Here is a 55,602-nt window from a genome sequence, read left to right as displayed (position 1 = left end):
GTCGTCGTGCGCTCGATCCGCTCGCGGTTCACGGTGATGAGCCGCTTCGCGAGCGCGATGGTGCGCACGAGGTCGCCGCTCCCGCCGACCGGGCGCGTGGGCAGCACGCCGCGCAGGAAGCACAGCTCGGCGCGGTAGACGTTGCCGAGTCCGGCCATGATCCGCTGGTCGAGCAGCGCGAGCCCGATCGGCCGCTCCGGATCGGCGGACAGGCGTCGCAGCGCCTCGTCCGCGTCCCAGTCGGCGCCGAGCAGATCGGGGCCGAGATAGCCGACCACGTCCTCCTCGGCCGAGCGCGGGACGATCTCGAGGAGCCCGAGCTCGAAGCCGACCGCCTGCCAGTCCTCGGTCTCGAGGACGATCCGGGCCTGGAACGCCGGCCGGTGCCACTTCGGCCGCTCGCCCTCGCCGCGGGCGTAGAGGTGCCAGCTCCCCTCCATCTTGAGGTGGGAGTGGATCAGCGCGTCGCCGACCCGCATCAGCAGGTGCTTGCCGCGGGGGACGACCTCGTCGATCGTCTCGCCGGTGAGGTCGACCGTCGCGTACTTCGGCACGCGGACGTCGCACCGGGTCAGGACCTCGCCGTCCAGCGCCTCGGCGAGGTTGTGGGCGGATCGGTAGACGGTGTCACCCTCGGGCACGCGGGCTCCCTCCGGCGCTCACGAGCGCATCCTCAGGCCGCGCGGATTCGCGACGAAGCCGGCGGCGACGAGGGCGTCGCCGAAGGGCGTGCCGAGCGCGAAGACGCCGTCGATCTTCTCGACGGTCAGCTTCTCGACCCCGCGGGAGCGGACGAGCTGCGAGAGGGCGCCGGCCGCGTCGGCGAGGGCCGCCTCGTCGGCGGTGAAGGTGAGGGCGGTCTTGCCGCCGCGCTCGAGGTAGACCGCGAGCGCTCCGTCGACGACGGCGACCAGCGCGCCGGCCTTCCGACCGGGGCGGTGCCCCTCGCCCTGCGGCCACGGCAGAGCGGCGCCGAACGGATTGGCGGGGTCGGTCGCCGCCAGCGCGAGCACCGGTCGTGAGCGCTCCTGCGCCTCGTCCTGCGGGGCGAACGTGCGGAGCCGGTCGACGCTGCCGGCTGTGCCGAACTGCGCTGCTCCCAGCTTCTCGATGAAGTAGCCCCTCCGGGCGCGGCCCTGCTGCTCGAAGCCGCTCAGCACCTTGTAGGCGAGGGCGAAGCCGCCCAGGACGCCCTCGGCCTGCACGGAGCCGCGGGTGACGATCCCGTACCGCTCGAGCAGCGTCTCGCCGAGCGCGTGCCCGCGGATCGTCGCGTCCGACTCCGCGAGCGGCACGATCGACCAGCGGCCGCCGGCGGTCGGCGGCCCCACGCGGGTGGCCATCGTGGGACGGGCGGTCATCCGGCCCCGGGGCGCGCGAGCGCGGGCGGGGGCGCGCGGCTGGCGGTGGGCGCCGCCGGTCGAGCCGACGAGGGTGCGCAGCGGCGCCAGGGTGTCGTTCGTGACGAGCCCGGCCCAGACCAGCTCCCACAGGGCCTCGACGAGGCCCGCGTCGTCGGTGGAGCCGACCGCGTCGGAGAGCTGGCGGAAGAAGTAGCCGCCGCCCGAGCCGAGCACGCCGACGATCTCCTGCTGGAGCTCGGTCAGGGTCACGGACTCGGCGGCGGGGACGGGGAGGGTCAGCCCTGCCGTGTCGGCGAGATGGAGGCTCACCCAGCCGTCGTTGCCGGGCAGGGTGCCCGCGCCGGCCCAGAGGACCTCGCCGGTCGCGGTGAGCTCGTCGAGCATCGCGGGGGAGTAGTCGCGCACCCGGGCGGGCAGGATCAGCGACTCCCACGCGGACGCGGGGATGGGCGCGCCGGCCAGCTGGTCGATCACGGAGGCCACGCCGTCGATGCCGCGGAGCGAGCCGCCGACGTGCTGCCAGGCGGGGAGGAAGCGGGCGTACGCGGCCGCGTCGACCGGCTCCACCTCCTTGCGGAGCGCGGCGAGAGAGCGGCTGCGCAGGCGGCGCAGCACCTCGGCGTCGCACCACTCGGTCCCGGTGCCGGTGGGGCGGAACTCGCCCTCCGAGACGCGACGCTCGCCCGCGAGGCGGCGCAGGGTGTCGGTGACGACCGCGACGCCGAGGCCCAGGCGGGTGGCGACGGCGGCGGCGGTGAAGGGGCCGTGGGTGCGCGCGTAGCGGGCGACGAGGTCGCCGAGCGGATCGCGGACGGGGTCGATGAAGGCGACGGGGACGCCGATCGGCAGGGGCACGCCGAGAGCGTCGCGGAGCCGGGAGGCGTCCTCCATCGCGGCGTACCGCTGCTCGCCGCCGAGCCCGACGGGCAGGACACGCTTCGCCTTCACGAGCGCGGCGACGTCGGCCTCGAGCACCGCGCGCTCGATCGCGGGCGCCTTCGCGACGTCCGCCGAGGCGACCGACTCGTCGACCAGGCGCTCCCCGAGCTCGTCGAGCGTCAGCGGGCCGAGCAGCCGGAGCAGGTCGGCGGCGCCCTCGAGCCCGCGGAGGCGGCGCTCGGGCTCGACGCGCTGCAGCTCGCGCTCGATCTGCGCGAGGACGGCCGGGTCGAGCAGCTCGCGCAGCTCCGCCCGGCCGAGCAGCTCGCCGAGGAGCGTCGCGTCGACCGAGAGCGCCGCCGCGCGGCGCTCGGCGAGCGGGCTGTCGCCCTCGTACATGAAGGCAGCGACGTAGCCGAAGAGCATGGACCGCGCGAACGGACTGGCGGTCGGCGTCTCGACCTCGAGGATCCGCAGCTCGCGCCCGTCCAGCCGTGCGGCGAGCCGGAGCAGCGCGGGCAGGTCGTAGACGTCCTGGAGGCACTCGCGGACGGTCTCGAGGATGATCGGGAAGGTCGGGTAGGTGCGGGCGACGTCGAGGAGCTGCGCCGCCCGCTGCCGCTGCTGCCAGAGCGGGGAGCGCTTGCCCGGGTTGTACCTCGGGAGCAGGAGCGCCCGCGCCGCGCACTCGCGGAACCGGGCGGCGAAGAGGGCGGAGCCGCCGACCTCGCTCGTGACCAGCTGCTCCAGCTCCTCGCGCTCGAACAGGAACAGCTCGGAGCCCGGCGGCTCCGACTCGGTGTCGGGGATCCGCACGACGATGCCGTCGTCCCCGGCCATCGCCGCTCCGTCGACGCCGTGCCGCTCGCGGACGCGGGCGCCGATGGCGAGCGCCCACGGCGAGTGCACCTGCATCCCGTACGGGGAGTGCAGCACCAGCCGCCAGTCGCCCAGCTCGTCGCGGAAGCGCTCGAGCACGAGGGTGCGGTCGTCCGGGATCTGCCCGGTGGCCAGGCGCTGCTCGTCGAGGAAGGAGAGGAGGTTGTTGGTCGCGTACTCGTCGAGCCCGGCCGCCGTGCAGCGCTCGCGCGCCGTCTCGGGGGCGGCGGCGCCCACCTCGCGGGTGAACGCCCCGATCGCCTCGCCGAGCTCGGCGGGGCGCCCCTGCGAGTCGCCCTTCCAGAACGGGAGGCGCCCGGGCTCGCCGAACGCCGGCGTCACGATCACGCGGTCGTAGGTGATCTCCTGGATGCGCCAGCTGGTGGCTCCGAGCGCGAAGACGTCGCCGACGCGGGACTCGTAGACCATCTCCTCGTCGAGCTCGCCGACGCGGTTGCCGGTCGAGCCCGGCTCGCCGACCATGAACACGCCGAAGAGCCCGCGGTCGGGGATGGTGCCGCCGCTGGTGACGGCGAGGCGCTGGGCGCCGGGCCGGCCGGTGAGCGTGTTCGCGTCGCGGTCCCAGACGAGGCGCGGCCGCAGCTCCGCGAACTGGTCGGAGGGGTAGCGGCCCGAGAGCAGGTCGAGGGTCGCCTCGTAGGCGGAGCGGGGCAGGGACACGAAGGGGGCGCTGCGGCGGACGGTGTCGAACCAGTCGTCCACGTCGAGGCTCTCGAGGGCCGTCGCGGCGACGGTCTGCTGCGCGAGGATGTCGAGCGGGTTCGCGGGGACGGCGATCGCCTCGATCAGGCCCGAGCGCATCCGCTCCGTCGTCACGGCGGAGTGGAGAAGGTCGGCCCGGTGCTTGGGGTAGAAGGACCCGCGCGAGACCTCGCCGACCTGGTGGCCGGCTCGACCCACGCGCTGCAGGGCGCTCGCGACCGAGGGCGGCGTCTCGACCTGGACGACGAGGTCGACCGCGCCCATGTCGATCCCCAGCTCGAGGCTCGAGGTCGCGACCACGCAGCGCAGGCGGCCGGACTTCAGGTCGTCCTCGATGATCGCGCGCTGCTCCTTGCTCACCGAGCCGTGGTGGGCGCGGGCGAGCAGCGGCTCCTCGTCGGGCGCGGACTGCCCGCTGCCGCTCGTGCCCCCGGCCGCTCCCATCGCCTCGGCCGGGGAGCGGCGGACGGAGGAGGAGGCCGTCTCGGCGAGCAGGGCCCCGACGGCGACGGGCTCGCCCGCCTCGCGCGCCCGCTCCGCGGCGAGCTCGCGGCGCTCGGCGTAGATCTCGTTGAGCCGGGCGGTCAGCCGCTCGGCGAGACGGCGGGAGTTCGCGAAGACGATGGAGGAGGTGTGCGCGAGGACCCGGTCGACGATCGACTCCTCGACGTGCGGCCAGATCGACCCGCTCTGCGGACCGGTGGCCCCCATCGTCGATCCGTCCTGCGGAGCCGCCGTCCCCAGCTCGGACATGTCCTCGACCGGGACGACGACGCTGAGGTCCCACTGCTTCTCGGACGCCGGAGCCACGATCGCGACCGGGGAGCGGCCGGCGAGGAACCGGGCCACCTCCTCGCGCGGGCGCACCGTCGCCGAGAGGCCGATGCGCTGCACCGGCTTCGGGAGCAGGGCGTCGAGCCGCTCGAGGGAGACGGCGAGGTGCGCCCCGCGCTTGGTCGACGCGACCGCGTGGACCTCGTCGACGATGACCGTCTCGACGCCGCGGAGCGACTCGCGCGCCGCCGAGGTGAGCATGAGGTAGAGCGACTCGGGGGTCGTGATCAGGATGTCCGGCGGCGTCTTCTGCAGCACGCGCCGCTCGGCGGCGGGCGTGTCTCCCGACCGCACCCCGACGGTGACCGTGGCCGGCGCGGTGCCGATGCCCTCGGCGCTCAGCCGCAGCGCCGTCTGGGTGACGCCGACGAGCGGCGAGCGGAGGTTGCGCTCGACGTCGACGCCGAGAGCCTTCAGCGGCGAGACGTAGAGCACGCGCGTGCGGTGCTGCGGATCCTCCGGCGGCGGGCCCTGCACGAGCCGGTCGATCGCCCAGAGGAAGGCCGAGAGCGTCTTGCCGGAGCCGGTGGGAGCGACCACGAGGGCGTGCGCTCCGCTCGAGATGGCCGACCAGGCGCCCTCCTGGGCGGCGGTCGGCGCCGGGAACGCGCCCTCGAACCACGCGCGCGTGGCGGGGGAGAAGCGCTCGAGGACGTCCGGCATGCACCCATCCTCCCTGCCACCTCCGACATTGCCGGGGTCGCGGCCCGGGGGCGAGCCCTTGACGCGGGGGAGCCCGCCCGTCAGGCGAAGCAGAGACGCACGAACGTGCCGATGTCGGCGAGCTCGGCCTGCCCGACTCCGTGGGCGACGCCCTCGTAGACCCGGGCGTCGAGCGCCGTGTGCTCCGGGAACCAGGCCGCCGCGTCCCGCACGAGCTCCTCCGGGATCACCGTGTCGAGCGTCCCGCGGCCCCAGAACACCGGAGGACGCTCGCGGGCGAGCCGCTCGTCCGCGTCGTCGCCCTCGGCGAGCGGGACCACGAACCCGGACAGAGCGACCGCGAAGGCGAAGCGGCCCGGCGCGCGCCGCAGCAGCTGCACCGCCAGCGCGGCGCCCTGGGAGAAGCCCAGCAGCCCCACCGGGCCCGGGTGCTCCAGACCGTCGAGCCACTCGATCACACCGGCCGCCGCCGCCTCGACGGCCTCGGGATCGGCCCGCGGCTCGTCCGGCACCAGCGGGACACGGAGGGGCCACCACGCGTTCGCCCCGCCGCCCAGGGCGAGAGGCGCCCGGAGGGACGCGAGGACCGGCTCCAGCGGCAGGTAGGCGCCGAGCGAGAACAGGTCCCCCTCGTGCGAGCCGTAGCCGTGCAGCAGCACCAGGAGGGGCCTGCCGACGCGGTCGCGCTCGGAGGAGGACCACAGCACCGCGTTCGCGTCGATTCCCATCGCACCATCATCCCCCTGAGTGCGGGATCGCCGCCGCCGGTCGGAACACCAGCCGCGAAGGGTGAGAATGGCTGCATGAGCGTGCGCACCCCTGACCCGAACTCCGGGTGGCTGTCCGACGACGAACTCGCCGAGATCCGCCGGCGGCTCCCGCTGCTGTACGTGGAGGCCGTGCCCGTCCGGGTCGACGGGCTCGGGCAGGTCACCGAGGTCGGCGTGCTCCTGCGCGCGACCCCCTCCGGCCAGATCACCCGCACGATCGTCTCGGGCCGCGTGATGTACGGCGAGACGCTGCGCGACGCGCTGTTCCGCCACCTCGAGAAGGATCTCGGCCCGATGGCCTTCCCCCTCCTCCCGGCGAGCCCGCTCCCCTTCCACGTCGCCGAGTACTTCCCGATGCCCGGCATGGGACCGTTCACCGACGACCGCCAGCACGCGGTCTCCCTCGCCTACGTCGTCCCCGTCACCGGCACCTGCGACCCCCGCCAGGACGCCCTCGAGCTCACCTGGATGACCCCCGACGAGGCCTGCTCCGACGCGATCTCCGCCGAGATGGAGGGCGGGCGGGGCGCGCTGATCCGCGCCGCGCTCGCTTCCGTCGGCCGCCTGTCCTAGCGGCGCGGATCGGCCGCGGCGCTCCCTTCTGCGCGCCGCTATCGGTGCGCAAGGATGGCGGGCCGGCTGGAGTGTCGGGCGTCCGCCTGGACCCATCCGCCGGCACGCGACCCGGCCGTTCGGCTCGTGGATCCGGCGTCCACCGGACCTCTGTGACCGGGCGAGGAGAGGCGGCGCCCCTGCCCGACGACGGCGCAGCAGGGGATCGCCTGATCAGGACGCGGTGAGGACTTCCGGAGCTCCCTGTGCGGGACTCCGCTCGAAGAGGTGAAGCGTGAACGACGAAGGGCCGGGGCCCGCGACCAGAAGTCGCGGGCCCCGGCCCTTCGTGATGTCGGCGCCCTGATCAGGACGAGCGTTGACGTGCGATCACCGAACGCTCAGCCCCCGGACCAGCCGCTCCCCGCGAGGCGAACGGTCGATCCGCGTGCGAGCGGATCGGCCTAGCCGGTCGCGACACGCTCTGCGCGTCGCGACCATGCTTGAAGCCGACCGCGGTGCGCCGCTACGCGGCGCACAAAACGGTTCAGCCCTGCGCGCGGCGGCCGCCGCGGCGGGCGCCGCCGCCGGCGGACTCGCGGGCGGGAGCGGCCGAGGCCGCTCCGCCGGTCGCGGTGCTGTAGAACGAGCGCGATCCGCCCGAGGTCGAGGGGGCACCGGCGGCCGAGCGGCTGCGGCCTCCGCGGGCGCCGCCGCGGGCGGGTCCCTCGGCGGCGGTGCGGTCGCGGCGGGGGCGGTCGCCTCCGCCGGTCGCGGCACCCGTCGAGCGTCCGCCGCGGGGTGCGGCGGTGCCCTCGGTGCGGGCCGCGCGCTTGCGCTGCGCGTTGGCGCCCTGCGAGCGTCCGCCCTGCGACTGGCCGCGGACGGGCTCGACGACGGCGCTGGGGGTGACGTACGGAGCGACGTCGCCGACGAGCTTCGCGACGGCGGCCGAGTCGGCCGTCACCTGCTGGGGCGCGACCTGGATCGCGGCCTTGCGGAGGAGGGTCTTCACGTCGCTGCGCTGCGTGGGCAGGACGACGGTGACGACGTCTCCCTCGCTGCCGGCGCGGGCGGTGCGGCCCGAGCGGTGCAGGTACGCCTTGTGCTCCATCGGCGGGTCGACGTGGATGACGAGCTCGACGTCGTCGACGTGCACACCGCGGGCGGCGACGTCGGTGGCGACGAGGACCTTGACGGTGCCGGCGCCGAACGCGGCGAGGTTCCGGTCGCGGGCGACCTGCGAGAGGTTGCCGTGCAGGTCGACCGCGGGGATGCCCTGGCCGGTGAGCTGCTTGGCGAGCTTCTTCGCGTGGTGCTTGGTGCGCATGAAGAGGATGCGGCGGCCGGTGCCGGACGCGAGCGTCTTCACGAGAGCGTTCTTGGCGTCGAGGCCGTCGACCTCGAACACGTGGTGGGTCATCAGCGCGACCGGCGAGTTGGCCTCGTCGACCGAGTGGAGCACCTCGTTCTGGAGGTACTTCTTGACCAGCTTGTCCACGCCGTTGTCGAGCGTCGCGGAGAACAGCAGGCGCTGCCCGCCGCGGGGGGTCTTGTCGAGGATGCGCGTGACGACCGGCAGGAAGCCGAGGTCGGCCATGTGGTCGGCCTCGTCGAGGACGGTGATCTCGACGGCGTCGAGGTTCACGAAGCCCTGCTTCATCAGGTCCTCGAGGCGGCCCGGGCAGGCCACGACGATGTCGACGCCCTGCTTGAGCGCGGCGACCTGGCGCTGCTGCGAGACGCCTCCGAAGATCGTGGTGGTGACGATGCCGTACGCGTCGGCGAGGGGCTGCATCGCGGCGGTGATCTGCGTGGCGAGCTCGCGGGTCGGCGCGAGGACGAGTCCGAGCGGGCGGCCGGGGCGGCGGCGTCCGCCGGCGAGCGAGCCGCCGAGTCGGGCGATCATCGGGATGGAGAAGGCGAGGGTCTTGCCGGAGCCGGTCTTGCCGCGGCCGAGGACGTCGCGTCCGCCGAGGGTGTCGGGCAGCGTGTCGACCTGGATCGGGAAGGGCTCGGTGATGCCGCTCGCGGTGAGCGCGGCCACGAGGGGGGCCGGCACGCCGAGGGCGCTGAAGGAGAGGGGGGTGTTCGACATGGAGTGGTGCCTTTCGGGGGCATCATGCCGATCGAGGACGCGCGGGCGGTGGCCGGGGCGCGGGTGATCGGCGTTCGGGCGAAGGTGACGGTGGTCACATCCGTTCGCCGTACGATTCGGTGCGCGCGGCCGGGGGCCTCATGCACGTGCGCCAGATGGTCGGGACGGATCCTCGACGGTCAGAGTCCTAGGGGACAAGGGGCGTTCTACGACGCGGGGGAGCGCAGTCGCTGCGCTCGCACCATCCCACTCTAGTGGATGCCGATCCATCCGCGCATCGCGGCCTGCACGCGGGAGCCGTCGCGGTCGCTCAGCTTGGTCCCGACGAAGTCGCCCGCCCAGTCCGAGGTCTGCACGCGGAAGGCCGGTTCCGGGTCGCGCAGGGTCTTCAGGATGACGGCGGCGACGTCGGACGGGTCCTGTGCGTGGGTCGAGGAGAAGGACGACGCGGCGCGGTCGAGGTAGGCGCCGAGCGCCGGCGCGTAGGGGCCGGCCTGCGCGAGCATCGCCGCCGCGTCGACGCCGACGTTCTCGACGAAGCTGCTGCGGACCGCTCCCGGCTCGATCAGCGACACGTGGACGCCGACGGAGGCGGCGACGGGGGCGAGTGCCTCGAAGAACCCCTCGACCGCGAACTTCGCCGCGCAGTAGTCCTCGTTGAACGGCTGCCCGATCGCGCCGCCGACGCTCGAGACGGTGACGATGCGGCCGCGGGACGAGCGCAGCATCGGCAGCGCGGCGCGGGTGACCGCGACGGTGCCGAAGAAGTTGACCTCCATCACGCGGCGCAGCTCCTCCGGATCCTCCAGCTCGAGGGTGCCGAGGTGGCCGGCTCCGGCGTTGTTCACGAGGGCGTCGAGACCGCCGAGCTCCTCCTCCACGGCGCGGAGGCAGCCCGCGACGGAGTCCGCGTCGGTCACGTCGAGCGCCCGCAGGTCGAGCTCGACGCGGGCCTCGGCGGCGGCGGCGCGCAGGCCCTCCGCCCGCTCCGGATCCCGCACGGTGGCGACCACCCGCCAGCCCGCGCGCGCGGCCTCGATCGCGGTGGCGCGGCCGATGCCGGTGGAGGTTCCGGTGACGAGGAGGACGGGACGGGGCATGCGGCTTTCCTGCTTTCCGGCGCACGACGGCGCCGCCCGGAGGCTATCGGCCGCCCCTCCGAGAACGTCCAGGGTCGGTGTCAGCCCCGGTAGCGCTCGCCGACCGGCACCTCGACCGGCAGCCGGTTGCCCGCCTGGGCGAGCGGGCAGGCCCAGGCCGGGTCGTAGGCGCAGGAGGGGTTGTAGGCGAAGTTGAAGTCGAGGACCAGCGTCCCCGGGGCGGAGCCCGGACCGAGGTCGGCGCCCTTCACGGTGTCCAGGAGGTAGCGGCCACCGCCGTAGGTGCCGCCGGGTGTCCCCGCGAGGGCGTCCTTGACCGGCAGGAACAGGCCTCCGCCGTAGGACGCGAGGCGCCAGACGTCGAGGCTGCCGGCGTCCGGCACCTCGACCGTGCCGATCAGCTCGAAGGGGACGGTGCCGTCGGTGCCGGTCTCCACGTCCATCCGCCGCGCCTCCTCGGCGGGGGCCACCTCGAGCTCGAAGCGCCAGGCCGCGTCGTAGGGCGCGATCGGCAGCGAGCGGAAGTGCGCACGGTCGGCCGGGAGGAGGGGGGTGGAGGGGTGCTGCGCGAAGAGCGCGTTGCGCCCGCGGATCCAGGACGCGTGCGCGGCGAGCAGGTCCACGTTCGAGAGCCGGCGCACCTCCGCGTAGAGGGCCTGGACGTGGCGGCGCCAGTCCGACACCTCGACCGCGTTCGTGAGGCGGCGGCGGGGCGAGACGCCGTCGTCGTCCTGCTCCTCCTCGTCGGCGGAGGGCCACTGGAGGCGCAGGAGCTCCGAGCGCGACAGCTCGGTCTCCTCCTCGGCGACACCGTCGGGGCTCATGCGGCGGACTCCCCGCGCGGGCGGGTGTCGGCACCGACATCGTGGCGCCAGGACGGGGCGAGGGAGCGGATGCGGATGCCGCGCCACTGCCAGAACGCCCACATCGACGGCCAGAGCGCGGCCGAGGCGAGGCCCGCCGAGAACTCGAGGCGGTCGCGGAAGAGCGTGCGCCCGTCAGGGAGCGGGGCCACGGCCATGCGGTGGTCCCACGCGGTGATGAGGCGGAGGGAGCCCGTGAGGGGCCCGCCGCTGTCGCGCAGGATCCGCACGTCGGGCATCGAGGGGACGCGGCGGTAGGAGAGGTCGATCTCCTGCGCGCCCATCGGCACGATCCCGAGGGCATCCATCGCGACCTCGTGGGAGCCGAGCCCCCAGGTCGGGCGGAAGCCGCCCTCGTCCAGCGACGCGGCGGTCAGGAGCGGGGACATCACCTCCCGGAACACGGCCGGACTCTGCAGGGCGCGCCAGGCGGAGTCGGCGTCGGTGTCGAGCACGTGCTTGAGCATCACCTTCACGAGGGACATCCTCCTCCGCCCGCCCCTGCGCGGGAACCGGGTGCGCGCGGAGCCCCGGACGTGTATGCGCCTCCGGGGCTCGCTACCGTGTCAGGGTGACCGCTCCCGCCGCCTCCGTCGACCAGTCGACCTACCAGATCCGCTTCGAGTGGGGGGCCCGCGCCCTCCGCGTGCTCGCCCCCGCCCACGTCACGGTGCTCGTCGACGCTCTGCCCGGAGGCGAGAGCCCCGACCTCGGGGGAGTGGAGGGCCGCGTCGTCCGCGCGGGCCTGGCCGACCGCTCGGCCGTCGCCCGCTGGATCCTGGAGCGCCAGCACGAGAACGGCGGGCGCACCAGCGTCAACGTGATCGCACTCGGCGACGTCGACGACAGCGGAGCGGCGCGGTTCGCGATGGAGGACCAGCTGGCGGCCGGCGCCGTCGTCGACGCGCTCATCGGGCTGGGCATCGACCACGTCTCGCCCGAGGCCGCGGTGGCCTGCGCGTCCTACGAGGGCCTGCGCCGGGCGTGCGCGCATCTGCTCACCGCGTCCGAGTCCGGCCGCCTGCTCGCCGCCGAGGGGCGGGCGGACGAGGTCCGCGCCGCCGCCCGGGTCGACGCCGTCGACGAGGTGGCGGTCCTCCGCTGACCCGCCGCTCCGGCGGGCGCGGCCTCCGAGCGGTGCAGGGCGTCCGCGGAGCGCACAAGCCCCTGCGGATCCGAGCCGCCGCCTCGACCACTCGCCCGCCCCCGGCGTAGCGTTCGGCGGAGGCGGTCCCTCCGCCCCCCGCCCCGACCGAAAGCTGGCCCGCATGAAAGCCGTCCTCAACGACGTCGTCCTCGCCGACGCCCCCGACTCCGACCTGATCTCGATCGAGGGCAACTGGTACTTCTCGCCGTCGAGCATCGCCGAGGGCGTGCTCGTCGAGAGCCCCACGCCCTACACCTGCCCGTGGAAGGGCGAGTGCCAGTACTTCTCGGTGCAGACCGGCGACGGCCTGCAGAAGGACAAGGCCTGGTCGTACCCGCACCCCTACCCGACGGCGTTCGACCGCGTCGGCAAGGACTTCTCGGGCTACGTCGCCTTCGACCGCTCGGTCCGCGTCTCCGACTGACCCGTCCCGCCGCGGCGCCGCTCCCGGTGCCGCGGCGGTGCGTCAGCCGCGCGGGGCGGCGGCGCGCGCGCGGTAGGCCCGGACCTTCGACCGGTTCCCGCAGCGCTGCATCGAGCACCAGCGGCGCGACCCGGCTCGGGACGTGTCGAGGTAGAGCATCCGGCACTCCGGATCCGCGCAGCGCCGCAGCCGTCCGGTCGCGGCCGGACCCAGCAGCCCCACGGCCTCCCGGGCGATGGACGCGAGCGCCTGCCTGCCCGCCGCGTGGAGCCGTCCTGCCTGCCGCGATCCGCCGCTCAGCACCGGCGGGATATCGGGCATCGCCGCGACCAGGTTGACCACGTCGACGTCGCGCGGGTCGGGCGCGGTGCCGGCCTCGGCCGCGACGGCCAGCCGGGCGATCGCGCCCCGGAGCATCAGCGCGTCGTCGAGGCGCGCGTCCCGGCTCTCGGGGCCGACCGCCTCGAAGCGCTCGGCGAGCCAGGCGGCCAGGGCGGCGTCGGAGTCGAGGTGCTCGGCCGCTCCCGGAGGCAGTGCTCCGGTCGTGGCGAAGTCGAGTGCGAGGCTTCCGGAGTCGAACCACCAGCGCCGGCCGTCGGCCTCGGGGAGCCACTGCCCGGTGACCGGCGTGCGCCCGCCGTGCGGGGCCTCGTCCGGGGTCACGGCGCCGGGACCGGTCGGCGCCGCCACTGGATCGCGTTCGCGGCCTCGAACCGGCGCGCGCAGCGGCCGCAGGCCAGGGGCCGGGTGGGCCGGCGATGGCGGTAGAAGAGGTGTCCGCCCGGGCAGGTGCCGACCCACGGCGCGAGCTCGTCCGCGGTCGGGTTGCTGTGGGTGCGCGATCCCGTGTAGCCGAGCCGCGCCGCGATCCGCCGCCACTGCGGTCCGTGCCCGGCGTCGGGCCCCGCGAGCGCGTGAGCGACCTCGTGCAGGAGTGTCTGCCGGACCTCCTCGTCGCTCCAGCGGGCGGCGAGGTGGCGCGAGACCGTGATCCGGCGGCGCGTCCAGTGGCAGGCGCCGCCGCGGGTGCGCGCGTGGTCGAGCGCGAAGGACCAGGAGGGGTCGAGGTGCTCCTCGATCAGCGCGTCGGCCCAGCGGGCCACGTCCTCGAGGTCGGCCACAGGTGGCGCTGCCTAGGACTCGTCGCCGTCGGCGCGGCGGCGGCCGCGGGCGGTGCCGTCGGTGCGGGCCTCGCGGTCGGTCCCGTCCTGGAACTCGGAGGCGGCGGCGTAGCCCAGGCGCGCGACCTCGAGCTCCTCCTCGGGGACCCCGACGCGCTCGCCGAGGGCGGTCGCGGCGTCGAAGTCGCGCATCGCCCGGCCGTACTCGCCCAGCTCGAAGAAGGTGAGGCCGCGGTGCTTGAGCGCGAAGGAGTGCTCGAGGTGCCACTCGTGCGTGCGGGCCTCCTCGACGCAGAGCGCGAGCTCCGAGAGGGCCTCGTCGGTGCGGCCCCGCAGCTGCATGAGGCGGGCGCGGCGGACGCGGGCGGTGAGCAGCTCGGCGCGGTCGCCGGAGAAGCGGGTGCGGCGGACGGCCTCGTTCGCGAGGTCCCACGCCTCGTCGACGCGCCCGAGCAGGCGCAGCAGCTCCGCCTTCTCGGTGAGCGCGGCGAGGCTGCGCAGCGCGCCGATCTCCTCCAGGCGCTCCTGGGCGGCGTCGACGTCGATCTCCTCGTGGAGGGTCGCGGGGTCGTGGCGGATGATGATGCTCAGGGCGATGCTTCCTCGTGGAGTGCGGATCCGGATCGTCGCGCGCGGCGGACGAGAGGACGGTCGGGGTCGCTGACCCCGGCGTCGAGTGTACCGGCGGGTCCCCGGACGGCGCCCCGACGCGCGGCCCGGGTCAGCCCCGTCGCACCTGGAAGATGCTCCGCGCCGGCAGCGGCGACGGGGTGGCGGTCTCGTCCGTGACGACGAGGGCGCCGGCGATGAAGTTCTCGAGCTCCCGCCCCTGCACCAGCTTGGAGGGCGCGGGGTCGGAGGCGAGGCGCCGCGGCAGGCCGTCGAGCGGCAGCGGATCGGCCGAGGCGAGCATCACCACGTTCCCGAAGCGCTTGGCCTTGAGCATCTGGGTGTCGGTCATGATCGCGGTGTGCGCGAAGACGGAGGCGAGCGTCGCGGCCTGGGCGCGGGCGAAGGCGAGCGCGCCGCCGTCGGCCACGTTCACCGCGACCAGGCCGCCGGGGGCGAGCAGCGGCGCGATCGCCCCGTAGAACTCGGCGCTGGTCACGTGCGCGGGAGTGCGCGCGCCCGAGAAGATGTCGACGACGACCACGTCGACCGTGCCGCGCAGCCCGGGCGGCAGCTTGCCGAGCACCTCGCGGGCGTCGCCCTGGCGGATGCGGATCTGCGCCCCGCGGGGGAGCGGGAGCGCCTCGCGCACCAGCTCGACCAGAGCGCCCTCGATCTCGACGACCTGCTGGCGCGAGCCCGGCCGGGTCGCGGCGACATAACGGGGGAGGGTGAGCGCTCCGGCGCCCAGGTGGAGCGCCGTGACGCTGTCGCCCTCGGGGGCGACGAGGTCGATCGCATGGCCGATCCGGCGGACGTACTCGAAGGAGAGGTGCGTCGGATCCGCGAGGTCGACGTGCGACTGCGGAGTGCCGTCGACGACCAGGGTCGCCGCCTCGGGCGAGTGGCGGTCGGGCTCGATCCGCGCGGTGTACCCGCTGGCGAGCACGGCTCGGGGGTGCTCGGAGTCGTCTCCGCGTCGGCGGCCGGTGCGTTCCTGCATCCGACCAGTCTGCCGCGGCGGCGGGACGGCGGGGCTCCGCGCCCGGCCCGGTCGGATCGATCCGGGAGGCCGTGGCCTCGTATACCGGACCCCGCGGGGCGGCGCAAGCATCCGCACTTGCGCGGCGTGGCGCGATGCGGCTATATTCGTACTTTGCGCTCCCGAGTACCCATGCCCTCATATCGCGGTCGGCAGGTCACCGGAACCCGGCATCAGATGGTGGATGCCGTTGCCACACTCTAGCCCCGCCCCCAAGACCGAGTCGCCTCGGTCCGCACGGCGTGCGGGCAGGGGTGGCGGCCCGTCCGGCGGGAGCCCACTCCACACATCCCACAGATTGAGACCCGCGAGGGTCTACGGAGGTTCCTTCCTTGGCTGCTGCGTCCACCGCGACCACCACCTCACCCAAGAACGGACGCGGAGCTTCGCGTCTCTCGTTCGCCAAGATCAGCGACACCCTGACCGTTCCGGATCTGCTCGCGCTGCAGACCGAGAGCTTCGACTGGCTCGTCGGCTCGGAGGCGTGGAAGACCCGCGTCGCCGAGGCGAAGGCCGCCGGCCGGGAGGACCTCCCCGCCAACTCCGGCCTCGACGAGATCTTCGAGGAGATCTCCCCGATCGAGGACCTCAGCGAGACGATGCAGCTGAGCTTCACGAACCCGTACCTCGAGCCCGAGAAGTACACGATCGAGGAGTGCAAGGAGCGCGGCAAGACCTACGCCGCTCCGCTGTACGTCGAGGCCGAGTTCATGAACCACCTCACGGGTGAGATCAAGACCCAGACGGTCTTCATGGGCGACTTCCCGCTGATGACCGAGAAGGGCACGTTCATCATCAACGGCACCGAGCGTGTCGTCGTGTCCCAGCTCGTGCGCAGCCCCGGCGTCTACTTCGAGCGCCAGCAGGAGAAGACGTCCGACAAGGACATCTACTCCGCCCGCGTCATCCCGAGCCGCGGCGCCTGGCTCGAGTTCGAGATCGACAAGCGCGACCAGGTCGGCGTGCGCATCGACCGCAAGCGCAAGCAGTCGGTCACCGTGTTCCTCAAGGCCCTCGGCCTGACGAGCGAGGAGATCCTCGAGCAGTTCGCCGGCTACGAGTCGATCGAGCTGACCCTCGAGAAGGACAACATCCTCACCAAGGAGGACGCACTCCGCGACATCTACCGCAAGCTCCGTCCGGGCGAGCAGGTCGCCGCCGAGGCCGCCCGCGCGCTGCTGGACAACTTCTACTTCAACTCCAAGCGCTACGACCTCGCGAAGGTCGGCCGCTACAAGATCAACCGCAAGCTCGGCATCGACAAGGCGCTGTCCGACTCGGTGCTCACGGTCGAGGACATCATCGCGACCATCAAGTACCTGGTCGCCCTGCACGACGGCCGCACCGCCCTCCCCGGCGTGCGCGACGGCGAGCCGGTCGAGCTGCGTCTCGACGTCGACGACATCGACCACTTCGGCAACCGCCGAATCCGCGCGGTCGGCGAGCTGATCCAGAACCAGGTCCGCACCGGACTGTCCCGCATGGAGCGCGTCGTCCGCGAGCGCATGACCACGCAGGACATCGAGGCGATCACCCCGCAGACCCTGATCAACGTGCGCCCCGTCGTCGCCGCGATCAAGGAGTTCTTCGGGACCAGCCAGCTGTCGCAGTTCATGGACCAGAACAACCCGCTCGCGGGTCTGACCCACAAGCGCCGCCTGTCGGCGCTCGGCCCCGGTGGACTCTCCCGTGAGCGCGCCGGCGTCGAGGTCCGCGACGTCCACCCCTCGCACTACGGCCGCATGTGCCCGATCGAGACCCCGGAAGGCCCGAACATCGGCCTGATCGGATCGCTCGCGTCCTTCGCGCGCATCAACTCGTTCGGCTTCATCGAGACCCCGTACCGCAAGGTCGTCGACGGCACCGTCACCTCGCAGATCGACTACCTCACCGCGTCCGAGGAGGACGAGTACCTGGTCGCCCAGGCGAACGCCCCCCTCACGAAGGACTTCCGCTTCGCGGAGGGCAAGGTCCTGGTCCGTCCCAAGGGCGGAGAGGTCGAGCTCGTCGACGCCGAGCGCGTCCACTACATGGACGTCTCGCCGCGCCAGATGGTCTCGGTCGCGACCTCGCTGATCCCGTTCCTCGAGCACGACGACGCGAACCGCGCGCTCATGGGAGCGAACATGCAGCGTCAGGCCGTCCCGCTGCTGCGCAGCGAGTCGCCCGTCGTCGGAACCGGCATGGAGGGATTCGCGGCCATCGACGCCGGCGACGTCATCACCGCCGACAAGGCCGGTGTCGTCCAGGAGGTCTCCGCCGACTCCGTCACCGTCCAGCTGGACGAGGGCGGCACGCAGACCTACTTCCTCCGCAAGTTCGACCGCTCCAACCAGGGCACCTCGTACAACAACCGCGTGGTCGTCTCGGCCGGCGAGCGCATCGAGGTCGGCGAGGTCGTCGCCGACGGCCCCGCCACCGAGAACGGCGAGCTCGCGCTGGGCAAGAACCTGCTCGTCGCGTTCATGCCGTGGGAGGGCCACAACTTCGAGGACGCGATCATCCTCAGCCAGAACCTGGTGAAGGACGACGTCCTCTCCTCGATCCACATCGAGGAGTACGAGGTCGACGCCCGCGACACCAAGCTCGGCAAGGAGGAGATCACCCGCGACCTCCCCAACGTCAGCCCGGAGCTCCTGGCCGACCTGGACGAGCGCGGCATCATCCGCATCGGCGCCGAGGTCCGCCCCGGCGACATCCTCGTCGGCAAGGTCACGCCCAAGGGCGAGACCGAGCTCTCGGCCGAGGAGCGCCTGCTCCGCGCGATCTTCAACGAGAAGAGCCGCGAGGTCCGCGACACGTCGCTGAAGGTGCCCCACGGCGAGCAGGGCACGATCATCGGTGTCAAGGTGTTCGACGCGCAGGACGGCGACGACGAGCTCGGCTCGGGCGTCAACCAGCGCGTGGTCGTCTACATCGCCCAGAAGCGCAAGATCACCGAGGGCGACAAGCTCGCCGGCCGCCACGGCAACAAGGGCGTCATCTCGAAGATCCTGCCGGTCGAGGACATGCCGTTCCTCGCCGACGGCACCCCGGTCGACATCGTCCTCAACCCGCTCGGCGTCCCCGGCCGCATGAACTTCGGCCAGGTCCTCGAGATCCACCTCGGGTGGATCGCGAAGCAGGGCTGGAAGGTCGAGGGTCAGCCGGAGTGGGCCGCGCGCCTGCCCGAGCACGCCCGCGAGGCGGCGCCCGGCACCAAGGTCGCGACCCCCGTCTTCGACGGTGCGGCGGAGGAGGAGCTCGCAGGGCTCCTCGACTCCACCACCCCGACGCGCGACGGAGAGCGCCTGATCGGCTCGTCCGGCAAGACGCAGCTGTTCGACGGCCGCTCCGGGGAGCCCTTCCCGGACCCGGTCTCGGTCGGCTACATGTACATCCTGAAGCTGCACCACCTCGTCGACGACAAGATCCACGCGCGCTCGACGGGCCCGTACTCGATGATCACCCAGCAGCCGCTCGGTGGTAAGGCGCAGTTCGGCGGACAGCGCTTCGGCGAGATGGAGGTGTGGGCCCTCGAGGCCTACGGCGCCGCCTACGCCCTCCAGGAGCTCCTCACCATCAAGTCGGACGACATCCTCGGCCGCGTGAAGGTGTACGAGGCCATCGTCAAGGGCGAGAACATCCAGGAGCCCGGCATCCCGGAGTCCTTCAAGGTCCTCATCAAGGAGATGCAGTCCCTGTGCCTGAACGTCGAGGTCCTCTCGGCCGACGGCACCGCGGTCAGCCTGCGCGACACCGATGACGAGGTCTACCGCGCCGCGGAAGAGCTCGGCATCAACATCTCCTCCCGGTTCGAGTCGTCCTCCGTCGACGACATCTGATCCGCGCCAGCATCTGACGACCTCCCGTCTCTGACGAGACACCCTGTTTTCCGACAAGGAGAAAACATTGCTCGACGTAACCACTTTCGATGAGCTGCGCATCGGCCTCGCAACGGCCGATGACATCCGTCGCTGGTCGCACGGTGAAGTGAAGAAGCCCGAGACCATCAACTACCGCACCCTGAAGCCCGAGAAGGACGGCCTGTTCGGCGAGCAGATCTTCGGACCCTCTCGCGACTGGGAGTGCTCCTGCGGCAAGTACAAGCGAGTCCGCTTCAAGGGCATCGTCTGCGAGCGCTGCGGCGTCGAGGTCACCAAGTCCTCGGTCCGCCGCGAGCGGATGGGCCACATCGAGCTCGCCGCCCCCGTCACCCACATCTGGTACTTCAAGGGCGTCCCCTCGCGCCTCGGATACCTGCTGGACATGGCGCCGAAGGACCTCGAGAAGGTCATCTACTTCGCGGCGTACATGATCATCGACGTGGACGACGACGGCCGTCACGCCGACATGCCCGGGCTCGAGAACGAGCTCCGGCTCGAGATCAAGACCCTCTCGGACCAGCGCGACTCCCGCATCGCGGACCGCCTGGCGCGTCTGGAGACCGACCTCGCCGCACTGGAGGCGGAGGGCGCCAAGAGCGACCAGAAGCGCCGCACCAAGGACGGCGCCGAGAAGGAGATGGGCCAGATCCGCAAGTCCTTCGACGAGGACATCGCGCGGCTCGAGAGCGTGTGGGAGCAGTTCCGCACCCTCAAGGTCGGCGACCTCAAGCCCGAGGACGCGGTCTTCAACGAGCTCGTCGACCGGTACGGCGTCTACTTCGAGGCCTACATGGGCGCCGAGGCGATCAAGAAGCGCCTCGAGCAGTTCGACCTCCAGGCGGAGGCCGAGACGCTGCACCTGCAGATCGCCGAGGGCAAGGGTCAGAAGAAGATCCGCGCCATCAAGCGCCTGCGCGTCGTCAACTCGTTCCTCGCCACCGGCAACTCGCCGGCCGCGATGGTCCTCGACGTCGTCCCGGTCATCCCGCCGGAGCTGCGCCCGATGGTGCAGCTCGACGGAGGCCGGTTCGCGACCAGCGACCTGAACGACCTCTACCGTCGCGTGATCAACCGCAACAACCGACTCCGCCGCCTGCTCGACCTCGGTGCCCCCGAGATCATCGTGAACAACGAGAAGCGCATGCTCCAGGAGGCGGTCGACGCCCTCTTCGACAACGGCCGCCGCGGCCGCCCCGTCACCGGAACCGGCAACCGCGCCCTGAAGTCCCTGAGCGACATGCTCAAGGGAAAGCAGGGTCGCTTCCGCCAGAACCTGCTGGGCAAGCGCGTCGACTACTCGGGCCGCTCGGTCATCATCGTCGGCCCGCAGCTCAAGCTGCACCAGTGCGGTCTGCCCAAGCAGATGGCGCTGGAGCTGTTCAAGCCGTTCGTGATCAAGCGCCTGATCGACCTGTCGCACGCGCAGAACATCAAGGCCGCCAAGCGCATGGTGGAGCGCTCGCGCCCGCAGGTGTGGGACGTGCTCGAGGAGATCATCCGCGAGCGCCCCGTCCTGCTGAACCGCGCGCCCACGCTGCACCGTCTCGGCATCCAGGCCTTCGAGCCCCAGCTGGTCGAGGGCAAGGCGATCCAGCTGCACCCGCTCGTCTGCGCCGCGTTCAACGCGGACTTCGACGGCGACCAGATGGCCGTCCACCTGCCGCTGTCCGTCGAGGCCCAGGCCGAGGCGCGCATCCTGATGCTCGCGTCGAACAACATCCTCAAGCCCTCGGACGGCCGTCCGGTCACCCTGCCCACGCAGGACATGATCATCGGCCTCCACCACCTGACGACGATCCGCGAGGGCGCCGCCGGCGAGGGCCGCGCGTTCTCCTCCGTCTCGGAGGCGATCCTCGCGAAGGACCAGGGGTCGCTGCACCTGAACTCGAAGGTCAGGATCCGCATGTCGGACGTGTACTTCGCGCAGGGTCAGGCACCCGAGGGCGTCGAGATCGACGAGAACGGCAAGGTCACCGCGCCGGTCCTCCTCGAGACCACGCTCGGCCGCGCCCTCTTCAACGAGGCGCTGCCGGTCGACTACCCCTACTTCGAGCAGGTCGCCGACAAGACGACCATCTCCGGGATCGTCAACGACCTCGCGGAGCGCTACCCGAAGGTGGAGGTCGCCGCCTCCCTCGACCGGATCAAGGACGCCGGCTTCTACTGGGCCACCCGCTCGGGTGTCACCGTGGCGCTGTCCGACATCCTCACGCCTCCGTCGAAGCCCGAGATCATCGCGGGCTACGAGAAGAAGGCCGCGAAGGTCGAGTCCGAGTACGACAAGGGTCTGACCACTCAGGCCGAGCGCCGCCAGGAGCTCGTGAAGATCTGGACCGAGGCGACCGACGAGGTTGCCAAGGCCATGCGCGCGAACTTCCCGACGGACAACACCATCAACCGCATGGTCACCTCCGGTGCCCGCGGCAACTGGCTGCAGGTGCGCAACATCGCCGGCATGCGAGGCCTGGTGAACAACCCGAAGGGCGAGATCATCGCCCGACCGATCATCTCCTCGTACCGCGAGGGCCTGTCGGTCGCCGAGTACTTCATCGCCACGCACGGTGCCCGCAAGGGCCTGGCCGACACCGCGCTCCGCACCGCGGACTCGGGCTACCTGACGCGTCGACTCGTCGACGTCTCGCAGGACGTCATCATCCGCGAGGAGGACTGCGGCACCTCGAAGGGCCTCGACCTGCCGATCATGCTCCAGGACGCCACCGGCGCCTGGATCAAGGACTCCAACGTCGAGAACTCCGTCTACGCCCGTTCGCTCGCCACCCCGGCGTCGAACGAGGCCGGCGAGCTCGTCGCCGAGGCCGGCGAGGACGTGGGCGACGTGCTCATCGAGAAGCTGGTCGGAGCGGGCGTGCGCCACATCAAGGTGCGCTCCGTCCTGACCTGCGAGTCCGCCGTCGGCGTCTGCGCGGCCTGCTACGGCCGCTCGCTCGCCACCGGCAAGCTCGTCGACATCGGAGAGGCCGTCGGCATCATCGCGGCCCAGTCGATCGGCGAGCCCGGCACGCAGCTCACGATGCGCACCTTCCACACCGGTGGATCGGCCTCGGCCGACGACATCACGCAGGGTCTTCCCCGCGTGCAGGAGCTCTTCGAGGCCCGCACCCCCAAGGGCGCGTCGCCGATCGCGGAGGCCGCCGGCCGGATCACCATCGAGGACACCGACCGTGCCCGCCGCGTCATCCTCCAGCCGGACAACGGCGACGAGGCGGTCATCTACCCGGTGCTCAAGCGCTCGCAGCTCCTCATCGAGGACGGCCAGCACGTCGAACTCGGGCAGCAGCTGCACGTCGGAACGGTCGACCCCAAGGAGGTCCTGCGCGTGCTGGGCGTCCGCGAGGTCCAGAAGCACCTGGTGGGCGGCGTCCAGGGCGTCTACCGCTCGCAGGGTGTGCCGATCCACGACAAGCACATCGAGGTCATCGTGCGTCAGATGCTCCGCAAGGTCACCGTGGTCGACCACGGCGACACGGAGCTGCTGCCGGGCGAGCTCGTCGACCGCTCGCGCTACAGCGAGGTCAACCGTGCGGCTCTGACCGAGGGCAAGCGGACCGCGTCCGCCCGCCAGGAGGTCATGGGCATCACCAAGGCCTCGCTCGCGACCGAGTCGTGGCTGTCGGCCGCGTCCTTCCAGGAGACCACCCGCGTCCTGACGCAGGCGGCCATGGAGGGCAAGCGCGACCCGCTGATGGGCCTGAAGGAGAACGTGATCATCGGAAAGCTGATCCCGGCGGGAACCGGTCTGCCCAAGTACCGGAACGTGTCGGTCGAGGCGACCGAGGAGGCGAAGGCCGAGCGGTACCCCAACCGCATCTTCGCCGACGACGCCGCGTTCAGCGACGCCGACCTCTCGTTCGTCGACTTCGACTCGTTCTCGAGCGACGGCTACGAGCCGGGCAACTACAGCTGATCCAGGTGAGCTGAACGATCGAAGGCCCCGTCGGGACACCGGCGGGGCCTTCGTCGTCCCCGACCCGCGGTCACCCGCACGGGGGGCCGCCCGTTCGCGACGAGCGGCCTTCCCCGCAGGAGCGGGGTGATTGACTCGATGGGTGCTCGTCGGGTCGAGCCTGTACCCGTTCCCCGTCCTGGTCGCGGCATGTGAGGAAACGCGCGGATGAGACTCGTGATCGTCGTGCTGGCCGCACTGCTCGTGGTGGTCGGCGTCGTCGTGGTGCCCGCGGGGCGGGCGGAGGCGGCAGAGGCGGTCGCACCCTCGTCCTGCGGCGTCGCGGAGCTGGCTCCCGTGCTCGCGGGCGACGACGTCCGGCCGCGCTCCGCCGCCGCGCTGGTCCCCATCGTGATGCTGCACGGCTGGCTGGGCACGGCGACGCACGACGCCGACCGCACAGGGGCCTTCTCCCATCTCGTCGACATGGTGTCGTCGGAGTCGGCGACCGCTCCGCTCGACGCTTCCGAGCCGTCCCTCCTCGGCCGGGTGCAGCAGATCGACGGCGCCGCGGTCTACACCTTCGACTACCGCCGGCTCGCCGCGCGCTGGGTCACCGACCCGGGGATCAGCGACGCGCTCGCCTCCTCGATCGCCTGCCTCGTCTCCGCGACCGGGCACCGCGCCGTCGTCGTCGCGCACTCGATGGGAGGGCTCGCCGCCCGCCAGGCGCTGAGCGGCTCGGTCGACGGGACCGCCGTCGCCTCGATGGTCTCGTCCGTCCTCACCTTCGGCACCCCGAACACGGGATCCGACGTCGCGGAGCGCCTCGGACGAATGGTCGACGACTCCGGCCAGGTCAGCCCCGCGGTGATCGCAGGACTGGACCCGCAGAGCCGGCTGAGCGTCTCGGCGATGCTCGCCTCCTGCGGGGACGCCGTCTCGGAGGACGCCGAGCACGCGGGGGAGTGCACGGGAGTGCCGATGATCGACGCCCTCGCCTCGGCGGCGGGCAAGGGCCTGCGGACGGGATCGACCGAGCTCGGCTCCCTGCCGCCCTGGCCCGCCGGCGTGCACGTGACGGCGCTGGTGGGTGACATCCAGGTGACCGCCGCGGTGGCGCTCGGCCTCGCCACCGCGCCGGTCGACCTCGGCGACATCATGGTCGCGACCGGATCGGCGACGGCCGGAGTCGACGACTACGTGGTCTCGACCTGCCGCTACACCTACCTCGCCGCGGCGGACGCGCCGTCCCTCGTCGCCGAGCTCTCGCCGTTCGCGCGGCTCGGCGATGCTCTGCGCTTCGCGAAGCTCGTGGTCGACGTCGACGCGAGCCCGTGCCACCACGCGCGGCTGACCCGGAACGTCGACCTCGTCGAGCACGCCACCGTCGTCGTGTCGGACGTCGTCGCGGGCGAGCTGTCCGCTCCGCACGCCTCTCGAGCGCAGACCGCGGCGAGGGCGCTCCCGGCGGCGGAGGAGTCCCGGAGGCGGTCCTCGTGACCGGTCGGCGGACACCGCCGAGGAGACACCATGTCGCGTCAGTTGACGGACGTCTGTCGGGAAGCATACGGTCGGACCGGCCCATGGGGAGGCCGCCTGGGGGACAGGCAGCGCGGCCCGCGCGGCACCCGAGCCGCATGCGCGGGCCGCGCCCGTCTCCGATCTCCTCTCACGTTCCGCGCTCCCTCCGGGTACGCTCGGCTGGACAGTAGATGTCGGAGGCTCCTCCGTGCATCCCGGCGCCGGAGGCCTGATGAGCGACGACCCCCTCGATGCGGAGGAGCCGGCGCGTCCTCCCCGCCTGACCCGCGAGCAGGTCCGCACCCGCCTGCTGGACGCCGCTCTCGCGGTCGTCCGCGCCGAGGGCCTGCGCGTCGGAGTCGCCCACCTGCCCCTCGAGGACGTCATCCGCTCGGCGGGTGTTCCGCGCAGCACCGTGTACCGGATCTGGCCCACTCGCCAGGCGTTCTACGACGAGCTGATCGCCGCGATCCCGGAGCGGGTCCTCGCCACCCGCCTCGACCAGCCGTCCCTGCGGGCCGGGAACTCCCACCTCCACCACAGCCCCGACCCCGAGCCGACCCCGGCGCAGCGCCGCGAGGCCCTGATCGCCTCCGTCCGGGTCGCCGTCGATGCGAACGTCGACAACGTCTTCTCGTCGCAGCACTGGCGCAACTTCATCGCTCTCGCCGGCGCGGTGGGCTCGCACGAGGAGCCGGCGCGGACCGCCATCGGATCCGCTCTGCGGTCCCGCCAGCTGCACTTCATCGACAACATGGCGAAGTACTACGAGCACACCCTCGCCGAGGCGGGGCTCCGGCTGCGCCCGGACCGCGGCGCCGCCGCTCTCGCCTCCGCCGTCTCGGCCCTGATCGAGGGTCTGTGCATCGCGCGGATCGCGGCACCGGAGCTGGTGACCGGCCCGCTCGACCCGGCCGATCCCGAGGGACCGTCGCTGGCGGTGGTGTCGGTGCTGCTGCTGATCGACGGGTTCACCGAACCGGACGAGTGATCCGGGTCGCGGGGTCCGCTCAGTCCTCCGCGACCGGCTCCAGCATCCCGTCGACGATCGAGCGGATCGTCCAGGCCGCCAGACTCCACTCGACCGGCTCGCCGTCGAGGCCGGGGGCGGTCACCGGGGCGTCGAGGTCATCGTCGAGGAGCCGGCCGCGGTGCGCGAGCCCGTCGATCACGATCGCGGTGAGGTGGGCGAGCTGGAGCGTCGTGAATCCCGGGCGCATCGTCCCGCCGAAGACCTGCAGCGTCTCCTCGTAGAAGTCGCGCATCCGGCGCGTGAGCATGCCCTCGATCCGCTTCGCCGTGGCGCGCACGGCGTCGCGTGCAGGCCCCTCCTCCATCGAGAAGGTGCAGGCGAGCAGTGCGTTGTACGACGACCAGTCGGCGGAGCGGCGGAGCGACTCGGCATTGGCCCGCGCGCCGATGCGGATGGTCTCCCAGGCGACCCGGCGGCGGCCGGCGGCCGTGGAGAGCAGATCGGTGGAGCGCTCGTAGACCTCGCGCATCTCCTGCTGGGCCTCGGGATCGGCGCCCTCCGCGTACCGGTCCCGCACGAAGACCTCGCCGACCAGGTCGGCCACGAACTCCTCGCGCGTGCTCCAGATCCGGTAGACGGAGCTGCGCGGCACGCCGGCCAGGCGGATGTACTCCTCCATGGGCAGGTGCGCGAAGCTCACCGTGAGGCCGTGGTTCGAGACGACGTCGCGCGCCGTGGCGATCATGCGGCTGCGGACCTGCTCCGCGGGGATCCTCCGGGCCCGCCGGGAGCCCTCTGCGCTGTCGTCCATGGAGAGGGACACTAGCCGGAGACGGTGCCGCGGGTGGTCCTCCACGCGCTCCGTGAGCCGATCCGGAGTGCTCTGGGGCGTCCTCCCACTGAGACGGAATGTCCCATCACGTGCACGACGACGTCGCGGACCGCTACGGTGCAGCCGGGGCGGACCCGAACCTGCCCCTGCTAGGGGACCCCCGTGACCGGATTCGATCGGTTCACGCTGGCCGTCGTCGACGGACCAGCGATCGAGCGTGCCGCGCTGCAGGCGCTGCTCGCGCAGCTGCTGCCGCAGTTCTCGCACGACGAGGAGGGCGTCGACCGCATCGCGGTCCTCGACCTGGACGGCGTGCCCGGCGAGGAGGTGGCCGACACCCTCGAGCGTGCGGCGGCTTGGACCGTCGGCCTCGTCGTGCTCTCCTCCTCCGACTCCCTGGAGCCGGTGCGGGCCGTGCTGCGACGGGAGAGGGCGGCGTACGTCTGGAAGGGCGACGACCCCAGCGAGCTCGCGGCGGCGGTCGTCTCGGTCGCCTCCGGCCGCACCTGGATCTCGGACACCGCCCGCCACCGGCTCGTGCACGGGCGCGAGGAGCGCCGCCCGGTGCTGAGCCCGCAGGAGAGCCGGGTGATGCGCGCCTACGGAGCGGGTGCCGCGGTCCGCACCGTCGCGGTCGACCTCAGCGTCGCCGAGCACACCGTCCGCACCTACATCAAGCGGATCCGCGCCAAGTACCTCGAGACCGGCGTCACTCTCGACTCACGGGTCGACTTCTACCGCCACCTCGGCGACCACGACGTCGCCATCCGCCGCGGCGGAGACCGGGTGCGGGCCGGCGCGCAGCAGGCGGCCGGCGACGTGGTCGGCGAGCGCCGAGCCTGAGGCGAGCAGGATCGCGTTCCCGCCGGTGCGCCCCTCGACGAAGGCCGTCGATCCGACCGCTGCGGTGACCGGGAGCAGCTCCCGGACGACCCCGCGCAGGCGGTCCAGCCTCCGGTGGTCGGCGTCGTCGGCGACGTTGACCGCGAGGAGCCCGTCGGCGCCGACGCGGGCGGCGAGCGGAGCGAGGACGGACGCGCGGTAGAACGGCTCCGGGATCTCGTCCCCGTCGTAGACGTCGAGCACGACGAGGTCGGCGCTCCAGGGCGGCAGGGGCCCTGCGGCGTCGGCCGTGAGGAGTCGGACGCGCGCGCCGCGGGGGAGCGGCGCGTGCTCGAGCACGAACTCCACGAGTCCTGCCGCGCTCTCCACCGCGAGCTGCTCGGAGCCCGGCCGGGTCGCGGCGACGTACCGGGCCAGGGCCAGGGCTCCGGCTCCGAGGTGCAGCACGCGCAGCGGCTCGCCGGGAGGGGCGGCGGCGTCGACCACCGCGCCGAGGCGCGCGAGGTACTCGAGGTGCAGAGCCCGGGGATCGCCCGGATCGATCAGCGACTGCTCCGCGCCGTCGACCGTGAGCAGCAGCGCCTCCGGCCGCAGCGGATCGGGTTCCAGCGCCGCCGTGCGGCCGTCCGGCAGCACGAGGGACGGAGGCATCCCGTCACGCTAGCGCTCCTCGCGCGACCCTCTCCTCCGCCGCTACGGTGACAGGCATGGCCGCCCTGATCCTGCTCGACGTCGACGGCGTCCTGAACCCCTCCGTCCGCAGCGATCGCGCCTCGGGCTCGCACCGCCTGGAGCTCGAGCCGGAGCGGGCGGCGCTCGTCGCCCGCCTGGCCGCGGTCGGCACGATCGTGTGGGCCACGACCTGGCCGCCGCGCTTGACGCGGGTCCTCGCCCAGGACCTCGGGCTGCCGGCGGGTACGGAGGCGATCGTCTTCGACGGCGGCCTCCCGCGCGACCCGCGGTTCCCGGGCCGGACGGGCAAGCTCCAGCCCGTCGCGGTGTGGCTGGAGGCGGCCGCCGAGCGCGGCGCGATCGACGCCGTGGTGTGGATCGACGACAACCTCCACGAGGACGCCTACGACTGGGCCCGCGAGCAGAGCACCCCCTTCCACCTGGTGCGTCCGGAGTCGGCGGCGGGCCTCACGAGCGACGAGGTCGCCGGTGCCGAGCACTTCCTGGCCGGACTCCCGGCGTCACACGGCGACATCCGGGAATAGGGCCGCCCCCTCCACTGGTTATCGTCACTCCGGGCGGTTCCGCCGAGCAGCGGTCCGCCCCGGGACGACCCGTCCCCTCGTCGATCCCCGCGCCGCATCCGGCGCAGCGGGACCGCCACGACTCCGTGATGCACCGAAGGACAACACCGTGACCCTCTCCGCCCGCACCTCCCTGCGCGTCCTGCTCGGCACGACCGCCGCCGCCGCCGCCCTGGTCCTCGCCGGCTGCGCGCCCGCCTCGACCGACGACGTGGTCTCCGGCTCGAGCGGCGAGGGCACCGCCTCCGCGAGCTCCGGCCTGACACTGGGCGAGGTCGAGGACTCGGGGAAGCTCACCATCGGCACCGAGGGCACCTACCCGCCCTTCTCCTTCCACGCCGACGGCGGGACGGGAGCCCTCACCGGCTACGACGTCGACGTGATCACCGCCGTGGCCGAGAAGCTGGGCGTCGAGCCCGACTTCCAGGAGACGCAGTGGGACGCGATGTTCGCGGGCCTGGACGGAGCGCGCTTCGACGTGATCGCGAACCAGGTCTCGATCAACGACGAGCGCGAGGCGAAGTACGACTTCTCGGAGCCGTACTCGGTCAGCCCTGGCGTCGTGATCGTCCCCTCGAGCGACACCTCGATCACCGACCTCGCCGGCCTCTCCGGCAAGACCACCGCGCAGTCGCTCTCGAGCAACTGGTACACCGTCGCGCAGGAGAACGGCGCCGAGGTCGAGGGCGTCGAGGGCTGGGCGCAGGCCATCGCCCTCGTCGAGCAGGGCCGCGTCGACGCGACCGTGAACGACCGCCTCACCTGGCTCGACTGGTCCACGACCTACCCCGACCAGGCCGCGGGCCTCAAGGTCGCCGTCACCACCGACGACACCTCCGAGAGCGCCTTCACCTTCCCGAAGGGCTCGGACGACCTCGTCGAGGCCGTCGACTCCGCCCTCGACGAGCTGCGCGAGGACGGCACCCTCGCCTCCATCTCCGAGCGCTACTTCGGAGCCGACGTCTCCCAGTAGCCCCACCCCGAGACGGCTCCTCCCCTTCCGGGAGGGGCCGTCTCGTGCGTGAGCGGTCCCGTCGCGGGGGAGCGGCGGAGCGGCTCAGGCCGCGGGTCCGCCTGCAAGGGCGCCCGCCCCGGCGCGAAGCGTGCCAGCATTCCCCAGGAGGCGGACACGATCCGCCCCCGACGCCACCACCCGATCGAGCCGACCGCGGATCCTCCCGCGAAGGCGGGAGAACACAATGGACCTCGTCCTCCGGTCGTTCTGGCCGATCCTCTCCGGGGGCATCGTCGGGACGATCCCGCTCGCGCTGGCGAGCTTCGCCATCGGGCTCGTGCTCGCGCTGGCGGTCGCCCTGATGCGGCTCTCGCGGGTGCGGATCCTCTCCTGGATCGCGCGCGCCTACATCTCCGTCATCCGGGGCACGCCGCTCCTGGTGCAGCTGTTCGTGATCTTCTACGGGCTGCCGAGCCTCGGACTGAAGATCGACCCCTGGCCCAGCGCCACCATCGCGTTCGCCCTCAACGTGGGCGGCTACGCGGCGGAGGTGATCCGCGCGGCGATCCTCAGCGTCCCGAAGGGGCAGTGGGAGGCGGCGCACACGATCGGCATGAGCCGCTCGCTCTCGCTGCGGCGCATCATCCTCCCGCAGGCCGCGCGCGTCTCCGTCCCGCCGCTGTCGAACACCTTCATCTCGCTGGTGAAGGACACCTCGCTGGCCTCCCTCATCCTGGTGACCGAGCTCTTCCGGCAGGCGCAGAAGATCGCCACCGCGTCGAGCGAGTTCATGCTCCTCTACCTCGAGGCCGCTCTGATCTACTGGCTCATCTGCCTGGTGCTCTCCAGCGGCCAGGGCCTGCTCGAGAAGCGATTGGACCGCTATGTCGCCCGCTGACACTCCGACCGACGCCCGGCCCGTGCTCACGGCCCGCGGCCTCCGCAAGTCGTTCGGCGGGGTGGAGGTGCTGCGCGGCATCGACCTGGAGGTCCACCGCGGCGAGGTCGTCGCCCTGATCGGGCCGTCCGGCTCGGGCAAGACCACCGTCCTGCGCTCGCTGAACAGCCTCGAGGTGCCGGACGGCGGGGTGGTCGAGCTCGCCGACGGCAGTGTCCTCGACTTCGACCGCGGCGTCGGACGGAAGGCGCTGACCGGGCTGCGCGACCACTCCGCGATGGTCTTCCAGCACTTCAACCTCTTCCCGCACCTGACCGTCCTCCAGAACGTGACGGAGGGGCCGCTGCGAGTGCAGCGCCGTCCCGCGTCCGAGGTGGTCCCGGAGGCGGAGCGCCTGCTCGAGCGCGTCGGCCTCGGCGGCCGGGGGAGCGCCTACCCCTTCGAGCTCTCCGGCGGTCAGCAGCAGCGCGTGGGCATCGTCCGGGCGCTCGCGCTGCGGCCCGATCTGCTCCTCTTCGACGAGCCCACCTCGGCGCTGGACCCGGAGCTGGTCGGCGACGTGCTCTCGCTGATGCGGGAGCTGGCGGGGGAGGGCTGGACCATGCTCGTCGTGACGCACGAGCTCGAGTTCGCCCGGCAGGTGGCCTCGGAGGTCGTCTTCATGGCCGACGGCGTGGTCGTCGAGCGGGGCGCCCCTGCGGAGATCCTCCGGGAGCCGCGCGAGCCGCGCACACGGCAGTTCCTGCACCGCCTCCTCCACCCGCTCGAGTAGACGGTCGGCGCTGTCCCCCGTCGACGGGGAGCCGCGCGGCGCACCGGGCGCGGCGGAAGGCGTGCCTATGCTGTCCGGGTGACCTGGAGCAGCGACGCCGAGACCACGCGGATCCCCTCCGCGACCGAGACGTCCGGCGGAACCGGACCCCAGCCGACCCGGGAGTACGTCTGGCCCGAGCCCGTGACGGGTCGGCAGCCGACCGTCGAGCCCGCCGCCCCGGCCGCCGCGGCGTCCGCCCCCAGCGCCCTCGGGCCGGTCGAGGCCGAGCCCGAGCCGGTCCGGCGCTCCGGCAACCGCCTCGCGGGCCTCGCGCTCGCCCTCCTGACGACCGCGGTCTTCGCCGTCCTGTACCTCGTCGCCCTGACGGCGATCCGCCTCCTCGTCGACCGCGTCGGCGGCGACCCGGTCGCCCTCGCGCTCGACGCTGCGCCGACCGCGCTCTTCCTCGCCCCGGTGGCCGCGTTCCTGGTCGGCCTGGCGCTGATCGTGCTGGTCGTGAACCGCGCGGGCTGGTGGGCCTACGTCCTCGGCGGCTTCCTCGTCGCCCTCCTCACGGCCGCGGCCGCGCTGGTCGGCGGCTGGAGCGCCGTCGGACCGCTCGCCCTGCCGATCGACCGCTCCCTCGCGCTCGACTACGTCAGCGATCCCGCCGTCCTCGCGGCGGTCCTCGCCGCCGGCGTCCTCGGCCGGGAGGCGAGCGTCTGGGGCGGCGCCGCGATCGCCGGCCGCGCCCGGGGCGTCAAGCGCCGCAACGCCGAGCGCGAAGCGGCCGCGCAGTCGTGACTCCGGAGGGGCAGGGGCAGGGCCGCGGAGCCGGCCTGGGCTACGGCCTCGCGCTGGCCGGCTTCGCCGCGTTCCTCTACCTCGCCCTGGTCGTCTGCGCGTTCGGGGTCCTCAGCCTCCTGCTGGACCAGGACGTCGTGCCCGAGCGCGACGCCGGCCCGCTGCTGGGGCCGGTGTCGGTGGCGGTCTGCGTCGTCGCCGTGCTGGTCGCGATGGTGACCCTCGCCGCCCGTCCCGCCGTCCACCGCGTCCTCGGCCCGTCGCTGCTGACCGGGGTCGTCGTCTACCTGCTCTTCCTCGTCACGGGCGGAGCGCTCTACGGGCTCGGCCGCCAGGAGCCGGGGGAGATCCTCGGCTGGATCCTCGACCACGCCCCCACTGTCTTCGCGATCGCGACCGGCGTGCTCGCGGCCGCCGTCCAGCTCGTGTTCCTCCTGCTCCTGGCCCGTCGCGACGCCGGCGGCCGCAGCCCCCACTGGGGCTGGGAGGGCGACGAGCGGGAGTGACGACGGAGTCCCGGCGCGGCTCAGCGCGGCGCTGCGGCATCTCCCAGGGCGAACGCCGCTCGGTTGACCGGCCCCGTCACTCCCCGTAATATTCTTCGGGTGTGCGCTTTGCCGTGCGCTCGTGTCGTGCCTCCGGGTCGATGCGGTCGCCGCACTTCGCTCCACCGGGTCCGCGAGGATCCGCGGGTTCGTCCGATCGGGCGGCCCCCACGGCATACCCCTCACCCTCCCGGTCCCGCTCGCGGGGCCGCGGGGTGCGTCGGGTCCAGATGAACTCGGCCGTTCCCGGAGACGGGAGGGCCGAATGTCGACCATCGATCCGCTGTCACCGTGCAGCATTCAAGGAGCAAAACCAGTGCCAACGATTCAGCAGTTGGTCCGCAAGGGACGCACGCCGAAGGTCACCAAGACCAAGGCGCCCGCCCTGAAGGCCAACCCCCAGCAGCGCGGCGTCTGCACGCGCGTCTACACGACCACGCCCAAGAAGCCGAACTCGGCCCTCCGCAAGGTGGCCCGCGTGAAGCTCTCCAACGGCACCGAGGTCACCGCCTACATCCCCGGCGAGGGCCACAACCTGCAGGAGCACTCGATGGTGCTCGTGCGCGGCGGTCGCGTCAAGGACCTCCCCGGTGTCCGCTACAAGATCGTTCGCGGCGCCCTGGACACCCAGGCCGTCAAGAACCGCAAGCAGGCTCGCAGCCGGTACGGCGCGAAGATGGAGAAGAAGTAATGCCTCGTAAGGGCCCCGCTCCCAAGCGCCCCGTCGTCGCAGACCCCGTCTACGGCGCCCCCATCGTCAGCCAGCTCGTCAACAAGATCCTCCTGGACGGCAAGAAGGGCCTCGCCGAGCGCATCGTCTACGGTGCCCTCGAGGGCGTCGCCGGCAAGAACGGCCAGGACGCGGTCGTCACCCTCAAGAAGGCGCTCGACAACGTCCGCCCGACCCTCGAGGTCCGCAGCCGCCGCGTCGGCGGCTCGACCTACCAGGTCCCGGTCGAGGTCAAGCCCCACCGCGCCAACACCCTCGCGCTCCGCTGGCTCACCAGCTACGCGAAGGCCCGTCGCGAGAAGACGATGACCGAGCGTCTCATGAACGAGATCCTCGACGCGTCGAACGGTCTGGGCGCCGCTGTCAAGCGTCGCGAGGACACCCACAAGATGGCCGAGTCGAACAAGGCCTTCGCGCACTACCGCTGGTAGCGCACCCCGCGGCCGCCTCCGGGCGACCGCGACCACCGGGCCCGCGGCGTCACCGCTGCGGGCCCGGTCCCGGCGGCGGATCGCCCGATCCCCGCGACCGGGCGACCGCCACCACCAGAATCCCAGCCATTCGGCCATGAACCCGGTGCGCTGGCTCCATCACCTATCGGAGGAACTCCGTGGCACAAGATGTGCTCACCGACCTGAACAAGGTCCGCAACATCGGCATCATGGCCCACATCGATGCCGGCAAGACCACCACCACCGAGCGCATCCTGTTCTACACGGGTATCACGCACAAGATCGGCGAGGTCCACGACGGCGCCGCGACGATGGACTGGATGGCGCAGGAGCAGGAGCGCGGCATCACGATCACGTCCGCCGCGACGACCTGCTTCTGGAACAAGAACCAGATCAACATCATCGACACCCCCGGTCACGTCGACTTCACGGTCGAGGTCGAGCGCTCGCTCCGCGTCCTCGACGGCGCCGTCGCCGTCTTCGACGGCAAGGAGGGCGTCGAGCCCCAGTCCGAGACCGTCTGGCGTCAGGCCGACAAGTACGACGTCCCGCGCATCTGCTTCGTCAACAAGATGGACAAGCTCGGCGCCGACTTCTACTACACGGTCGACACGATCATCAAGCGCCTCGGCGCGAAGCCGCTGGTCATCCAGCTGCCCATCGGCGCGGAGTCCTCCTTCGAGGGCGTCGTCGACCTGGTCGAGATGCGCGCGCTCACGTGGCGCGGCGACTCGAAGGGTGACGTCGCGCTCGGCGCGAAGTACGAGATCGAGGAGATCCCGGCCGACCTCGCCGACAAGGCGGCGGAGTACCGCGAGAAGCTCCTCGAGACCGTCGCGGAGACCTCCGACGAGCTGCTCGAGAAGTACTTCGGCGGCGAGGAGCTCACCGTCGCGGAGATCAAGGGCGCCATCCGCAAGATGACCGTCAACTCCGAGATCTACCCGGTGCTCTGCGGCTCGGCGTTCAAGAACCGCGGCGTCCAGCCGATGCTCGACGCTGTCGTGGACTACCTCCCCTCCCCGCTCGACGTCCCCGCCATCGAGGCGCACGACGTCCGCGACGAGGAGAAGGTCATCATGCGCCACGCGGACTCGACCGAGCCCTTCTCGGCGCTCGCGTTCAAGGTCGCCGTGCACCCGTTCTTCGGCCGCCTGACCTACGTCCGCGTCTACTCGGGCAAGCTCGACTCCGGCGCCCAGGTCATCAACTCGACCAAGGGCAAGAAGGAGCGCATCGGCAAGATCTTCCAGATGCACTCCAACAAGGAGAACCCGGTCGACTCGGTCACCGCCGGCCACATCTACGCCGTCATCGGCCTCAAGGACACCACCACCGGTGACACCCTGAGCGACCCGGCCGCGCAGGTCGTGCTCGAGTCGATGACCTTCCCGGAGCCCGTCATCGAGGTCGCCATCGAGCCCAAGACGAAGGCGGACCAGGAGAAGCTCGGCACCGCGATCCAGAAGCTCGCGGAGGAGGACCCCACCTTCCGCACCGAGCAGAACCAGGAGACCGGTCAGACGGTCATCAAGGGAATGGGCGAGCTGCACCTCGACATCCTGGTCGACCGCATGAAGCGCGAGTTCAACGTCGAGGCCAACGTGGGCAAGCCCCAGGTCGCGTACCGCGAGACGATCCGCCGCACGGTCGAGAAGTACGACTACACCCACAAGAAGCAGACGGGTGGCTCCGGCCAGTTCGCGAAGGTCCAGATCACCATCGAGCCGATGGAGGTCGAGGCCGACAAGACCTACGAGTTCGTCAACGGCGTCACCGGTGGCCGCGTCCCGCGCGAGTACATCCCCTCCGTCGACGCGGGCATCCGCGACGCCATGCAGGTCGGCGTGCTCGCCGGCTACCCCATGGTCGGCGTGAAGGCGACCCTGGTCGACGGAGCGGCGCACGACGTCGACTCCTCCGAGATGGCGTTCAAGATCGCCGGCTCGATCGCGTTCAAGGAGGCCTCGCGCAAGGCGCAGCCGGTCCTCCTCGAGCCGCTCATGGCCGTCGAGGTCCGTACTCCCGAGGAGTACATGGGCGACGTCATCGGCGACATCAACTCGCGTCGCGGGATGATCCAGTCGATGGAGGACGCCACCGGCATCAAGGTCATCCGGGCCAACGTCCCGCTGTCCGAGATGTTCGGCTACATCGGAGACCTGCGCTCGAAGACCTCGGGCCGCGCCGTCTACTCGATGACGTTCGAGACCTACGCCGAGGTCCCCAAGGCCGTGGCCGAGGAGATCGTCCAGAAGAACAAGGGCGAGTAGCTCCGCCCCTGGGCCGTCGCCGTTCCCCGGAACGGCGGCGGCCTGGTAGTGTCGTGCGGGTTTGCTGCCGAGTGCAGCGCGCCCCCTGTCGCAGCGGGACGGCCGCACGACCACTGCCGGTAACATACGTACACAAAACCCCCGCAAGTCCTCCTGTCCTCGTGCCGCCCCGTGCGGCCGCCCGGATGCGGATGCTTGCACCTAAGTCCTGAGGAGGACCCACAGTGGCTAAGGCCAAGTTCGAGCGGACCAAGCCGCACGTCAACATCGGAACCATCGGTCACGTCGACCACGGAAAGACCACGCTCACCGCGGCGATCTCGAAGGTTCTGGCGGACAAGTTCCCGTCCGCGACCAACGTCCAGCGTGACTTCGCGTCGATCGACTCCGCTCCCGAGGAGCGCCAGCGCGGCATCACGATCAACATCTCGCACGTCGAGTACGAGACGCCGAAGCGCCACTACGCGCACGTCGACGCCCCGGGTCACGCCGACTACATCAAGAACATGATCACCGGCGCGGCCCAGATGGACGGCGCGATCCTCGTGGTCGCCGCCACCGACGGCCCGATGGCTCAGACCCGTGAGCACGTCCTCCTCGCCAAGCAGGTCGGCGTCCCCTACCTCCTCGTCGCGCTGAACAAGGCCGACATGGTGGACGACGAGGAGATCCTGGAGCTCGTCGAGCTCGAGGTCCGCGAGCTCCTCTCGTCGCAGGGCTTCCCCGGCGACGACGCCCCCGTCGTGCGCGTCTCCGGCCTCAAGGCCCTCGAGGGCGACGACACCTGGACCCAGTCGATCCTCGACCTGATGGACGCGGTCGACGAGTCCATCCCGGACCCGGTGCGCGACAAGGACAAGCCGTTCCTCATGCCGATCGAGGACGTCTTCACGATCACCGGTCGTGGAACCGTCGTCACCGGCCGTGCGGAGCGTGGAACCCTCGCTCTGAACTCCGAGGTCGAGATCGTCGGCATTCGCCCGACGCAGAAGACCACGGTCACCGGAATCGAGATGTTCCACAAGCAGCTCGACGAGGCCTGGGCCGGCGAGAACTGCGGTCTGCTCCTCCGCGGCACCAAGCGCGAGGACGTCGAGCGCGGCCAGGTCGTCGTCAAGCCGGGTTCGGTCACGCCGCACACGGACTTCGAGGGCACCGCGTACATCCTGTCCAAGGATGAGGGTGGGCGTCACAACCCGTTCTACGCGAACTACCGTCCGCAGTTCTACTTCCGCACCACCGACGTCACCGGCGTCATCACGCTGCCCGAGGGCACCGAGATGGTCATGCCCGGCGACACCACCGACATGACGGTCGCGCTGATCCAGCCGATCGCCATGGAGGAGGGCCTCGGCTTCGCCATCCGTGAGGGTGGACGCACCGTGGGTGCCGGTACGGTCACCAAGATCATCAAGTAGGTCCGTCCTACTGATCTCTCGAGAGGGGTCGTCCGCTTCGGCGGGCGGCCCCTCTCGACGTTCCCGGGGACGCCCGGATAGCGTGGCGGCATGCCCTTCGTGAAGAGCGACCCCCGTGCCCTCCCGCAGTTCTTCGAGTGGGAGGCGGCCGGCCTGGACTGGCTGCGCGAGGCGGACGGCGGTGCGCGCTGTGTCGGGGTGGAGAGGGTGTCGCCCGGGCGCATCGAGCTGGAGGAGATCCGCTCCGCGCGACCCTCCGCCGAGTCGGCTCGGGCCTTCGGCGCCGCGCTCGCCCGGACGCACGACGCCGGAGCCGCGGCCTTCGGAGCGCCGCCCCCGGGATGGACCGGCCCCGCCTACATCGGCCGCCGCGAGATGCCGTGCCGCCCGGACGACTCGTGGGGGCGCTTCTACGCGGAGCAGCGGGTGCGGCCGTTCCTCGGCCCCGCCGTGGAGGCGGGCAACCTCACGGCAGCCGAGTCGCGGCTCGTCGACCAGGCTCTGGACCGGGTGGCGGCCGGAGCCTTCGACGACGGTGCGGGGCCCGCCAGGATCCACGGGGATCTCTGGACCGGCAACGTGCTCTGGTCGGCGGACGGCGCCGTCCTGATCGACCCCGCCGCTCACGGGGGCCACCGCGAGACCGATCTCGCGATGCTGGCCCTCTTCGGCGCTCCGCACCTCGACGCCGTCCTCGAGGGCTACCGCGAGCAGCATCCGCTGGAAGCCGGCTACGAGGAGCGGGTGCCGCTCCACCAGCTGCACCCGCTCGCCGTCCACGCCGCCGGTCACGGTCCCTCCTACGGCCGCGCCCTGGCCGACGCGGCGGAGCAGGTGATCGCACTGGCCGGCTGACCGGCGCGCCCGCACCGTTCCCCCAGCCGGGACCGCCACACTGAGGCACGCGCCGCCCTGTGCGCGTCGACAAGGAGGCATCATCGTGGATCTCGGGAAGCTCGGACGCCAGGCCGGCGAACTGCTCAACAGCCGGAAGGCCCAGGACGCGCTGCGGAGCGAGAAGGCCGAGCAGGTCTCCGACCAGACCCTCGAGAAGGCGGGCGAGATCGCCAGCCGCCTCACCAACGGCAAGTACGACGACCGCATCGAGGACCTGAAGCGCCAGGCCGACAAGCGGATCGGCAACGAGTAGCGGCTGCCGTCCGACTGCTCCTCCCTGCCGTCAAGCGGGTGCGGGCCTCGGATCCGCCGTCCTATCGTCGGATCGATGGCTGACACTCGCGCGCAACGACTCCGCAGGACCGATTCGAGCGGGCGCGGCTACACCCGGGTGCGCGCGGGCTCCGGCTTCAGCTACCGCGACCCGAAGGGCGCGACCGTCGCCGACAAGGAGCTGCGCGCGCGGTTCGACCATCTCGGCATCCCGCCGGCCTGGACGGACGTCTGGATCGCCCCGTATCCCAACGGGCACATCCAGGCCACCGGCGTCGACTCCGCCGGCCGCCGCCAGTACATCTACCATCCGACCTGGCGCGAGCAGAAGGACCGGATCAAGTTCGACCGGGCGCTGCGGCTCGCGGAGGCCCTGCCCGGGGCGCGCCGGGCCGTGACCATCGCCCTCCGCTCGGACGGACCCAGCCGCGAGCGCGCGCTGGCCACCGCCTTCCGGATGCTCGACACCGGATCGCTCCGCGTCGGCAGCGAGAGGTACGCGAAGGAGCACGGCAGCATCGGCCTCTCGACGCTCCTGTGCGCGCACGCCACGACCCACGGGGACCGGGTCGCCCTCGCCTTCCCCGGGAAGAGCCATCAGGCGTGGACGAGCGAGATCCTCGACCACGACCTCTCGCGCGTCGTCCGTGCTCTCAAGCGTCGCGGGCCGAACGCCCGCCTGCTCGCCTGGAAGGACGGGCGGGAGTGGCGGCCGATCTCGGCGCCCGAGATCAACGACTACGTGCGCGAGCGCGCCGGCGACGACTTCACGGCGAAGGACTTCCGCACTCTGCACGGCACGGTCGCGGCCGCGCTGAGCCTGGCGAAGTCGGGCCCGCAGGCCACGCAGCGCGCTCGGAACTCCGCGATCGCCCAGGCGATGCGCGACGCCTCGGACGTGCTCGGGAACACGCCGACGGTCGCCCGCGCCAGCTACGTCGACCCGCGGCTGCTCGACCACTTCCGCGCCGGCGAGACCATCGACGCGTCGCGCCCCGCGTCGGCCGAGACCGCCGTCCGGGCGCTGCTCTTCGAGTAGCGGGGGAGGCGCTCCGACCCGCGCTGCTGCTCGGAGCGACCGGCTCCCCAGGGCCGTCACGACGTGCTCGCGTAGGAGCCCTCCGGCGCGACACGCCCGGGTTGCAGGGGTGGGGCATCTGTGGGAGACTCTTCTAGTTCAAAATTTCCTCTCGGGCGGCGTGCTGCTCGGAGGGGGACACTGCCAGGCAGTGCCGAGACGGCATCGCGGAGGCTCGACCCGAGAGGGCGGCCGCGCGGGTGCGACGTCGAGGCGGCGGGTAGCAGAACGACAACAACCGACATCTCAACGGGTTCTCCGTGCGTCGTGCGTTCTGCACGCCGATCGGAGCGCTCCGAGGGTGCGGTGCTTTTGACAGAAGAACACTGGTTGCACTTTTCCGGGTCACCGGAGTTCCTTCGCGAGCGCGTCCAATGCGAGACGAGTCCGGCTCCGGCCGGGGGAGTCGCGTACGACGCAATAACAAGAGAGTGAGAGATCACACATGGCGGGACAGAAGATCCGCATCCGACTGAAGTCGTACGACCACGAGGTCATCGACACGTCGGCGCGCAAGATCGTCGACACGGTCACCCGTGCCGGTGCAACGGTGGTCGGCCCCGTGCCGCTGCCGACCGAGAAGAACGTGGTCTGCGTGATCCGTTCTCCCCACAAGTACAAGGACAGCCGCGAGCACTTCGAGATGCGCACCCACAAGCGCCTCATCGACATCATCGACCCGACGCCCAAGGCCGTCGACTCGCTCATGCGCCTCGACCTGCCGGCCGACGTCAACATCGAGATCAAGCTCTAAGGAGGAGTGCCACCATGTCTGTCACTGTTTCCCCCACGCTGAAGACCAGCAAGGGCCTCCTCGGCACCAAGCTCGGAATGACCCAGGTCTGGGACGAGAACAACAAGCTCGTGCCGGTCACCGTCATCGAGATCAGCCCCAACGTCGTGACCCAGGTCCGCACGGAGGAGAAGGACGGCTACACCGCCGTCCAGCTCGCCGCCGGTGCGATCGACCCGCGCAAGGTGAACAAGCCCGCCGCCGGTCACTTCGACGCCGCGGGCGTCACCCCCCGCCGCCACCTCACCGAGGTCCGCACCTCCGACGCCGCCGACTACTCGGCAGGCCAGGAGCTGACCGTGGACGCCGTCTTCGAGGCCGGCACCAAGGTCGACGTCGTCGGCACCAGCAAGGGCAAGGGCTTCGCCGGCGTCATGAAGCGTCACAACTTCAAGGGCGTCTCGGCTTCGCACGGTTCGCACCGCAACCACCGCAAGCCCGGCTCCATCGGCGCCTCCTCGACCCCCAGCCGTGTCTTCAAGGGCATGCGCATGGCCGGTCGCATGGGTGGCGAGCGCGTCACCGTGCTCAACCTCAAGGTGCACTCCGTCGACGCCGAGAAGGGCCTGCTGCTCGTCAAGGGCGCCGTTCCCGGTGCCCGCGGTCGCCTCGTGTTCGTTCGCAACGCCGTGAAGGGAGCGTAGTTCCATGGCTACCTCTGTCGACATCATCGACGTCAAGGGCCAGAAGGCGGGCTCGGTCGAGCTCCCCGCCGCGCTCTTCGACGTCCAGACCAACATCCCCCTCATCCACCAGGTCGTCGTGGCCCAGCTCGCCGCGGCGCGCCAGGGAACCCACAAGACGAAGAACCGCGGTGAGGTCTCCGGAGCCGGTCGCAAGCCGTTCAAGCAGAAGGGAACCGGTCGCGCTCGTCAGGGCTCGATCCGCGCCCCGCACATGACCGGCGGTGGCGTGGTCCACGGACCGACCCCCCGCAGCTACGCGCAGCGCACCCCCAAGAAGATGATCGCCGCGGCTCTGCTCGGTGCTCTCTCGGACCGCGCCCGCGGTGCCCGCATCCACGTGGTCGAGTCCCTCGCCCTCGGCGACACCCCCCGGACCAAGGACGTCCTCGTCCTGCTCGACGCCCTCTCGGTGTCGCGCAACGTCCTCGTGGTGCTCGAGCGCGACGACTACATCGCCGAGCTCTCGCTCCGCAACGTGCCGTTCGTGCACATCCTGCCGGCCGACCAGCTCAATGCGTACGACGTGCTCGTCTCCGACGACATCGTGTTCTCGAAGGGCGCGCTCGACGCGTTCATCGCGGCCAAGTCGGGCGTCGAGTCCAACAAGGAAGAGGTGAACGCATGAGCCAGTCCGCCGCGTTCAACAAGGACCCCCGCGACGTCATCATCTCCCCGGTGGTCTCGGAGAAGTCCTACGGCCTGATCGACGAGGGCAAGTACACCTTCGTGGTCGACCCGCGTTCGAACAAGACCGAGATCAAGCTCGCCATCGAGAAGATCTTCGGCGTCGAGGTCGCGTCGATCAACACGCTGAACCGCCAGGGCAAGACCCGCCGCACGAAGTTCGGCACCGGCAAGCGCAAGGACACCAAGCGCGCGATCGTCACGCTGAAGTCCGGCTCCATCGACATCTTCACGAGCGTCGGCTGAGCCGAAGAAGCGTAGAGGAAACAGACAATGGCTATTCGTAAGTACAAGCCCACGACCCCCGGTCGCCGCGGCTCCAGCGTTGCCGACTTCGCCGAGATCACCCGCTCGACGCCCGAGAAGTCGCTCCTGCGCCCGCTGTCCAAGACCGGTGGCCGCAACAACTCCGGCCGCATCACGACGCGTCACATCGGTGGTGGCCACAAGCGCCAGTACCGTCTGATCGACTTCCGTCGCAACGACAAGGACGGCGTCAACGCCAAGGTCGCTCACATCGAGTACGACCCCAACCGCACGGCGCGCATCGCGCTGCTCCACTTCGTGGACGGCACCAAGCGCTACATCCTGGCCCCGAACAAGCTCTCGCAGGGCGACGTCGTGGAGTCGGGCGCCGGAGCCGACATCAAGCCCGGCAACAACCTGCCGCTGCGCAACATCCCGACCGGTACGGTCATCCACGCCATCGAGATCAAGCCGGGAGGCGGCGCCAAGCTCGCCCGCTCGGCCGGCACCTCGGTCCGCCTCGTCGCCAAGGACGGCCCCTACGCGCAGCTCCGCCTGCCGTCGGGCGAGATCCGCAACGTCGATGCGCGCTGCCGCGCCACGATCGGCGAGGTCGGCAACGCCGAGCAGTCGAACATCAACTGGGGCAAGGCCGGCCGCATGCGCTGGAAGGGCGTCCGCCCGACCGTCCGCGGTGTCGCGATGAACCCGGTCGACCACCCGCACGGTGGTGGAGAGGGCAAGACCTCCGGTGGACGCCACCCGGTCAGCCCGTGGGGTCAGTCCGAGGGACGCACCCGTCGCCCCAACAAGGAGAGCGACAAGCTCATCGTTCGCCGCCGCACCGCCGGTAAGAAGCGCAAGTAGGAGTTGTAGAAGATGCCTCGCAGTCTCAAGAAGGGCCCCTTCGTTGACGACCACCTGCTCCGCAAGGTGTTCACGGCCAACGAAGCCGGCAACAAGAACGTCATCAAGACCTGGTCGCGCCGTTCGATGATCATCCCGGCGATGCTGGGCCACACCATCGCGGTCCACGACGGTCGCAAGCACATCCCCGTGTTCGTGACCGAGACCATGGTCGGCCACAAGCTCGGCGAGTTCGCCCCCACTCGGACCTTCCGCGGTCACGAGAAGGACGACAAGAAGGGCCGTCGCCGCTGACGCGGCGACGAGAAGGAGGAGAGAAATGGTGGAGTCGATCGCACGCGTGCGACACATCCGCGTCACCCCCCAGAAGGCTCGCCGTGTCGTGAACCTGATCCGCGGGAAGCAGGCTCAGGAGGCACTGGCCATCCTGAAGTTCGCGCCGCAGGGTGCGTCCGAGCCCGTCTACAAGCTCGTCGCCTCGGCGATGGCCAACGCTCGCGTCAAGGCCGATGCCTCGAACGAGTACCTCGACGACCAGGACCTGATCGTGTCCCGCGCCTTCGTCGATGAGGGAACCACCCTCAAGCGATTCCAGCCCCGTGCTCAGGGTCGTGCCTTCCGCATCAACAAGCGCACCAGCCACATCACCGTCGTGCTGGCCACTCCTGAGGAGGGGACCAAGTAATGGGTCAGAAAGTAAACCCCTACGGTTTCCGTCTGGGAATCACCACCGACCACGTGTCGCGCTGGTTCTCCGACAGCACCAAGAAGGGCCAGCGGTACAGCGACTACCTCGCCGAGGACGTCAAGATCCGCCGACTCCTCGCCACGCAGCTCGACCGTGCGGGCGTCGCCCGCATCGAGATCGAGCGCACCCGTGACCGCGTCCGCGTCGACATCCACACCGCCCGCCCGGGCATCGTGATCGGCCGCCGCGGCGCCGAGGCCGAGCGCATCCGCGCCGACCTCGAGAAGCTCACGGGCAAGCAGATCCAGCTGAACATCCTCGAGGTCAAGAACCCCGAGGCCGAGGCGCAGCTGGTCGCCCAGGGCATCGCCGAGCAGCTCTCCGCCCGCGTGGCCTTCCGCCGCGCGATGCGCAAGGGCCTGCAGGGTGCTCAGCGCGCCGGCGCCAAGGGCGTCCGCATCCAGGTCTCCGGCCGCCTCGGCGGCGCCGAGATGAGCCGCTCGGAGTTCTACCGCGAGGGACGCGTGCCGCTGCACACCCTCCGCGCGAACATCGACTACGGCTTCTACGAGGCGAAGACCACCTTCGGCCGCATCGGCGTGAAGGTCTGGATCTACAAGGGCGACATCACCAACAAGGAGCTCGCCCGCGAGCAGGCGAACAGCAAGTCGTCGCGCCCCGAGCGCAGCGACCGTCCGCGCCGTGCACCCCGCCAGCAGAGCGAGGCGCCCGTCGCAGCAGGAGTTGAGGCATAACCATGTTGATTCCGCGTCGAGTCAAGCACCGCAAGCAGCACCACCCGGGCCGGTCCGGCCAGGCCACCGGTGGCACCAAGGTGTCGTTCGGTGAGTTCGGCATCCAGGCCCTCACCCCCGCCTACGTGACCAACCGTCAGATCGAGTCCGCTCGTATCGCGATGACGCGTCACATCAAGCGCGGCGGAAAGGTGTGGATCAACATCTACCCCGACCGTCCGCTCACCAAGAAGCCCGCCGAGACCCGCATGGGTTCCGGTAAGGGCTCGCCGGAGTGGTGGGTCGCGAACGTCAAGCCGGGTCGCGTCCTCTTCGAGGTCGCCGGCGTCGACGAGCAGCTCGCTCGTGAGGCCATGACCCGTGCCATCCACAAGCTGCCCCTCAAGGCACGCATCATCAAGCGCGAGGAGGGAGACGCGTAATGGCGATCGGATCCAAGGAGCTCGCCCCCGCCGAGCTCGACACCTACGAGGACGAGCGTCTCGTCACCGAGCTGAAGAAGGCCAAGGAGGAGCTGTTCAACCTCCGCTTCCAGTCGGCCACCGGTCAGCTGGACACCAACGGCCGCCTGCGTGCCGTCAAGCGCGACATCGCCCGCATCTACACGGTCATCCGTGAGCGCGAGCTGGGCATCCGCGCCACCCCCGCACCCGTCGAGGCCCCGGCCAAGGCGGAGAAGAAGCCCAAGACCAAGAAGGCCGCCAAGGCCGAGGTCGAGGCGACCGAGTCGAACGAGGAGGCCAAGTAATGGCAACCGTCAATGACAGCGCCGGCCACGAGTCGGCCGCCCACGACGTGAAGGAGGCGGGCGCTCGCGGATACCGCAAGACCCGTCGCGGCTACGTCACCAGCGACAAGATGGACAAGACCATCGTCGTCGAGGTCGAGGACCGGGTGAAGCACCCGCTGTACGGCAAGGTCATCCGCCGTACGTCCAAGGTCAAGGTCCACGACGAGCTGAACTCCGCCGGCATCGGCGACTCCGTCGTCATCAGCGAGACCCGTCCCCTCAGCGCCACCAAGCGCTGGCGCCTGGTCGAGATCCTCGAGAAGGCCAAGTAGGCCGCGGCCTACTTGAGTTAGCAGGAGAGACACATGCTTCAGCAAGAATCCCGAGTCAAGGTCGCCGACAACACCGGCGCCAAGATGCTCCTCACCATCCGCGTCCTCGGAGGCTCCGGCCGCCGCTACGCGGGCCTCGGTGACATCATCGTCGCCACCGTCAAGGACGCGATCCCCGGTGGCAACGTGAAGAAGGGCGACGTGGTCAAGGCCGTCATCGTCCGCACCATCAAGCAGACCCGTCGCGCCGACGGCTCTTACATCAAGTTCGACGAGAACGCCGCCGTCATCCTCAAGAACGACGGGGACCCCCGTGGCACCCGCATCTTCGGACCGGTCGGTCGCGAGCTCCGCGACAAGAAGTTCATGAAGATCGTCTCGCTGGCACCGGAGGTTATCTAGTCATGGCCAAGATCAAGAAGGGTGACCTCGTCCAGGTCATCTCGGGCGCTACCCAGGCCCGCGGTGGAGACCGCGGCAAGCAGGGCAAGGTCCTCGAGGTGCTGGTCGAGCGCAACCGCGTCGTCGTCGAGGGCGTGAACTTCGTCAAGAAGCACGTCCGCGTCGGCCAGACGCAGCGCGGCTCGAAGGAGGGCGGCATCGAGACCGTCGAGGCCTCGATCCACATCTCCAACGTCGCGCTCGTCGACCCGAAGACCAAGAAGCCGACCCGGGTCGGCCACCGCAACGTGGCCGTCACCAAGGACGGCGTGACCAAGACCGTTCGCGTGCGCTACGCGAAGGCGTCGGGTGAGGAACTGTAATGACTGACACCACCGCAGTGGCTGCGAAGGTTCAGCCGCGGCTCAAGGCCAAGTACCAGGCCGACATCATCCCCGCTCTCAAGGAGCAGTTCGGCTTCGGCAACGTCCACCAGGTCCCCGGCCTGGTCAAGGTCGTCGTCAACACCGGTGTCGGTGAGGCCGCCCGCGACGGCAAGATCATCGACGGCGCGGTCAAGGACCTCACCGCCATCACCGGTCAGAAGCCGCAGGTCACCAAGGCCCGCAAGTCCATCGCGCAGTTCAAGCTGCGCGAGGGTCAGGCCATCGGCGCTCACGTCACCCTCCGGGGCGACCGCGCCTGGGAGTTCCTGGACCGCCTGCTCTCGGTGGCGCTGCCCCGCATCCGCGACTTCCGCGGGCTGTCGGACCGCCAGTTCGACGGCAACGGCAACTACACCTTCGGCATCACGGAGCAGTCGATCTTCCACGAGATCGACCAGGACCGCATCGACCGCGTCCGCGGCTTCGACGTGACCGTCGTGACCACCGCCAAGACCGACGACGAGGGTCGCGCGCTGCTCAAGCAGCTCGGCTTCCCGTTCAAGTCGTCGGACAACGCGTAAGCAGCAAGCCTCGAGGCCGGGGGACGGTGAGAACCGCCCTCCGGCCTCGTCGTGCGTCCGCCGCCGGACCGGTCCGTCCGGAGCCGGCGGCGGGCGCCACGCGGGATCCCCGGATCCCGTGCACGATCGGCCCTCGACCGCAGGACCTCGGCCATGTAGCATGGCTCGTTGGCCTGCGTTCGCGCGGCCGCATGGGCGTCGACGTCGTCGGCGCCGTCCCACACCACAGGTCGTCACTCTTGTAAAGGGTGCCGAAACCAGGCGAGAAAGGCACCATCAGCCATGACCATGACTGATCCGGTCGCAGATCTGCTGACCAGAATCCGTAACGCGAACTCCGCGCACCACGACTCCATCACCCTCCCGGGCTCGAAGCTCAAGGCGAACATCGCCGAGATCCTCAAGACCGAGGGCTACATCGCCGACTGGAAGGTCGAGGAGGCGCGCGTCGGCACGACGCTCTCCATCTCCCTCAAGTACGGCCCGAACCGCGAGCGCTCGATCGCCGGCATCAAGCGGGTCTCGAAGCCCGGACTCCGCGTGTACGCGAAGTCGGCCGAGATCCCCACCGTGCTCGGCGGCCTCGGCGTCGCCATCCTGTCCACCTCGAGCGGTCTCCTGACCGACCGCCAGGCCGAGAAGAAGGGCGTGGGTGGGGAAGTCCTCGCCTACGTGTGGTAACCCCTCATGTCGCGTATTGGAAGACTCCCCATCGAGATCCCGGCGGGCGTCGACGTCTCCGTCGCCGGATCCGCTGTGACCGTCAAGGGCCCCAAGGGCGAGCTGACCGTCTCGGTCGCCAGCCCCATCCAGGTGTCCGTCGAGAACGGCCAGGTGCTGGTCTCGCGTCCCGATGACGAGCGCGAGTCGCGCTCGCTCCACGGCCTCACCCGCACGCTCATCGCGAACGACATCATCGGTGTCACGCAGGGCTACTCCAAGGGCCTCGAGGTCGTCGGAACCGGTTACCGCGTGCTGGCGAAGGGCTCGGACATCGAGTTCGCGCTCGGCTTCTCGCACCCGGTCGTCGTCACCCCGCCCGCGGGCATCTCGTTCACGGTCGAGGGCAACAACAAGCTCACCGTGCACGGCATCTCGAAGCAGGCCGTCGGTGAGGTGGCCGCCAACATTCGTAAGATCCGCAAGCCCGAGCCCTACAAGGGCAAGGGCGTGCGCTACGCCGGCGAGGTCGTTCGCCGCAAGGCCGGAAAGAGCGGTAAGTGATCATGGGACTCGGAACCAGAGGAAAGAGCAAGTCCGCTGCGCGCGGTCGTCGTCACGACCGTCTGCGCAAGAAGGTCGTCGGATCCGCCGAGCGCCCCCGCCTCGTCGTCAACCGCTCGGCCCGCCACGTCTTCGTGCAGGTCGTCGACGACGCTCAGGGCCGCACCCTCGCGTCGGCGTCGACCCTCGAGGCCGACCTGCGCGTGTTCGACGGCGACAAGACCGCCAAGGCCCGCAAGGTCGGCGAGCTCGTCGCCGAGCGCGCCAAGAACGCCGGTGTCGAGGCGGTCGTCTTCGACCGCGGAGGCAACAAGTACGCCGGTCGCGTCGCCGCGATCGCCGATGGAGCACGAGAGGCAGGGCTCAACCTGTGAGCGCCGCAGAGAACAAGGAACCCGAGGTCGCCGCTGTGTCGGAGGCCCCCGTCGAGACCGCTGCGTCCACGCAGCCGCAGCAGGAGGCTCGTGAGCCCCGCCGCGGCGGCCGCGACCGCAACCAGGGTGGCCGCGACCGCGGTGGCCGTGACGCCGAGAAGAGCCAGTTCCTCGAGCGCGTCGTGACCATCAACCGCGTGTCGAAGGTCGTCAAGGGCGGCCGTCGCTTCAGCTTCACCGCGCTCGTGGTCGTCGGAGACGGCAACGGACTGGTGGGCGTCGGCTACGGCAAGGCCCGCGAGGTCCCGACCGCCATCTCCAAGGGCGTCGAGGAGGCGAAGAAGAACTTCTTCCGCGTCCCCCGCGTCGCCTCGACCATCCCGCACCCCGTCCAGGGTGAGGCCGCCGCCGGTGTGGTGCTCCTGCGCCCCGCCGCCGCGGGTACCGGTGTCATCGCCGGCGGTCCCGTCCGCGCCGTCCTCGAGTGCGCCGGCATCCACGACGTCCTGAGCAAGTCGCTCGGCTCGTCGAACACCATCAACATCGTCCACGCGACCGTCGAGGCTCTGAAGCAGCTCGAGGAGCCGCGCGCCGTCGCCGCTCGTCGTGGTCTCGACTTCGACCAGGTCGCGCCGGCACGTCTCGTCCGTGCCGAGGCCGACGCCCTCGCCGCCGCGTCCAACGCGAAGGCAGGTGCCTGATGGCCCAGCTCAAGGTGACCCAGATCAAGTCGAAGGTCAGCGAGAAGCAGTACCAGCGCGACACGCTGCGCTCGCTCGGCCTCAGGAAGATCGGTCAGAGCGTCGTCCGCGAGGACAACGCCCAGAACCGCGGATACGTGAAGACCGTCGCCCACCTGGTGAAGGTCGAGGAGATTGACTAATGGCTGAGACGAAGAAGGCCGCCGCCGCGGAGTCCACGACTCCCGCGCAGGCGACCACCACGAAGGGCGCGGCGGCGCCGGCGACCAAGGAGCACGTGCTCAAGGTCCACCACCTCCGCCCCGCTGCCGGAGCCAAGAAGGCCAAGACCCGCGTGGGTCGCGGTGAGGGCTCCAAGGGAAAGACCGCCGGTCGCGGCACCAAGGGCACCAAGGCCCGCTACCAGGTGCGCGTCGGCTTCGAGGGTGGGCAGATGCCGCTGCACATGCGCACCCCGAAGCTCCGCGGCTTCAAGAACCCGTTCCGGGTCGAGTACCAGGTCGTGAACCTGTCCGCTCTCGCGGAGCTCTACCCCCAGGGCGGCGACGTCACCATCGGCGACCTGGTCGCCAAGGGTGCTGTCCGCAAGAACGAGAAGGTCAAAGTCCTCGGGGACGGCGACATTGCGGTTAAGCTGAACGTCGCGGTCGACAAGGTCTCCAGCTCTGCCGAGCAGAAGATCGTCGCTGCGGGCGGATCCATCAAGTAGCACCAGCAGCTTGTCGGTCGAGCTTGTCACGCCGACTCCCTCCGGGAGCGCGTGGCAAGCTCGACCTGTATCCCGCACCACAGAATTGAGCAGGAGACCTTAGGTAGTGTTTGGCGCCGTTGCGCGGATCTTCCGCACCCCCGACCTCCGCCGCAAGATCGGCTTCACCCTCGCGATCGTGGCGATCTTCCGGCTGGGATCCTTCATCCCTGCTCCGTTCGTCGACTTCAGCGCCGTGCAGGCCTGTCTCGCCGGCAACCAGGGCACCTCGGGTCTCTACGAGCTCGTGAACCTCTTCAGCGGTGGAGCACTGCTCCAGCTGTCGATCTTCGCGCTCGGGATCATGCCGTACATCACGGCGTCGATCATCGTGCAGCTGCTGCGCGTGGTCATCCCTCACTTCGAGACCCTGTACAAGGAGGGGCAGTCCGGTCAGGGCAAGCTCACCCAGTACACGCGGTACCTCACCATCGCGCTCGGCGTCCTCCAGTCGACGACGCTGATCACCGTCGCCCGCTCGGGCGCCCTCTTCGGCAACTCCGGCGTCCCGGAGTGCTCGGCGCTCATCATCACCGACGAGTGGTACTCCATCCTCCTCATGGTCATCACCATGACCGCGGGCACCGGGATCATCATGTGGATGGGCGAGCTCATCACCGAGCGCGGCATCGGCAACGGCATGTCGCTGCTGATCTTCACCTCGATCGCCGCCCAGTTCCCCACCTCCCTGTGGTCGATCGCGCAGTCGCGCGGCTTCGAGACCTTCCTCCTCGTCCTCGGCGTGGGCCTCGTGCTCGTGGTCGCCGTGGTCTTCGTGGAGCAGTCTCAGCGGCGGATCCCCGTGCAGTACGCCAAGCGGATGGTCGGCCGCCGCACCTACGGCGGCAACAACACCTACATCCCGATCAAGGTCAACATGGCCGGCGTCGTGCCCGTCATCTTCGCCTCGTCGCTGCTGTACCTGCCCGCGCTCATCGCGCAGTTCAACCAGCCCGCCGCTGGCCAGGAGGCCCCGGTCTGGGTCACCTGGATCACGAACTACCTCACCAAGGGCGATCACCCGCTCTACATGGCGCTGTACTTCCTCCTGATCGTGGGCTTCACCTACTTCTACGTCGCGATCACCTTCAACCCGGACGAGGTCGCCGACAACATGAAGCGCTACGGCGGCTTCATCCCCGGCATCCGCGCCGGCCGCCCGACCGCCGAGTACCTCAACTACGTGCTCACCCGGGTGACGCTGCCCGGGTCGGTCTACCTCGGCCTCATCGCGCTCGTGCCCCTCGTGGCCCTCGCGCTGGTCGGTGCGAACCAGAACTTCCCCTTCGGCGGCACGTCCATCCTGATCATCGTCGGAGTCGGCCTGGAGACGGTGAAGCAGATCGACTCCCAGCTGCAGCAGCGCCACTACGAAGGACTCCTCCGATGACGTCGCACCCGATCGGCTTCCGTCTCCTGCTGATCGGCCCTCCCGGCGCAGGCAAGGGGACCCAGGCCGCTCGGCTGAGCGACATCCTCCGGGTGCCCGCCATCTCGACCGGGGACATCTTCCGCGCGAACGTCGCCAACGAGACCGAGCTCGGTCTCCAGGCGAAGGCCTACCTCGACAACGGGCGCTACGTGCCGGACGAGCTGACCAACGCGATCGTGCACGACCGCCTCCAGGAGGCGGACGCGTCGACCGGGTTCCTGCTCGACGGCTACCCGCGCACCACGGAGCAGGTCGACGAGCTCGACCGCATCCTCGCCGCGGACGACAACCGGCTCGACGCGGTCGTCCAGCTGACGGCCGATCCCGACGAGGTCGTCGGCCGCCTGCTCAAGCGCTCGCTCGAGCAGGGGCGCAGCGACGACACCGAGGACGTCATCCGGCGCCGACTCGCGCTCTACGAGGAGCAGACCGCTCCGCTCATCGACGTCTACGCGGCCCGCGGGCTCGTGGTCGTGGTCGACGGCCTCGGGCCGGTCGACGAGGTGACCGAGCGGACCGTCGTCGCCCTCGAGGGCCACCGCGTGGGCCGCCTCGACACCCCGGCCGCCTGAGCCGTGGCGTTCCGCTCCTCGCTCTACAAGACGCCCGCGCAGCTGCGGTCGATGCTCGCTCCGGGCCTCGCCACGGCCGCCTCGCTCGACGCGGTCCGCGCGGCGGTCCGCCCGGGCGTCACCACGCTCGAGCTCGACGCGATCGCCGAGGCGGCGATCGTCGCGCTCGGCGGCCACTCGAACTTCCAGCTCGTCCCGGGCTACCGGCACACGATCTGCGCCTCGGTCAACGACGAGGTGGTCCACGGCATCCCCGGCGGGCGCGTGCTCGAGCCGGGCGACCTGGTCTCCATCGACAGCGGCGCCGAGATCGACGGCTGGAACGGCGACTCCGCGATGACGGTGGTCCTGCCCGATCCCTCCCGCCCGGAGGAGGTCGCGGCACGCGCCGAGCTCTCGCGGGTGACCGAGGGATCCCTGTGGCGGGGGATCGCCGCCCTCGCCTCCGCCCGCCATCTCAACGAGGTCGGCGCGGCGATCGAGGAGTACATCGAGGACGAGGCCGAGCGCTCGGGCCGCGTCTACGGCATCCTCACCGACTACATCGGCCACGGCATCGGGCGCACCATGCACGAGGCTCCGCCGGTCTTCAACTACCGGGTGCGCCAGCGCGGCCCCGAGGTGAAGCCGGGACTCGTCGTCGCGATCGAGCCGATGGTCACCGCGGGCAGCGCCGAGACCTTCGTCCGCGAGGACGAGTGGACGGTCGCGACCGAGGACAGCAGCATGGCCGCCCACTGGGAGCACTCCGTCGCCGTGCACCACGACGGCATCTGGGTCACCACGCTCGCCGACGGCGGCGCGGCCGGCCTCGCCCCCTACGGGATCGTGCCGACGCCCTTCGCGTAAAGGCCCCCAGCTCAGAGCTCCTCCGATCCGATGCGGAGGGAGGGTGCTGTCGTCCTCTCGCGACTGGCTCGGGTCTGGCGGGCGCCCGCAGGGCGCGGGATGGCGCGAGAGGACGACAGCACCCTCTCGATCCCTGTCTGAGCGGACAGTCAGCTGTCGATCACCCGCACCAGCTCCTCGATGAAGCCGCCGAAGTCCGTGGAGCGCCGGATGAGGCGCTGCACCTCCGCCCGGTCGGCGAACACCTCGACGAACTGGTCGAACACCGACTGGAAGGTGCTGCGGCCGGCCGAGGCGAACGCGATCATCGCGATCACGTTCACCCGCTGCTCGCCCCACTCCATCGCGGTGTCGTTCACGACGATCGCGATGGAGGTGCGGCGGGCGCTCATCGCCATCGCGTGCGGGACCGCGAGGTTGTCGGTGAACGCCGTGGAGCTCATCCGCTCGCGCTCGATGGCGCCGTCGACGTAGTCCTCGTCGATGATGCCGCCGGCGATCATCCGCTCGCCCAGCATCCGGATCATCGCCGCCTCGTCGCGCGCGTGCACGTTGCGGAAGAACAGCTCCTCGTCGAAGAACTGCAGCAGCTCGTCCTTGATCTGCGCGCGGCGGCGGTGCCGGCGGACGCGGGCGATGGCCCGGCGCACCGTCTCGACGTCGTGGTCGGTGAGGAACGGCTGCACGACTACGACGTCATCGGACGCGGGGCGCTCGTCGATCGTGGTGATCACGAGGTCGGCGGTGAGCCGGTCCCAGTCGACGTCGCTCCGCGTGATCAGCGAGCGCACCTCCACCTCGGTGCCGAGCGAGCGCTCGACGCGCAGGCGCAGCATGTGAGCGAGGTCGTAGTAGTTGGGGCAGACGATCACGCAGGACAGACGCTCCTCCCGCCGGGACACCCGCTCGAGGAACGAGCCGACGTGGAGGGCGATGTAGGCGATCTCGTCCTCGTTGACCACGACGCCCCGCCGGCGCTGCAGCCCGCTCGCCAGGAACACGGCGATCTCGTAGGTCATCGGGTAGCTGGTCTTGATCGAGCGGGTGAGCGGGTTGCGAGAGTAGCCGCCCTCGGCGGCCCGGGCGATCAGGTTCCGCACGTGCAGGGCGAGGCGGACGATGAAGCCCTCGTCGTCGAGGTCGACCAGGTACTCGCGGTTGACGTCGGCGACGAGCTCGCGGACGACGGCGAGGTCCTCCGGGTCGAGGTAGTTCTCGACCACGGCGGCGACCGGCTCGTTCTGCCCGGGCGTCGCCACCCGCGTCGTCATCAGGATCGCGAGCTGGGCGAGCTCGGCGTCGGTCAGGCGCGTCGCGAAGTGCCGCTCCACCAGCTCCGCCAGCAGGGCCGCGAGCTCGCCGTGGATCGCGGGGGAGGGGCGGGAGCCGGAGGGGTCCCCGATGCCCCGGGCGACGCGGTCGACGGCGATCGCGATGTGGAGGAGGACGCTGTTCACGCCGTAGTCGTTGATGTAGTAGCCGCGGGTCTCGAGCTCGGCCAGCAGCTCGGTCTTGAAGGCGCCGAGGCCGGGGGAGGCGAACTCGCGCTGGACGTCGTCGAGCGTGAAGACGCCCTGCGCGCTCTCGTCGCGGAACATCCGCGAGATCAGGCGGCGGCGGGCCTCCTCGCTGCCCTCGAGGCGCACCGACGGGCCGCGCCGGACCAGCCCGAGGCCGGCCTCGTCGGCGAGGGCCTTCACCCGGCGCAGATCGGCGTCGACGGTCGACTCGCTCACCGACAGCGCGTCGGCGAGGGCGAAGACGTCCAGGCCCTCGTCGGAGTCGACCAGGCGGCGGACGATGCTGTACAGCCGGTCGCGCGGGGTGTCGGGCTCGACGTCGCGGCTGCGCTGCGCCTCCAGGTAGGCCGCGTACGCCTCGCGCGCGAGCCGGTAGCCGTTCGCGGAGGACTCGACCGGCTCCAGCGGGGCGGCCTGCGCCTTCACCGCGGTGACGTAGCTCCGGACGCTGCGGGTGGTGACTCCGAGCCTGTCGGCGAGCTCGTGCGCCGTCACCCAGCCGTCGGCGCGGGAGAGGTACTCCAGCAGTCGTTCGCGGTTGTCAGGCATCAGGCTCCAGGCGTGCGGTCGGGGCGGGCGCCGGGAGCGCCACGACCCTGCCGCGGGCCCGCAGGACGCGGGCGGCGAGTCGTACGTCCCGTCAGTCAATCACCCCGGCGACGCGCCCGGGAGCCCCCGCGCCGCGGGTGGAAGGGGCCGTCTTCCGCCCCCGCGGAAGATTGTCTGCTGGAGGGTGCCGCCCCTCCGAGGGGATGCTTGGATGAATCACGACCCGGACGCGAGGAGGCGAACGAGGTGCGGAAGATCCTGATCGTCTGCGGTGCAGGCGCGTCGAGCACGTTCCTGGCCCACCGGCTGCGAGCGGGCGCGAAGGAGCGCGGCATGGATGCCGTGTTCCGCTCCGAGACCCTCACCGGTCTCGACCACTCCCTCCCCGAGGCCGACGTCCTCCTCGTGGGGCCGCACCTCGAGTCGCAGTTCGACGGACTCCGCCACCGTGCGGAGCTCGTGGGAGCCGCGGCCGCCCTCCTCCCGCCCGATGTCTTCGGAGCGCACGGTGCCGATGCCGTGCTCGAGACCCTGCCCGTCCTCTTCGCCGCTCGCGCGGTCGTCGCAGGCGCGGACGGGGACTCCTCCACCCGCCCGGTCCGTCCGGGCGAGCCCGACTCCGGGCACCACTGATGCAGTCGCGACTGCAGGATCAAGGAGAAACGTTCATGGTCGAGCGCACCGTGCAGGTTGCATCGTCGAAGGGCCTCCACGCCCGCCCCGCCTCGCTCTTCAGCCAGGCCGCGGCGAAGTCGGGTCAGAAGGTCCTCGTCGCCAAGGGCGACGCGACCCCGGTCAACGCCGCGTCGATCCTCGGGATCATCTCGCTCGGCATCGAGCACGGCGACGAGCTCACCGTCAGCGTCGAGGGCGACAACGAGCAGGCCGTGCTCGAGGAGCTCGCGACCTTCCTCACCACCGACCACGACGCGTGACGCGGAGCGTCACGCAAGGCGGCCGGCCCCGGCGCCCACGGCGCCGGTAGCCGCGGCAGCCCCTGGAGCGTGACGTCGACTCTCACTGGGTCGCACCAAGCGCCTGCGGGACCCGGCCCCGCCCTCTGCCGGCCCGCTCGCCGCGGTGGCGGATCGTCGCGGCGGTGGCGGAGAGCGACGAGACGGCGCGCTCCTCCTCCTGGGCGACGCTGCGGGTGCTGGCGGT

Annotated in this window: 59 protein-coding genes (1 of these 59 only partly in view); 46 read left to right on the top strand and 13 right to left on the bottom strand. The window is 71.1% G+C overall.

Features of this window, described 5'->3' with window-relative positions:
* From C5C37_RS12080 to C5C37_RS12070, 3 genes are all read right to left on the bottom strand, one after another.
* A protein-coding gene (locus tag C5C37_RS12080; protein WP_104226773.1) for a DNA-formamidopyrimidine glycosylase family protein crosses the window boundary here: on the bottom strand, window positions 1-641 show its 5' portion. 151 nt of this gene lie to the left of the window's left edge; only the first 641 of its 792 coding nucleotides appear in the window; its start codon is at window positions 639-641; the stop codon falls past the left edge of the window.
* Window positions 642-659: 18 nt separating this feature from the next.
* Window positions 660-5,342: an ATP-dependent helicase gene (locus C5C37_RS12075; RefSeq protein WP_104338982.1), complete on the bottom strand. Its 4,683-nt coding sequence runs from the start codon at window positions 5,340-5,342 to the stop codon at window positions 660-662.
* Between the two features lie 80 nt (window positions 5,343-5,422).
* On the bottom strand, window positions 5,423-6,070 hold the full coding sequence (locus tag C5C37_RS12070) for an alpha/beta hydrolase (RefSeq protein ID WP_104273246.1): 648 nt from the start codon (window positions 6,068-6,070) through the stop codon (window positions 5,423-5,425).
* 75 nt (window positions 6,071-6,145) lie between these two features.
* Between C5C37_RS12070 and C5C37_RS12065 the strand changes: the two genes are divergently transcribed.
* On the top strand, window positions 6,146-6,685 hold the full coding sequence (locus C5C37_RS12065; RefSeq protein WP_104225113.1) for an NUDIX hydrolase family protein: 540 nt from the start codon (window positions 6,146-6,148) through the stop codon (window positions 6,683-6,685).
* Between the two features lie 526 nt (window positions 6,686-7,211).
* Here C5C37_RS12065 and C5C37_RS12060 read toward each other — a convergent pair.
* From C5C37_RS12060 to C5C37_RS12045, 4 genes are all read right to left on the bottom strand, one after another.
* Entirely contained in the window at window positions 7,212-8,762 is a 1,551-nt protein-coding gene (locus C5C37_RS12060) for a DEAD/DEAH box helicase (protein WP_104225114.1), read from the bottom strand.
* A gap of 251 nt (window positions 8,763-9,013) precedes the next feature.
* Window positions 9,014-9,862: an SDR family oxidoreductase gene (locus C5C37_RS12055; protein ID WP_104338981.1), complete on the bottom strand. Its 849-nt coding sequence runs from the start codon at window positions 9,860-9,862 to the stop codon at window positions 9,014-9,016.
* A gap of 80 nt (window positions 9,863-9,942) precedes the next feature.
* Complete coding sequence (locus C5C37_RS12050) at window positions 9,943-10,686, bottom strand: DUF1684 domain-containing protein (protein ID WP_104233931.1); 744 nt, start codon at window positions 10,684-10,686, stop codon at window positions 9,943-9,945.
* Window positions 10,683-11,210, bottom strand: coding sequence for a hypothetical protein (locus C5C37_RS12045; RefSeq protein ID WP_104238079.1), 528 nt, complete (start codon window positions 11,208-11,210; stop codon window positions 10,683-10,685). Before C5C37_RS12045 ends, C5C37_RS12050 begins: the two co-directional genes overlap by 4 nt.
* Before the next feature lie 86 nt (window positions 11,211-11,296).
* On the opposite strand from C5C37_RS12045, the gene C5C37_RS12040 reads away from it, so the two are divergent.
* Window positions 11,297-11,830, top strand: coding sequence for a 2-phosphosulfolactate phosphatase (locus C5C37_RS12040; protein ID WP_104295958.1), 534 nt, complete (start codon window positions 11,297-11,299; stop codon window positions 11,828-11,830).
* A gap of 163 nt (window positions 11,831-11,993) precedes the next feature.
* Window positions 11,994-12,296, top strand: a complete 303-nt coding sequence (locus C5C37_RS12035; RefSeq protein ID WP_104338980.1) for a DUF427 domain-containing protein — start codon at window positions 11,994-11,996, stop codon at window positions 12,294-12,296.
* Between the two features lie 42 nt (window positions 12,297-12,338).
* Here C5C37_RS12035 and C5C37_RS12030 read toward each other — a convergent pair whose 3' ends face one another.
* From C5C37_RS12030 to C5C37_RS12015, 4 genes are all read right to left on the bottom strand, one after another.
* Window positions 12,339-12,959, bottom strand: coding sequence for a CGNR zinc finger domain-containing protein (locus C5C37_RS12030; protein WP_104263222.1), 621 nt, complete (start codon window positions 12,957-12,959; stop codon window positions 12,339-12,341).
* The gene (locus tag C5C37_RS12025; RefSeq protein ID WP_104263210.1) at window positions 12,956-13,417 is read right to left on the bottom strand and encodes a SprT-like domain-containing protein; all 462 of its coding nucleotides are present in this window, start codon (window positions 13,415-13,417) and stop codon (window positions 12,956-12,958) included. The genes C5C37_RS12030 and C5C37_RS12025 overlap by 4 nt, the downstream gene beginning before the upstream one ends.
* A gap of 12 nt (window positions 13,418-13,429) precedes the next feature.
* Window positions 13,430-13,759: a hypothetical protein gene (locus C5C37_RS17565; protein ID WP_181027192.1), complete on the bottom strand. Its 330-nt coding sequence runs from the start codon at window positions 13,757-13,759 to the stop codon at window positions 13,430-13,432.
* A 379-nt stretch (window positions 13,760-14,138) separates the two neighbouring features.
* Window positions 14,139-15,029, bottom strand: a complete 891-nt coding sequence (locus C5C37_RS12015) for a spermidine synthase (RefSeq protein ID WP_104338979.1) — start codon at window positions 15,027-15,029, stop codon at window positions 14,139-14,141.
* A gap of 371 nt (window positions 15,030-15,400) precedes the next feature.
* Here C5C37_RS12015 and rpoB point away from each other — a divergent pair, with 371 nt between their 5' ends.
* From rpoB to C5C37_RS11995, 4 genes are all read left to right on the top strand, one after another.
* Window positions 15,401-18,892 carry a DNA-directed RNA polymerase subunit beta gene (rpoB, locus tag C5C37_RS12010; RefSeq protein ID WP_104224581.1) on the top strand — a complete coding sequence of 1,164 codons (3,492 nt, stop codon included), beginning with the start codon at window positions 15,401-15,403 and terminating at the stop codon, window positions 18,890-18,892.
* Window positions 18,893-18,959: 67 nt separating this feature from the next.
* Window positions 18,960-22,859: a DNA-directed RNA polymerase subunit beta' gene (locus C5C37_RS12005; protein WP_104224580.1), complete on the top strand. Its 3,900-nt coding sequence runs from the start codon at window positions 18,960-18,962 to the stop codon at window positions 22,857-22,859.
* Window positions 22,860-23,066: 207 nt separating this feature from the next.
* Window positions 23,067-24,341 carry a triacylglycerol lipase gene (locus C5C37_RS12000; RefSeq protein WP_104338978.1) on the top strand — a complete coding sequence of 425 codons (1,275 nt, stop codon included), beginning with the start codon at window positions 23,067-23,069 and terminating at the stop codon, window positions 24,339-24,341.
* 253 nt (window positions 24,342-24,594) lie between these two features.
* Window positions 24,595-25,353, top strand: coding sequence for a TetR/AcrR family transcriptional regulator (locus C5C37_RS11995; protein ID WP_104338977.1), 759 nt, complete (start codon window positions 24,595-24,597; stop codon window positions 25,351-25,353).
* A 19-nt stretch (window positions 25,354-25,372) separates the two neighbouring features.
* Here the strand turns inward: C5C37_RS11995 and C5C37_RS11990 are convergent, their stop codons facing one another.
* The gene (locus C5C37_RS11990) at window positions 25,373-26,146 is read right to left on the bottom strand and encodes a hypothetical protein (RefSeq protein WP_146085221.1); all 774 of its coding nucleotides are present in this window, start codon (window positions 26,144-26,146) and stop codon (window positions 25,373-25,375) included.
* Between the two features lie 183 nt (window positions 26,147-26,329).
* Here C5C37_RS11990 and C5C37_RS11985 point away from each other — a divergent pair, with 183 nt between their 5' ends.
* From C5C37_RS11985 to map, 37 genes are all read left to right on the top strand, one after another.
* Complete coding sequence (locus C5C37_RS11985) at window positions 26,330-27,010, top strand: LuxR C-terminal-related transcriptional regulator (protein ID WP_104338975.1); 681 nt, start codon at window positions 26,330-26,332, stop codon at window positions 27,008-27,010.
* 707 nt (window positions 27,011-27,717) lie between these two features.
* Window positions 27,718-28,227, top strand: coding sequence for an HAD domain-containing protein (locus C5C37_RS11980; protein WP_104233923.1), 510 nt, complete (start codon window positions 27,718-27,720; stop codon window positions 28,225-28,227).
* A gap of 148 nt (window positions 28,228-28,375) precedes the next feature.
* The gene (locus tag C5C37_RS11975) at window positions 28,376-29,239 is read left to right on the top strand and encodes an amino acid ABC transporter substrate-binding protein (RefSeq protein WP_374954045.1); all 864 of its coding nucleotides are present in this window, start codon (window positions 28,376-28,378) and stop codon (window positions 29,237-29,239) included.
* Between the two features lie 226 nt (window positions 29,240-29,465).
* On the top strand, window positions 29,466-30,119 hold the full coding sequence (locus C5C37_RS11970; protein WP_104224574.1) for an amino acid ABC transporter permease: 654 nt from the start codon (window positions 29,466-29,468) through the stop codon (window positions 30,117-30,119).
* Complete coding sequence (locus C5C37_RS11965; RefSeq protein WP_104269386.1) at window positions 30,106-30,891, top strand: amino acid ABC transporter ATP-binding protein; 786 nt, start codon at window positions 30,106-30,108, stop codon at window positions 30,889-30,891. The genes C5C37_RS11970 and C5C37_RS11965 overlap by 14 nt, the downstream gene beginning before the upstream one ends.
* A gap of 78 nt (window positions 30,892-30,969) precedes the next feature.
* The gene (locus tag C5C37_RS11960; protein WP_104329127.1) at window positions 30,970-31,677 is read left to right on the top strand and encodes a hypothetical protein; all 708 of its coding nucleotides are present in this window, start codon (window positions 30,970-30,972) and stop codon (window positions 31,675-31,677) included.
* Window positions 31,674-32,183, top strand: coding sequence for a DUF6121 family protein (locus C5C37_RS11955; RefSeq protein ID WP_104224572.1), 510 nt, complete (start codon window positions 31,674-31,676; stop codon window positions 32,181-32,183). The genes C5C37_RS11960 and C5C37_RS11955 overlap by 4 nt, the downstream gene beginning before the upstream one ends.
* A gap of 355 nt (window positions 32,184-32,538) precedes the next feature.
* On the top strand, window positions 32,539-32,913 hold the full coding sequence (gene rpsL, locus C5C37_RS11950) for a 30S ribosomal protein S12 (RefSeq protein WP_011186743.1): 375 nt from the start codon (window positions 32,539-32,541) through the stop codon (window positions 32,911-32,913).
* On the top strand, window positions 32,913-33,383 hold the full coding sequence (gene rpsG / locus C5C37_RS11945) for a 30S ribosomal protein S7 (RefSeq protein WP_068251443.1): 471 nt from the start codon (window positions 32,913-32,915) through the stop codon (window positions 33,381-33,383). Before rpsL ends, rpsG begins: the two co-directional genes overlap by 1 nt.
* Before the next feature lie 179 nt (window positions 33,384-33,562).
* Window positions 33,563-35,677: an elongation factor G gene (gene fusA / locus C5C37_RS11940; RefSeq protein WP_104224571.1), complete on the top strand. Its 2,115-nt coding sequence runs from the start codon at window positions 33,563-33,565 to the stop codon at window positions 35,675-35,677.
* Window positions 35,678-35,901: 224 nt separating this feature from the next.
* Window positions 35,902-37,095: an elongation factor Tu gene (tuf, locus tag C5C37_RS11935; protein ID WP_104224570.1), complete on the top strand. Its 1,194-nt coding sequence runs from the start codon at window positions 35,902-35,904 to the stop codon at window positions 37,093-37,095.
* A gap of 90 nt (window positions 37,096-37,185) precedes the next feature.
* The gene (locus C5C37_RS11930; protein WP_104338974.1) at window positions 37,186-37,950 is read left to right on the top strand and encodes a fructosamine kinase family protein; all 765 of its coding nucleotides are present in this window, start codon (window positions 37,186-37,188) and stop codon (window positions 37,948-37,950) included.
* 85 nt (window positions 37,951-38,035) lie between these two features.
* Window positions 38,036-38,245 (top strand): antitoxin, encoded by a 210-nt coding sequence (locus C5C37_RS11925; RefSeq protein WP_159939075.1) that lies wholly within the window; start codon window positions 38,036-38,038, stop codon window positions 38,243-38,245.
* A 75-nt stretch (window positions 38,246-38,320) separates the two neighbouring features.
* Window positions 38,321-39,304 carry a DNA topoisomerase IB gene (locus C5C37_RS11920; protein WP_104224567.1) on the top strand — a complete coding sequence of 328 codons (984 nt, stop codon included), beginning with the start codon at window positions 38,321-38,323 and terminating at the stop codon, window positions 39,302-39,304.
* 484 nt (window positions 39,305-39,788) lie between these two features.
* Window positions 39,789-40,097, top strand: a complete 309-nt coding sequence (gene rpsJ / locus C5C37_RS11915; RefSeq protein ID WP_005050520.1) for a 30S ribosomal protein S10 — start codon at window positions 39,789-39,791, stop codon at window positions 40,095-40,097.
* 14 nt (window positions 40,098-40,111) lie between these two features.
* Window positions 40,112-40,780, top strand: a complete 669-nt coding sequence (gene rplC, locus C5C37_RS11910) for a 50S ribosomal protein L3 (RefSeq protein WP_104224566.1) — start codon at window positions 40,112-40,114, stop codon at window positions 40,778-40,780.
* A gap of 4 nt (window positions 40,781-40,784) precedes the next feature.
* On the top strand, window positions 40,785-41,447 hold the full coding sequence (gene rplD / locus C5C37_RS11905) for a 50S ribosomal protein L4 (protein WP_104224565.1): 663 nt from the start codon (window positions 40,785-40,787) through the stop codon (window positions 41,445-41,447).
* The gene (rplW, locus tag C5C37_RS11900) at window positions 41,444-41,752 is read left to right on the top strand and encodes a 50S ribosomal protein L23 (RefSeq protein ID WP_068209445.1); all 309 of its coding nucleotides are present in this window, start codon (window positions 41,444-41,446) and stop codon (window positions 41,750-41,752) included. Before rplD ends, rplW begins: the two co-directional genes overlap by 4 nt.
* 27 nt (window positions 41,753-41,779) lie before the next feature.
* Window positions 41,780-42,619, top strand: coding sequence for a 50S ribosomal protein L2 (gene rplB / locus C5C37_RS11895; protein ID WP_068251462.1), 840 nt, complete (start codon window positions 41,780-41,782; stop codon window positions 42,617-42,619).
* Window positions 42,620-42,631: 12 nt separating this feature from the next.
* Entirely contained in the window at window positions 42,632-42,913 is a 282-nt protein-coding gene (gene rpsS / locus C5C37_RS11890; protein ID WP_055787078.1) for a 30S ribosomal protein S19, read from the top strand.
* A gap of 25 nt (window positions 42,914-42,938) precedes the next feature.
* Window positions 42,939-43,304: a 50S ribosomal protein L22 gene (gene rplV / locus C5C37_RS11885; protein ID WP_077221988.1), complete on the top strand. Its 366-nt coding sequence runs from the start codon at window positions 42,939-42,941 to the stop codon at window positions 43,302-43,304.
* A complete protein-coding gene (gene rpsC / locus C5C37_RS11880) occupies window positions 43,304-44,062 on the top strand; it encodes a 30S ribosomal protein S3 (RefSeq protein WP_068209439.1) in 759 nt (252 codons plus the stop codon). The genes rplV and rpsC overlap by 1 nt, the downstream gene beginning before the upstream one ends.
* A gap of 2 nt (window positions 44,063-44,064) precedes the next feature.
* Window positions 44,065-44,484, top strand: coding sequence for a 50S ribosomal protein L16 (rplP, locus tag C5C37_RS11875; protein ID WP_068209436.1), 420 nt, complete (start codon window positions 44,065-44,067; stop codon window positions 44,482-44,484).
* Complete coding sequence (rpmC, locus tag C5C37_RS11870) at window positions 44,484-44,810, top strand: 50S ribosomal protein L29 (protein ID WP_104224564.1); 327 nt, start codon at window positions 44,484-44,486, stop codon at window positions 44,808-44,810. The genes rplP and rpmC overlap by 1 nt, the downstream gene beginning before the upstream one ends.
* Window positions 44,810-45,124, top strand: a complete 315-nt coding sequence (gene rpsQ, locus C5C37_RS11865; protein WP_104224563.1) for a 30S ribosomal protein S17 — start codon at window positions 44,810-44,812, stop codon at window positions 45,122-45,124. The genes rpmC and rpsQ overlap by 1 nt, the downstream gene beginning before the upstream one ends.
* A gap of 33 nt (window positions 45,125-45,157) precedes the next feature.
* A complete protein-coding gene (gene rplN / locus C5C37_RS11860; RefSeq protein WP_104224562.1) occupies window positions 45,158-45,526 on the top strand; it encodes a 50S ribosomal protein L14 in 369 nt (122 codons plus the stop codon).
* 2 nt (window positions 45,527-45,528) lie between these two features.
* Window positions 45,529-45,888: a 50S ribosomal protein L24 gene (rplX, locus tag C5C37_RS11855; RefSeq protein WP_104224561.1), complete on the top strand. Its 360-nt coding sequence runs from the start codon at window positions 45,529-45,531 to the stop codon at window positions 45,886-45,888.
* Window positions 45,888-46,472, top strand: coding sequence for a 50S ribosomal protein L5 (gene rplE, locus C5C37_RS11850; RefSeq protein WP_068209425.1), 585 nt, complete (start codon window positions 45,888-45,890; stop codon window positions 46,470-46,472). Before rplX ends, rplE begins: the two co-directional genes overlap by 1 nt.
* A 282-nt stretch (window positions 46,473-46,754) precedes the next feature.
* Window positions 46,755-47,153 (top strand): 30S ribosomal protein S8, encoded by a 399-nt coding sequence (rpsH, locus tag C5C37_RS11845; RefSeq protein WP_068209423.1) that lies wholly within the window; start codon window positions 46,755-46,757, stop codon window positions 47,151-47,153.
* Window positions 47,154-47,159: 6 nt separating this feature from the next.
* Window positions 47,160-47,696, top strand: a complete 537-nt coding sequence (gene rplF / locus C5C37_RS11840; protein ID WP_104224560.1) for a 50S ribosomal protein L6 — start codon at window positions 47,160-47,162, stop codon at window positions 47,694-47,696.
* Window positions 47,697-47,698: 2 nt separating this feature from the next.
* On the top strand, window positions 47,699-48,070 hold the full coding sequence (gene rplR / locus C5C37_RS11835; RefSeq protein ID WP_056037296.1) for a 50S ribosomal protein L18: 372 nt from the start codon (window positions 47,699-47,701) through the stop codon (window positions 48,068-48,070).
* A complete protein-coding gene (gene rpsE / locus C5C37_RS11830; RefSeq protein WP_104224559.1) occupies window positions 48,067-48,771 on the top strand; it encodes a 30S ribosomal protein S5 in 705 nt (234 codons plus the stop codon). The genes rplR and rpsE overlap by 4 nt, the downstream gene beginning before the upstream one ends.
* Window positions 48,771-48,953, top strand: coding sequence for a 50S ribosomal protein L30 (rpmD, locus tag C5C37_RS11825; protein ID WP_181024623.1), 183 nt, complete (start codon window positions 48,771-48,773; stop codon window positions 48,951-48,953). The genes rpsE and rpmD overlap by 1 nt, the downstream gene beginning before the upstream one ends.
* Window positions 48,953-49,480, top strand: coding sequence for a 50S ribosomal protein L15 (gene rplO, locus C5C37_RS11820; protein WP_104226755.1), 528 nt, complete (start codon window positions 48,953-48,955; stop codon window positions 49,478-49,480). The genes rpmD and rplO overlap by 1 nt, the downstream gene beginning before the upstream one ends.
* A gap of 106 nt (window positions 49,481-49,586) precedes the next feature.
* Window positions 49,587-50,909: a preprotein translocase subunit SecY gene (gene secY / locus C5C37_RS11815; protein ID WP_104224557.1), complete on the top strand. Its 1,323-nt coding sequence runs from the start codon at window positions 49,587-49,589 to the stop codon at window positions 50,907-50,909.
* Complete coding sequence (locus C5C37_RS11810; RefSeq protein ID WP_181027194.1) at window positions 50,906-51,523, top strand: adenylate kinase; 618 nt, start codon at window positions 50,906-50,908, stop codon at window positions 51,521-51,523. Before secY ends, C5C37_RS11810 begins: the two co-directional genes overlap by 4 nt.
* A 3-nt stretch (window positions 51,524-51,526) precedes the next feature.
* Window positions 51,527-52,372: a type I methionyl aminopeptidase gene (gene map, locus C5C37_RS11805; RefSeq protein ID WP_104226753.1), complete on the top strand. Its 846-nt coding sequence runs from the start codon at window positions 51,527-51,529 to the stop codon at window positions 52,370-52,372.
* 149 nt (window positions 52,373-52,521) lie between these two features.
* Here map and C5C37_RS11800 read toward each other — a convergent pair whose 3' ends face one another.
* A complete protein-coding gene (locus C5C37_RS11800) occupies window positions 52,522-54,441 on the bottom strand; it encodes a BglG family transcription antiterminator (protein ID WP_104260916.1) in 1,920 nt (639 codons plus the stop codon).
* Between the two features lie 207 nt (window positions 54,442-54,648).
* Between C5C37_RS11800 and C5C37_RS17560 the strand changes: the two genes are divergently transcribed.
* Window positions 54,649-55,074, top strand: a complete 426-nt coding sequence (locus C5C37_RS17560; RefSeq protein WP_181065531.1) for a PTS sugar transporter subunit IIB — start codon at window positions 54,649-54,651, stop codon at window positions 55,072-55,074.
* Window positions 55,075-55,109: 35 nt separating this feature from the next.
* Window positions 55,110-55,376, top strand: a complete 267-nt coding sequence (locus C5C37_RS11790) for an HPr family phosphocarrier protein (protein WP_104224553.1) — start codon at window positions 55,110-55,112, stop codon at window positions 55,374-55,376.
* Window positions 55,377-55,602 lie beyond the last annotated feature (226 nt).

This window comes from Rathayibacter sp. AY1F9 (assembly GCF_002932155.1).
Lineage (GTDB): Bacteria > Actinomycetota > Actinomycetes > Actinomycetales > Microbacteriaceae > Rathayibacter.
The sequence above is the reverse complement of the archived record's forward strand: the minus strand, read 5'-3'. Positions and strand labels throughout refer to the sequence as shown.

Bases quoted from the DNA above. Each gene is read 5' to 3' on its own strand.
- C5C37_RS12075 (WP_104338982.1), bottom strand. From the start codon at position 5,342: ATGCCGGACGTCCTCGAGCGCTTCTCCCCCGCCACGCGCGCGTGGTTC.
- C5C37_RS12070 (WP_104273246.1), bottom strand. From the start codon at position 6,070: ATGGGAATCGACGCGAACGCGGTGCTGTGGTCCTCCTCCGAGCGCGAC.
- C5C37_RS12065 (WP_104225113.1), top strand. From the start codon at position 6,146: ATGAGCGTGCGCACCCCTGACCCGAACTCCGGGTGGCTGTCCGACGAC.
- C5C37_RS12060 (WP_104225114.1), bottom strand. From the start codon at position 8,762: ATGTCGAACACCCCCCTCTCCTTCAGCGCCCTCGGCGTGCCGGCCCCC.
- C5C37_RS12055 (WP_104338981.1), bottom strand. From the start codon at position 9,862: ATGCCCCGTCCCGTCCTCCTCGTCACCGGAACCTCCACCGGCATCGGC.
- C5C37_RS12050 (WP_104233931.1), bottom strand. From the start codon at position 10,686: ATGAGCCCCGACGGTGTCGCCGAGGAGGAGACCGAGCTGTCGCGCTCG.
- C5C37_RS12045 (WP_104238079.1), bottom strand. From the start codon at position 11,210: ATGTCCCTCGTGAAGGTGATGCTCAAGCACGTGCTCGACACCGACGCC.
- C5C37_RS12035 (WP_104338980.1), top strand. From the start codon at position 11,994: ATGAAAGCCGTCCTCAACGACGTCGTCCTCGCCGACGCCCCCGACTCC.
- C5C37_RS17565 (WP_181027192.1), bottom strand. From the start codon at position 13,759: ATGCAGCTGCGGGGCCGCACCGACGAGGCCCTCTCGGAGCTCGCGCTC.
- C5C37_RS12015 (WP_104338979.1), bottom strand. From the start codon at position 15,029: ATGCAGGAACGCACCGGCCGCCGACGCGGAGACGACTCCGAGCACCCC.
- C5C37_RS12000 (WP_104338978.1), top strand. From the start codon at position 23,067: ATGAGACTCGTGATCGTCGTGCTGGCCGCACTGCTCGTGGTGGTCGGC.
- C5C37_RS11995 (WP_104338977.1), top strand. From the start codon at position 24,595: ATGAGCGACGACCCCCTCGATGCGGAGGAGCCGGCGCGTCCTCCCCGC.
- C5C37_RS11990 (WP_146085221.1), bottom strand. From the start codon at position 26,146: ATGGACGACAGCGCAGAGGGCTCCCGGCGGGCCCGGAGGATCCCCGCG.
- C5C37_RS11980 (WP_104233923.1), top strand. From the start codon at position 27,718: ATGGCCGCCCTGATCCTGCTCGACGTCGACGGCGTCCTGAACCCCTCC.
- C5C37_RS11970 (WP_104224574.1), top strand. From the start codon at position 29,466: ATGGACCTCGTCCTCCGGTCGTTCTGGCCGATCCTCTCCGGGGGCATC.
- C5C37_RS11965 (WP_104269386.1), top strand. From the start codon at position 30,106: ATGTCGCCCGCTGACACTCCGACCGACGCCCGGCCCGTGCTCACGGCC.
- rpsG (WP_068251443.1), top strand. From the start codon at position 32,913: ATGCCTCGTAAGGGCCCCGCTCCCAAGCGCCCCGTCGTCGCAGACCCC.
- C5C37_RS11930 (WP_104338974.1), top strand. From the start codon at position 37,186: ATGCCCTTCGTGAAGAGCGACCCCCGTGCCCTCCCGCAGTTCTTCGAG.
- C5C37_RS11920 (WP_104224567.1), top strand. From the start codon at position 38,321: ATGGCTGACACTCGCGCGCAACGACTCCGCAGGACCGATTCGAGCGGG.
- rpsJ (WP_005050520.1), top strand. From the start codon at position 39,789: ATGGCGGGACAGAAGATCCGCATCCGACTGAAGTCGTACGACCACGAG.
- rplC (WP_104224566.1), top strand. From the start codon at position 40,112: ATGTCTGTCACTGTTTCCCCCACGCTGAAGACCAGCAAGGGCCTCCTC.
- rplD (WP_104224565.1), top strand. From the start codon at position 40,785: ATGGCTACCTCTGTCGACATCATCGACGTCAAGGGCCAGAAGGCGGGC.
- rplW (WP_068209445.1), top strand. From the start codon at position 41,444: ATGAGCCAGTCCGCCGCGTTCAACAAGGACCCCCGCGACGTCATCATC.
- rplB (WP_068251462.1), top strand. From the start codon at position 41,780: ATGGCTATTCGTAAGTACAAGCCCACGACCCCCGGTCGCCGCGGCTCC.
- rpsS (WP_055787078.1), top strand. From the start codon at position 42,632: ATGCCTCGCAGTCTCAAGAAGGGCCCCTTCGTTGACGACCACCTGCTC.
- rplV (WP_077221988.1), top strand. From the start codon at position 42,939: ATGGTGGAGTCGATCGCACGCGTGCGACACATCCGCGTCACCCCCCAG.
- rpsC (WP_068209439.1), top strand. From the start codon at position 43,304: ATGGGTCAGAAAGTAAACCCCTACGGTTTCCGTCTGGGAATCACCACC.
- rplP (WP_068209436.1), top strand. From the start codon at position 44,065: ATGTTGATTCCGCGTCGAGTCAAGCACCGCAAGCAGCACCACCCGGGC.
- rpmC (WP_104224564.1), top strand. From the start codon at position 44,484: ATGGCGATCGGATCCAAGGAGCTCGCCCCCGCCGAGCTCGACACCTAC.
- rpsQ (WP_104224563.1), top strand. From the start codon at position 44,810: ATGGCAACCGTCAATGACAGCGCCGGCCACGAGTCGGCCGCCCACGAC.
- rplN (WP_104224562.1), top strand. From the start codon at position 45,158: ATGCTTCAGCAAGAATCCCGAGTCAAGGTCGCCGACAACACCGGCGCC.
- rplX (WP_104224561.1), top strand. From the start codon at position 45,529: ATGGCCAAGATCAAGAAGGGTGACCTCGTCCAGGTCATCTCGGGCGCT.
- rplE (WP_068209425.1), top strand. From the start codon at position 45,888: ATGACTGACACCACCGCAGTGGCTGCGAAGGTTCAGCCGCGGCTCAAG.
- rpsH (WP_068209423.1), top strand. From the start codon at position 46,755: ATGACCATGACTGATCCGGTCGCAGATCTGCTGACCAGAATCCGTAAC.
- rplF (WP_104224560.1), top strand. From the start codon at position 47,160: ATGTCGCGTATTGGAAGACTCCCCATCGAGATCCCGGCGGGCGTCGAC.
- rplR (WP_056037296.1), top strand. From the start codon at position 47,699: ATGGGACTCGGAACCAGAGGAAAGAGCAAGTCCGCTGCGCGCGGTCGT.
- rpmD (WP_181024623.1), top strand. From the start codon at position 48,771: ATGGCCCAGCTCAAGGTGACCCAGATCAAGTCGAAGGTCAGCGAGAAG.
- rplO (WP_104226755.1), top strand. From the start codon at position 48,953: ATGGCTGAGACGAAGAAGGCCGCCGCCGCGGAGTCCACGACTCCCGCG.
- C5C37_RS11810 (WP_181027194.1), top strand. From the start codon at position 50,906: ATGACGTCGCACCCGATCGGCTTCCGTCTCCTGCTGATCGGCCCTCCC.
- C5C37_RS11800 (WP_104260916.1), bottom strand. From the start codon at position 54,441: ATGCCTGACAACCGCGAACGACTGCTGGAGTACCTCTCCCGCGCCGAC.
- C5C37_RS11790 (WP_104224553.1), top strand. From the start codon at position 55,110: ATGGTCGAGCGCACCGTGCAGGTTGCATCGTCGAAGGGCCTCCACGCC.